At 42.7% G+C, this 54,177-nt stretch carries 65 protein-coding genes (1 of these 65 cut by a window edge); 12 read left to right on the forward strand and 53 right to left on the reverse strand.

The window, feature by feature from the left end; genetic code table 11:
* The 5 genes in view from fabF to acpP are tightly spaced (at most 18 nt apart) and all read right to left on the reverse strand, a layout consistent with a single transcriptional unit that may run on beyond the window.
* Positions 1-241: the 5' portion of a beta-ketoacyl-ACP synthase II gene (gene fabF / locus E5329_RS07670; RefSeq protein ID WP_135988983.1), read on the reverse strand. The gene continues 1,001 nt to the left of window position 1, outside the view; only the first 241 of its 1,242 coding nucleotides appear in the window; the start codon lies at positions 239-241; its stop codon lies beyond the left edge, outside the window.
* A 13-nt stretch (positions 242-254) separates the two neighbouring features.
* A complete protein-coding gene (gene fabG, locus E5329_RS07675) occupies positions 255-998 on the reverse strand; it encodes a 3-oxoacyl-[acyl-carrier-protein] reductase (RefSeq protein ID WP_135988984.1) in 744 nt (247 codons plus the stop codon).
* An 18-nt stretch (positions 999-1,016) separates the two neighbouring features.
* The gene (fabD, locus tag E5329_RS07680; RefSeq protein WP_135988985.1) at positions 1,017-1,949 is read right to left on the reverse strand and encodes an ACP S-malonyltransferase; all 933 of its coding nucleotides are present in this window, start codon (positions 1,947-1,949) and stop codon (positions 1,017-1,019) included.
* A gap of 1 nt (position 1,950) precedes the next feature.
* Positions 1,951-2,886: an enoyl-[acyl-carrier-protein] reductase FabK gene (gene fabK, locus E5329_RS07685; protein WP_135988986.1), complete on the reverse strand. Its 936-nt coding sequence runs from the start codon at positions 2,884-2,886 to the stop codon at positions 1,951-1,953.
* 3 nt (positions 2,887-2,889) lie between these two features.
* Positions 2,890-3,120: an acyl carrier protein gene (gene acpP, locus E5329_RS07690; RefSeq protein WP_135988987.1), complete on the reverse strand. Its 231-nt coding sequence runs from the start codon at positions 3,118-3,120 to the stop codon at positions 2,890-2,892.
* 212 nt (positions 3,121-3,332) lie between these two features.
* On the opposite strand from acpP, the gene E5329_RS07695 reads away from it, so the two are divergent.
* Both E5329_RS07695 and E5329_RS07700 read left to right on the forward strand, forming a co-directional pair.
* The gene (locus E5329_RS07695; RefSeq protein WP_135988988.1) at positions 3,333-4,439 is read left to right on the forward strand and encodes an HD-GYP domain-containing protein; all 1,107 of its coding nucleotides are present in this window, start codon (positions 3,333-3,335) and stop codon (positions 4,437-4,439) included.
* Between the two features lie 15 nt (positions 4,440-4,454).
* Entirely contained in the window at positions 4,455-4,796 is a 342-nt protein-coding gene (locus E5329_RS07700) for a DUF1292 domain-containing protein (RefSeq protein ID WP_135988989.1), read from the forward strand.
* Between the two features lie 46 nt (positions 4,797-4,842).
* On the opposite strand, the gene E5329_RS07705 is transcribed toward E5329_RS07700, so the two are convergent.
* The 15 genes from E5329_RS07705 to E5329_RS07750 all read right to left on the reverse strand — a co-directional run bounded on the left by E5329_RS07705 (position 4,843) and on the right by E5329_RS07750 (position 12,940).
* On the reverse strand, positions 4,843-6,702 hold the full coding sequence (locus tag E5329_RS07705) for an ATP-dependent helicase (RefSeq protein WP_135988990.1): 1,860 nt from the start codon (positions 6,700-6,702) through the stop codon (positions 4,843-4,845).
* Positions 6,703-6,705: 3 nt separating this feature from the next.
* Entirely contained in the window at positions 6,706-8,166 is a 1,461-nt protein-coding gene (gltX, locus tag E5329_RS07710; RefSeq protein ID WP_135988991.1) for a glutamate--tRNA ligase, read from the reverse strand.
* A 37-nt stretch (positions 8,167-8,203) separates the two neighbouring features.
* Positions 8,204-8,368 carry a hypothetical protein gene (locus tag E5329_RS29660; protein ID WP_168356550.1) on the reverse strand — a complete coding sequence of 55 codons (165 nt, stop codon included), beginning with the start codon at positions 8,366-8,368 and terminating at the stop codon, positions 8,204-8,206.
* Positions 8,369-8,583: 215 nt separating this feature from the next.
* On the reverse strand, positions 8,584-9,033 hold the full coding sequence (locus E5329_RS07715) for an Hsp20/alpha crystallin family protein (protein WP_135988992.1): 450 nt from the start codon (positions 9,031-9,033) through the stop codon (positions 8,584-8,586).
* Between the two features lie 306 nt (positions 9,034-9,339).
* Positions 9,340-9,735 carry a tyrosine-type recombinase/integrase gene (locus tag E5329_RS07720; RefSeq protein ID WP_135988993.1) on the reverse strand — a complete coding sequence of 132 codons (396 nt, stop codon included), beginning with the start codon at positions 9,733-9,735 and terminating at the stop codon, positions 9,340-9,342.
* Positions 9,732-10,523, reverse strand: a complete 792-nt coding sequence (locus tag E5329_RS07725; protein WP_135988994.1) for an integrase DNA-binding domain-containing protein — start codon at positions 10,521-10,523, stop codon at positions 9,732-9,734. Before E5329_RS07725 ends, E5329_RS07720 begins: the two co-directional genes overlap by 4 nt.
* Before the next feature lie 73 nt (positions 10,524-10,596).
* Positions 10,597-11,067, reverse strand: a complete 471-nt coding sequence (locus E5329_RS07730) for a DUF5348 domain-containing protein (protein ID WP_135988995.1) — start codon at positions 11,065-11,067, stop codon at positions 10,597-10,599.
* Entirely contained in the window at positions 11,068-11,199 is a 132-nt protein-coding gene (locus E5329_RS30540) for a hypothetical protein (RefSeq protein ID WP_275443100.1), read from the reverse strand.
* On the reverse strand, positions 11,196-11,321 hold the full coding sequence (locus E5329_RS30545) for a hypothetical protein (RefSeq protein WP_275443101.1): 126 nt from the start codon (positions 11,319-11,321) through the stop codon (positions 11,196-11,198). Before E5329_RS30545 ends, E5329_RS30540 begins: the two co-directional genes overlap by 4 nt.
* On the reverse strand, positions 11,290-11,454 hold the full coding sequence (locus tag E5329_RS30550; RefSeq protein WP_275443102.1) for a hypothetical protein: 165 nt from the start codon (positions 11,452-11,454) through the stop codon (positions 11,290-11,292). The genes E5329_RS30545 and E5329_RS30550 overlap by 32 nt, the downstream gene beginning before the upstream one ends.
* On the reverse strand, positions 11,451-11,699 hold the full coding sequence (locus E5329_RS07735) for a hypothetical protein (RefSeq protein ID WP_135988996.1): 249 nt from the start codon (positions 11,697-11,699) through the stop codon (positions 11,451-11,453). Before E5329_RS07735 ends, E5329_RS30550 begins: the two co-directional genes overlap by 4 nt.
* Entirely contained in the window at positions 11,696-11,857 is a 162-nt protein-coding gene (locus E5329_RS29665; RefSeq protein ID WP_168356551.1) for a hypothetical protein, read from the reverse strand. Before E5329_RS29665 ends, E5329_RS07735 begins: the two co-directional genes overlap by 4 nt.
* Positions 11,857-12,204, reverse strand: coding sequence for a hypothetical protein (locus tag E5329_RS07740; protein WP_135988997.1), 348 nt, complete (start codon positions 12,202-12,204; stop codon positions 11,857-11,859). Before E5329_RS07740 ends, E5329_RS29665 begins: the two co-directional genes overlap by 1 nt.
* The gene (locus E5329_RS07745) at positions 12,191-12,463 is read right to left on the reverse strand and encodes a hypothetical protein (RefSeq protein WP_135988998.1); all 273 of its coding nucleotides are present in this window, start codon (positions 12,461-12,463) and stop codon (positions 12,191-12,193) included. The genes E5329_RS07740 and E5329_RS07745 overlap by 14 nt, the downstream gene beginning before the upstream one ends.
* Before the next feature lie 267 nt (positions 12,464-12,730).
* The gene (locus tag E5329_RS07750) at positions 12,731-12,940 is read right to left on the reverse strand and encodes a helix-turn-helix transcriptional regulator (RefSeq protein WP_135988999.1); all 210 of its coding nucleotides are present in this window, start codon (positions 12,938-12,940) and stop codon (positions 12,731-12,733) included.
* 135 nt (positions 12,941-13,075) lie between these two features.
* Between E5329_RS07750 and E5329_RS07755 the strand changes: the two genes are divergently transcribed.
* Positions 13,076-13,516: a helix-turn-helix domain-containing protein gene (locus E5329_RS07755; protein ID WP_135989000.1), complete on the forward strand. Its 441-nt coding sequence runs from the start codon at positions 13,076-13,078 to the stop codon at positions 13,514-13,516.
* Between the two features lie 175 nt (positions 13,517-13,691).
* Here E5329_RS07755 and E5329_RS31595 read toward each other — a convergent pair whose 3' ends face one another.
* Positions 13,692-13,784 (reverse strand): putative holin-like toxin, encoded by a 93-nt coding sequence (locus E5329_RS31595; RefSeq protein WP_330572029.1) that lies wholly within the window; start codon positions 13,782-13,784, stop codon positions 13,692-13,694.
* Between the two features lie 211 nt (positions 13,785-13,995).
* On the opposite strand from E5329_RS31595, the gene E5329_RS07760 reads away from it, so the two are divergent.
* Positions 13,996-14,364 carry a DUF6173 family protein gene (locus tag E5329_RS07760; RefSeq protein WP_135989001.1) on the forward strand — a complete coding sequence of 123 codons (369 nt, stop codon included), beginning with the start codon at positions 13,996-13,998 and terminating at the stop codon, positions 14,362-14,364.
* A 125-nt stretch (positions 14,365-14,489) separates the two neighbouring features.
* Here E5329_RS07760 and E5329_RS07770 read toward each other — a convergent pair whose 3' ends face one another.
* The 5 genes from E5329_RS07770 to E5329_RS07785 form a co-directional block, all read right to left on the reverse strand.
* A complete protein-coding gene (locus tag E5329_RS07770) occupies positions 14,490-15,518 on the reverse strand; it encodes a sigma-70 family RNA polymerase sigma factor (protein WP_135989003.1) in 1,029 nt (342 codons plus the stop codon).
* 122 nt (positions 15,519-15,640) lie between these two features.
* Entirely contained in the window at positions 15,641-15,793 is a 153-nt protein-coding gene (locus tag E5329_RS29670; RefSeq protein WP_168356552.1) for a hypothetical protein, read from the reverse strand.
* A gap of 5 nt (positions 15,794-15,798) precedes the next feature.
* The gene (locus tag E5329_RS07775; protein WP_135989004.1) at positions 15,799-16,644 is read right to left on the reverse strand and encodes a hypothetical protein; all 846 of its coding nucleotides are present in this window, start codon (positions 16,642-16,644) and stop codon (positions 15,799-15,801) included.
* On the reverse strand, positions 16,596-16,889 hold the full coding sequence (locus tag E5329_RS07780; protein WP_135989005.1) for a CHC2 zinc finger domain-containing protein: 294 nt from the start codon (positions 16,887-16,889) through the stop codon (positions 16,596-16,598). The genes E5329_RS07775 and E5329_RS07780 overlap by 49 nt, the downstream gene beginning before the upstream one ends.
* Positions 16,890-16,901: 12 nt before the next feature.
* Positions 16,902-17,099, reverse strand: coding sequence for a hypothetical protein (locus E5329_RS07785; protein WP_135989006.1), 198 nt, complete (start codon positions 17,097-17,099; stop codon positions 16,902-16,904).
* Positions 17,100-17,226: 127 nt separating this feature from the next.
* Between E5329_RS07785 and E5329_RS07790 the strand changes: the two genes are divergently transcribed.
* From E5329_RS07790 to E5329_RS07800, 4 genes are all read left to right on the forward strand, one after another.
* Positions 17,227-17,475 carry a helix-turn-helix domain-containing protein gene (locus tag E5329_RS07790; protein WP_135989007.1) on the forward strand — a complete coding sequence of 83 codons (249 nt, stop codon included), beginning with the start codon at positions 17,227-17,229 and terminating at the stop codon, positions 17,473-17,475.
* 99 nt (positions 17,476-17,574) lie between these two features.
* Positions 17,575-18,015: a hypothetical protein gene (locus E5329_RS07795; protein ID WP_135989008.1), complete on the forward strand. Its 441-nt coding sequence runs from the start codon at positions 17,575-17,577 to the stop codon at positions 18,013-18,015.
* 472 nt (positions 18,016-18,487) lie between these two features.
* The gene (locus E5329_RS29675) at positions 18,488-18,631 is read left to right on the forward strand and encodes a hypothetical protein (RefSeq protein WP_168356553.1); all 144 of its coding nucleotides are present in this window, start codon (positions 18,488-18,490) and stop codon (positions 18,629-18,631) included.
* A 173-nt stretch (positions 18,632-18,804) separates the two neighbouring features.
* Positions 18,805-19,284, forward strand: a complete 480-nt coding sequence (locus tag E5329_RS07800; protein WP_135989009.1) for an SMI1/KNR4 family protein — start codon at positions 18,805-18,807, stop codon at positions 19,282-19,284.
* 1 nt (position 19,285) lies between these two features.
* Here E5329_RS07800 and E5329_RS07805 read toward each other — a convergent pair whose 3' ends face one another.
* Genes E5329_RS07805 through E5329_RS07825 form a run of 5 tightly spaced genes read right to left on the reverse strand, consistent with a single transcriptional unit; the run spans position 19,286 to position 26,842 of the window.
* Positions 19,286-19,999, reverse strand: a complete 714-nt coding sequence (locus tag E5329_RS07805; protein WP_135989010.1) for a PIG-L family deacetylase — start codon at positions 19,997-19,999, stop codon at positions 19,286-19,288.
* Positions 19,996-21,240: a hypothetical protein gene (locus E5329_RS07810; protein ID WP_135989011.1), complete on the reverse strand. Its 1,245-nt coding sequence runs from the start codon at positions 21,238-21,240 to the stop codon at positions 19,996-19,998. Before E5329_RS07810 ends, E5329_RS07805 begins: the two co-directional genes overlap by 4 nt.
* A gap of 1 nt (position 21,241) precedes the next feature.
* Positions 21,242-21,994, reverse strand: a complete 753-nt coding sequence (locus E5329_RS07815) for a hypothetical protein (RefSeq protein WP_135989012.1) — start codon at positions 21,992-21,994, stop codon at positions 21,242-21,244.
* Between the two features lie 42 nt (positions 21,995-22,036).
* Positions 22,037-23,275, reverse strand: a complete 1,239-nt coding sequence (locus tag E5329_RS07820) for a DUF5716 family protein (protein ID WP_135989013.1) — start codon at positions 23,273-23,275, stop codon at positions 22,037-22,039.
* 27 nt (positions 23,276-23,302) lie between these two features.
* A complete protein-coding gene (locus E5329_RS07825; RefSeq protein WP_135989014.1) occupies positions 23,303-26,842 on the reverse strand; it encodes a DUF5717 family protein in 3,540 nt (1,179 codons plus the stop codon).
* A gap of 103 nt (positions 26,843-26,945) precedes the next feature.
* Between E5329_RS07825 and E5329_RS07830 the strand changes: the two genes are divergently transcribed.
* The 3 genes from E5329_RS07830 to E5329_RS07840 all read left to right on the forward strand — a co-directional run bounded on the left by E5329_RS07830 (position 26,946) and on the right by E5329_RS07840 (position 30,165).
* Positions 26,946-28,034 carry a pyridoxal phosphate-dependent aminotransferase gene (locus E5329_RS07830; RefSeq protein ID WP_135989015.1) on the forward strand — a complete coding sequence of 363 codons (1,089 nt, stop codon included), beginning with the start codon at positions 26,946-26,948 and terminating at the stop codon, positions 28,032-28,034.
* Positions 28,035-28,061: 27 nt separating this feature from the next.
* Positions 28,062-29,801 carry an Rqc2 family fibronectin-binding protein gene (locus E5329_RS07835; protein WP_135989016.1) on the forward strand — a complete coding sequence of 580 codons (1,740 nt, stop codon included), beginning with the start codon at positions 28,062-28,064 and terminating at the stop codon, positions 29,799-29,801.
* Between the two features lie 160 nt (positions 29,802-29,961).
* Complete coding sequence (locus tag E5329_RS07840) at positions 29,962-30,165, forward strand: alpha/beta-type small acid-soluble spore protein (RefSeq protein WP_135989017.1); 204 nt, start codon at positions 29,962-29,964, stop codon at positions 30,163-30,165.
* An 82-nt stretch (positions 30,166-30,247) separates the two neighbouring features.
* Here the strand turns inward: E5329_RS07840 and recG are convergent, their stop codons facing one another.
* From recG to E5329_RS07855, 3 genes are all read right to left on the reverse strand, one after another.
* The gene (recG, locus tag E5329_RS07845) at positions 30,248-32,491 is read right to left on the reverse strand and encodes an ATP-dependent DNA helicase RecG (RefSeq protein WP_135989018.1); all 2,244 of its coding nucleotides are present in this window, start codon (positions 32,489-32,491) and stop codon (positions 30,248-30,250) included.
* Between the two features lie 67 nt (positions 32,492-32,558).
* The gene (locus E5329_RS07850; RefSeq protein ID WP_135989019.1) at positions 32,559-34,262 is read right to left on the reverse strand and encodes a DAK2 domain-containing protein; all 1,704 of its coding nucleotides are present in this window, start codon (positions 34,260-34,262) and stop codon (positions 32,559-32,561) included.
* Between the two features lie 13 nt (positions 34,263-34,275).
* Entirely contained in the window at positions 34,276-34,632 is a 357-nt protein-coding gene (locus E5329_RS07855; RefSeq protein WP_135989020.1) for an Asp23/Gls24 family envelope stress response protein, read from the reverse strand.
* Between the two features lie 185 nt (positions 34,633-34,817).
* Here E5329_RS07855 and rpmB point away from each other — a divergent pair, with 185 nt between their 5' ends.
* Complete coding sequence (rpmB, locus tag E5329_RS07860) at positions 34,818-35,003, forward strand: 50S ribosomal protein L28 (protein WP_135989021.1); 186 nt, start codon at positions 34,818-34,820, stop codon at positions 35,001-35,003.
* 79 nt (positions 35,004-35,082) lie between these two features.
* On the opposite strand, the gene E5329_RS29680 is transcribed toward rpmB, so the two are convergent.
* The 19 genes from E5329_RS29680 to E5329_RS07950 all read right to left on the reverse strand — a co-directional run bounded on the left by E5329_RS29680 (position 35,083) and on the right by E5329_RS07950 (position 53,957).
* Entirely contained in the window at positions 35,083-35,229 is a 147-nt protein-coding gene (locus E5329_RS29680) for a hypothetical protein (RefSeq protein ID WP_168356554.1), read from the reverse strand.
* Between the two features lie 68 nt (positions 35,230-35,297).
* On the reverse strand, positions 35,298-35,720 hold the full coding sequence (locus E5329_RS07865; RefSeq protein WP_135989022.1) for a GerW family sporulation protein: 423 nt from the start codon (positions 35,718-35,720) through the stop codon (positions 35,298-35,300).
* 14 nt (positions 35,721-35,734) lie between these two features.
* Positions 35,735-36,727: a hypothetical protein gene (locus tag E5329_RS07870; RefSeq protein WP_135989023.1), complete on the reverse strand. Its 993-nt coding sequence runs from the start codon at positions 36,725-36,727 to the stop codon at positions 35,735-35,737.
* Complete coding sequence (locus E5329_RS07875) at positions 36,703-37,065, reverse strand: hypothetical protein (protein WP_135989024.1); 363 nt, start codon at positions 37,063-37,065, stop codon at positions 36,703-36,705. The genes E5329_RS07870 and E5329_RS07875 overlap by 25 nt, the downstream gene beginning before the upstream one ends.
* A gap of 106 nt (positions 37,066-37,171) precedes the next feature.
* Positions 37,172-37,624 (reverse strand): NUDIX hydrolase, encoded by a 453-nt coding sequence (locus E5329_RS07880; protein WP_135989025.1) that lies wholly within the window; start codon positions 37,622-37,624, stop codon positions 37,172-37,174.
* Between the two features lie 100 nt (positions 37,625-37,724).
* Positions 37,725-39,176 (reverse strand): peptidoglycan D,D-transpeptidase FtsI family protein, encoded by a 1,452-nt coding sequence (locus E5329_RS07885; protein WP_275443103.1) that lies wholly within the window; start codon positions 39,174-39,176, stop codon positions 37,725-37,727.
* Complete coding sequence (locus tag E5329_RS07890) at positions 39,133-40,566, reverse strand: FtsW/RodA/SpoVE family cell cycle protein (RefSeq protein ID WP_135989026.1); 1,434 nt, start codon at positions 40,564-40,566, stop codon at positions 39,133-39,135. Before E5329_RS07890 ends, E5329_RS07885 begins: the two co-directional genes overlap by 44 nt.
* Before the next feature lie 3 nt (positions 40,567-40,569).
* Complete coding sequence (locus E5329_RS07895; protein ID WP_135989027.1) at positions 40,570-42,771, reverse strand: U32 family peptidase; 2,202 nt, start codon at positions 42,769-42,771, stop codon at positions 40,570-40,572.
* 106 nt (positions 42,772-42,877) lie between these two features.
* Complete coding sequence (gene zapA, locus E5329_RS07900; RefSeq protein ID WP_135989028.1) at positions 42,878-43,555, reverse strand: cell division protein ZapA; 678 nt, start codon at positions 43,553-43,555, stop codon at positions 42,878-42,880.
* A gap of 71 nt (positions 43,556-43,626) precedes the next feature.
* The gene (gene ruvB / locus E5329_RS07905; RefSeq protein WP_135989029.1) at positions 43,627-44,619 is read right to left on the reverse strand and encodes a Holliday junction branch migration DNA helicase RuvB; all 993 of its coding nucleotides are present in this window, start codon (positions 44,617-44,619) and stop codon (positions 43,627-43,629) included.
* Between the two features lie 63 nt (positions 44,620-44,682).
* Complete coding sequence (gene ruvA, locus E5329_RS07910; RefSeq protein ID WP_135989030.1) at positions 44,683-45,288, reverse strand: Holliday junction branch migration protein RuvA; 606 nt, start codon at positions 45,286-45,288, stop codon at positions 44,683-44,685.
* A gap of 64 nt (positions 45,289-45,352) precedes the next feature.
* Positions 45,353-46,801: a tRNA (N6-isopentenyl adenosine(37)-C2)-methylthiotransferase MiaB gene (gene miaB, locus E5329_RS07915; protein WP_135989031.1), complete on the reverse strand. Its 1,449-nt coding sequence runs from the start codon at positions 46,799-46,801 to the stop codon at positions 45,353-45,355.
* A gap of 104 nt (positions 46,802-46,905) precedes the next feature.
* Positions 46,906-47,097, reverse strand: a complete 192-nt coding sequence (locus tag E5329_RS07920; protein ID WP_135989032.1) for a hypothetical protein — start codon at positions 47,095-47,097, stop codon at positions 46,906-46,908.
* A gap of 129 nt (positions 47,098-47,226) precedes the next feature.
* Positions 47,227-47,421 (reverse strand): hypothetical protein, encoded by a 195-nt coding sequence (locus E5329_RS07925; RefSeq protein WP_135989033.1) that lies wholly within the window; start codon positions 47,419-47,421, stop codon positions 47,227-47,229.
* A 48-nt stretch (positions 47,422-47,469) separates the two neighbouring features.
* Positions 47,470-48,717, reverse strand: a complete 1,248-nt coding sequence (locus E5329_RS07930) for a 6-phosphofructokinase (RefSeq protein WP_135989034.1) — start codon at positions 48,715-48,717, stop codon at positions 47,470-47,472.
* A gap of 190 nt (positions 48,718-48,907) precedes the next feature.
* On the reverse strand, positions 48,908-50,500 hold the full coding sequence (locus E5329_RS07935; protein WP_135989035.1) for an AAA-like domain-containing protein: 1,593 nt from the start codon (positions 50,498-50,500) through the stop codon (positions 48,908-48,910).
* A gap of 53 nt (positions 50,501-50,553) precedes the next feature.
* A complete protein-coding gene (locus E5329_RS07940) occupies positions 50,554-51,270 on the reverse strand; it encodes a DUF4367 domain-containing protein (protein WP_135989036.1) in 717 nt (238 codons plus the stop codon).
* A 405-nt stretch (positions 51,271-51,675) separates the two neighbouring features.
* Positions 51,676-52,110: a hypothetical protein gene (locus E5329_RS07945; RefSeq protein WP_135989037.1), complete on the reverse strand. Its 435-nt coding sequence runs from the start codon at positions 52,108-52,110 to the stop codon at positions 51,676-51,678.
* A 173-nt stretch (positions 52,111-52,283) separates the two neighbouring features.
* Positions 52,284-53,957: an AAA family ATPase gene (locus E5329_RS07950; protein WP_135989038.1), complete on the reverse strand. Its 1,674-nt coding sequence runs from the start codon at positions 53,955-53,957 to the stop codon at positions 52,284-52,286.
* Between the last annotated feature and the right edge of the window lie 220 nt (positions 53,958-54,177).

The following is a 54,177-nucleotide window of genomic DNA, read 5'->3' on the forward strand; positions in this document are numbered from 1 at the left end:
TTGCGGCTGCAACTGCATACTGGCAGAACAATTCCATACGTTTGGCGGATTTCACATCCATATAATTTTTTCCTTCAAATCCTTTGACGCTTGCCGCTACCTTCACTTTGAAATCCGATGTATCAAACTGGGTAATTTCACTGAATCCTGTTTTCCCTTCTTTCAGCCCTTCCCAAAATTCTTCTATATTTAATCCAATGGGCGTAATGGCGCCCATGCCGGTAACTACAACTCTCTTCATTCTGTCTCCTTCCTTACATGCCCATGCCGCCGTCTACCTGCAATACCTGGCCTGTAATATAAGATGCTTCCTCAGAAACTAAAAAGCACACTGCATTTGCCACTTCTTCCGCCTTGCCGAAACGTCCGAAAGGAATCTGGGCTTTGCCGGCCTCCACAGCCGACTCCGGCAGTTTCTCCGTCATTTCTGTCTCAATAAATCCGGGAGCCACTGCATTGACGCGTATTTCTCTGGAAGCAAGCTCTCTGGCCAAAGATTTTGTAAACCCAATCACGCCTGCTTTGGAAGCCGCATAATTGGTCTGGCCTGGATTACCCAGAATACCGGAAATGGAAGAAATATTTACAATACATCCCGATTTCTGCTTTAACATCTGTCTTGCCGCATGTTTGGAGGTGTGAAACACCCCCTTTAAATTGGTGTCGAGCACTGCGTCAAATTCTTCTTCCTTCATCTTAAGAATCAGGTTATCTCTGGTAATTCCTGCATTATTTACCAAAATGTCCAGCCGCTTCTGCTCTGACACAATCTTCTTCATCATGGCTTCCACCGCTTCCGGATCTGACACACTGCATCCAAAACTTACAGCCTTGCCGCCTTTTTTAATAATTTCAGATACTACCTGCTCTGCCGATTCCCTGGAACCATTATAATTTACAATCACCATGGCTCCCTCTTCCCCCAGCTTCAACGCTATGGCTCTGCCGATTCCCCGGGAAGCTCCGGTAACAAGAGCTGTTTTTCCTTCTAATCTCATTATGAATTCCCAGCCTTCCTATTTTACATCTACTTTCAGGATTTCCAGAAGTTTTTCCATATCTTCCACAGTTTCTACATGGTAACTGTCAAGCTGCGGCGCAATTTTTTTCAGAAAACCGGACAGCGTTTTTTTAGGTCCGATTTCAATAAATGTGTCCACTCCTTCTGCCGCCATCAGCTCCACACTCTGCTGCCAGCGCACGGAAGAGGAAATCTGCTGCTCTAACAACCCTTTCACATCTTCTTTGTCCAGCACATATTCTGCTGTTACATTAGAAATATAAGGCGTGGTAAGTTCTCCGATTGACACATGTTCCAGTTCATCTGCCAGTTTCTTCCCGGCTTCTTCAAGCATTCTGGAATGGAATGGACCGCTGACGTTCAAAGGCATACACCGTTTTGCACCGGCTTCTTTCATCTTTTCCGCCGCTTTATTTACCGCCTTTTCCTCTCCGCTGATAACAATCTGCCCTGGACAGTTATAATTCGCCACTGAAACTATCCCTTCCGTCTCTTCACAGATTGTTTCCACTGTATTTGCGTCAAGGCCCATTACCGCCGTCATCGCTCCGCCGGTAGGAACCGCTTCCTGCATAAACTTGCCGCGTTTCACCACAAGCTCTAATGCATCCCGCATGCTTAAACCGCCGGAGGCTGTCAATGCGGCATATTCTCCTAAACTTAAACCTGCATTTACGGAAGAAGTCACTCCTTTTTCTTCCAGCACTCTTAAAATAGCAAGTTCTACCGTCAGCATTGCAATCTGTGTGTATTTTGTAATATGAAGATTGTCATTTTCCCGGAAAATCAACTCCTCCATTGCCATTCCGGATACTTTTCCCGCAATGGCAAACACTTCTTTTGCCCTGTCAAAATTCTCATAAAAATCTCTTCCCATTCCTGTGTACTGTGCACCCTGGCCTGGAAAGATAAATGCAATTTTTCTCATTTTACACTCCTTGCATCAAAGCTTTCGCTTCCTTCACTATCTCTTCTACAATTTCCTGACAAGTCTGCTCTTTATGAATCATTCCTGCAATCTGGCCTGCCATAACGGTTCCGTGCTTCACATCCCCCTCCATCACTGCATTCCGCAGGGAGCCTACGGTTAATAGCTCCAGTTCTTCAAAGGGAACGCCTTCCTGCTCTTTTTGTATGTATTCTTTTGTCATCTGATTGCGGAGCTGGCGGATGGGATGGCCGTGGCTTCTCCCCGTTACCGCAGAATCAATATCTTTCGCCTTGATAATCCGTTCCTTATAATTGGGATGGCAGATGGATTCTTTCGCCACCACAAATCTGGTCCCAAGCTGCACTGCCTCTGCGCCAAGCATAAAAGCGGCTGCCATTCCTCTCCCGTCGCCAATTCCGCCGGCGGCAATCACCGGCACCTTCACTGCATCCACAACCTGAGGCACCAATGTCATAGTGGTGGCTGCGCCGATATGCCCTCCGGATTCTGTGCCTTCTGCAATGACTGCATCTGCACCGCCACGTTCCATCATTCTTGCCAGAGCCACACTTGCCACTACCGGAATTACTTTTGCTCCGGCTGCTTTCCACATTTCCATATATTTTCCAGGATTTCCGGCGCCGGTGGTAATAACAGGCACCTTCTCTTCCACAAGCACCTGGGCCACTTCATCGGCATAAGGGCTTAAAAGCATCACATTTACGCCAATAGGCTTATCCGTCAGCTCCCGCGCCTTACGGATTTCATTCCTTACCCAGTCTGCCGGGGCATTGGCCGCTCCGATAATTCCCAATCCACCGGCGGCAGACACTGCCGCTGCCAGATGATGTTCTGCCACCCAGGCCATTCCTCCCTGAATAACAGGAACCTCTATCTGTAACAGATCTGTAATTCTTGTTTTAAACTGCTGCATCTCTTATTCCACACCTTTTTCCTTCAAATACTCTACTACATCCCCAACTGTTGCCAGCTTCTCTAAGTCCTCTGAGGGGATTTCCACGGAATATTCATCCTCTAAAGCCATAACCAGTTCAAATAAATCTAAAGAATCTGCTCCCAGGTCATCTTTAAAAGAAGTTTCCAATGTAATTCCATCTGCTTCTGTGCTCAACTGCTCTGCAATAATTTCTTTCATTCTTTCAAACATTTCTATAATCTCCTTTTAATCTTCAAATATTTTGACACTCAAAGTATATCACAAAAAAATCCTTTGTCAATCAAAAAATACGATTTTTTTCCATATGATAGTAGAAATTTTTCCTTGCATATGATATGCTATTCATAATAAGATTTATGAATTATATGACAGAGCTCTTCAAACGGGAATCTGCTGCTGTCACAACAAAGGGGGAAACCATAATGATCAAAACAGCTACAAAAGATTTGTCCGCAGGAATGGTGACTGCCGAACCCGTGTACAGTAAGACAGGGCAGCTTCTCTTCCCTGCAAATACCATACTGACTTCTCAGCAAATTACTTATCTTGAATTCTATGGCGTTGAGTTTATTTCCATTATTCCGGAAAAGGATATCAATGACACTTCTTTGGATACTGCATCGCCTGCCTCGGAAGCAAATCGTGAAACTTATGCCCAGAAAGTAAAGAAAAGCCGTAAATTCCACGAATTTAAAGTAGACTTTAACAAGAAAACAAATATGCTGAAGGATTGTTATAAGCAGTTAATCGATAAGAAAGAACCGTTAGATCCCGATGCGCTTCTGGATCAGGTCAGCAGCCTGTATTCCAACCACCTTACATCCCTTTCTGTATTTGATATGCTGCATAACATGCGCCAGATTGACGACACTACCTATGCTCACAGCATCAATGTAGCCATCATCTCCCGTATGATGGGAGAATGGCTGGACATATCCGGAGAAGAACTAGAGACTCTGACTCTGGCAGGACTGCTTCATGACATTGGAAAGTGCATGATTGATCCAAAAGTGCTCAATAAATCGGGGCCTTTGACAGAAGAAGAGTCTAAACATGTCCAAGAACATCCGACTCTGGGACTTCAGATTCTTACCGATAGTCAAAGCGCTGTTGATGAACGGATACGTTCTGCCGTTTTGATGCACCATGAACGCTGTGACGGTTCCGGCTATCCTTCTGGGCTGAAAGGAAATGAAATCTCAGATTTTGCCAAAATCATTGCGATTGCTGACGTATATGACGCTATGACCAGCAACCGCTGCCACCGGAAGGGTCTTTGCCCCTTTGACGTGATTGCCACCTTTGAACGAAAAGGATTTGAGCGGTACGAAACGAAATATCTGCTGCCATTCCTCTACCATATTATTGATACTTACATCGGCAATTCAGTTCTGTTAAACGACGGTTCTTCTGGAAAGGTTATAATGATTAACCGGCAATTTCTTTCCCGTCCCGTGGTCAGCACTGCCGCCGTTACCTATCTGGATTTGTCCAAGCATCCGGAACTCTATATTCAGGCTATTATATAGGAAAGGAGCCGCCCCATGAGCAATAAGCCAAATACCCACTCAGAACATGACGTATTAGAAGAGGATGATTCTGACATCCGCGTTACGCTATCTATGGATGATAATTCCGAAGTGGAATGCCGGATTCTGACTATTTTTGAAATGGAGGATCAGGATTACATTGCACTGCTTCCTTTGGACGAAGAGGGCGATGACAATGAAGAGGGCGAGGTCTTTATCTACCGCTATTTCGAAGATGATGACGGCAACCCCTCATTGGAAAATATTGAAGAAGAAAAGGAATTTCAGGCAGTTTCAGCGTGCTTTGATGATTTGCTGGAAGAAGCAGAATGGGATGCCCTGCTGGAAGATGATTAGCACTGCAGCACCCACAAGAATGATTTTTCCCAGGCGCAGGCAGCGGTTATTCCGCTGCCTGCGCCTGCATTTCTTCCACAAACCTGGAAACATCCACTTCTCTTCCATTGTACTTCTTTACACTGTGGATATACAAATTTTCTTTTGCCCTGGTAACGCCTACATAAAACATTCTGCGTTCCTCCTGTAAATCTGCATCCAGAACAGCTTTTTTGTAGGGCATCAGTTCTTCATTTACGTCGATGATATGCACTCTTTTATATTCCAGCCCTTTTGCACTATGGAGGGTGGCAAGGGAAACGCATTCAGAAAGCATCTCCTGCTGTTTTTTCTGCCGTTGTAATTCTTTTGTATATTCTTCCATATGGGCAAACCATTCTTCATAGGTACAGAATTCTTTGGCTCCGTCCTGCAGTTCTTCCAGCACCTCCAGCAGATTGTCTTCACTAATCCTCCGATATTGGGCGTAAGTTTTCAAAAATTCCTCATAACCAATTCCCATACGGATATAATTGATGGCTGCAAAAGGACCTGTTCTGCTTAACACCCGCAAATCACCTTCTAACTGCTCAATCCGCTCCGCTACCCAATGCTGTTTTTTATCATAAAAGTATTCTGCCCAGACATCAAGGGCAATGGTATCTTCTTCCAGGCTCTCTCTGGTAATATAGCGGTTGGGCCGGTTCATAATCTGCAGAAAATCTTTCCTTGCCCGGCTTCCCTGAGCCAGCCGTATGTAAGTTAAAATATCCCGGGTAATCCAGTGCTCATAGAGATTAGGAATATTATCTCTGGTGCGAAAAGGAATATTATACGCCATGAGCTGGGACATAAACAGCCGGGGCTGAGTGTTGGTTCGAAACAGCACTGCGCAGTCATTATAGCTGTCCCCTTCCCTGCAATCCTTTAAAATCTGTTCAATAATTGCTTTTCCTTCTTCCTTCTGGTTCTCCCAGAGGAAATACTTTACGCCCTGCCTGTTATCCTGACCAGCCTGGCATATCCCCGGCTGTATCTTTTTATCAAACCGTTCTGCATTGTGAGAAATCAGCCGCAGGGAGGATTCCACTACAGCAGGACAGGAGCGGTAATTAATATCCAATAATACCCTCCCTGCCTTGGGATATGCTTCTTCAAATCCCAGCATCAATTCTGGTTTTGCTCCCCGGAACCGGTAAATGGACTGATCATCATCTCCCACCACAAAGAGATTGTTTTCCGGCAGCGCCAGCATTTTTACAATATCAAACTGCAGGCGGTTGATATCCTGAAATTCATCAATCAGGATATACTGATATTTTCTCTGCCATGCGGACAGAATATCCTTTCTTTGGTCGAACAGTTCATAACAGTATACCAGCATATCGTCAAAATCAATCAGGCGGCTCTGTTTCATCCTGCTGTCATAATTCCGATAAATCTGTTCAAAAATCTCTTTGCCGCAATTTTTGGAATAATAATGTTCCAGAGAAATTCCTGTGTTTTTCATCAAAGAAATTTCACCCAGCAAATCTCCGGCAAATTCATTTTCATCCTGGTATTCCAGATGCATCTTTTGAATAATTTCTTTCATAAACTGGAATCTCTGCTCTTCCCGGATAATATTTCCTCCGTGGAACCCATAGGCATGTTTCAGAATATGAAAAAAGACGGCATGAAAGGTACCGAAGGTCACTGGATAATTCTTTCCGCCCATCAGACGAAAAAAACGCTCCTTCATCTCTGATGCAGCCGCTTTGGTAAATGTAATCACAAGAATATGGGATGGATCTATCCCCTGACTGGCAATCAACTGTTTCGTTCGCTCTGTGATAACGGAGGTCTTGCCAGACCCCGGGCCTGCCAGTACCAGCATAGGCCCGTTGATATGTCTGACCGCTTCCGCCTGAGATCTGTTTAAACTCATAAATTATAATTCCTTCTCCAGTTTTACAATGGCTGCCTTAAGCCTTGCCACAGATTCTTCCCTTCCAAGAACTTCCATCAGCTCTGTAGCTCCCCCAGGCGTCATCTGCTTGCCGGATACCGCAGTGCGCACCGGCCACATGGCATAGCCGTTCTTGCATCCTTTGTCCTTTACATAATTGCAGAGCGTCTCATATAATGCATCATTGGAATAGTCCTCCTGCGCTTCAAAAATGGGCAGAAGTTCCCGCAGTACCTCAAGGGAAGATTCTGGCGTGGTCTTCATTTTCTTATGGGCATACATAGACACATCATATTCCGGCACGGCTTCAAAGAAATCCACATGCTCTGCAATATCCGGAAAAATTTCAATTCTGGTCTTTACCATAGCTGCAATCTTTTTCAGGTCATACTCCTTCTTCACAGCCTCTTTCAAATAGGGTTCTGCCAACTCATAGAACCGGTCGAAATCCATGGCTTTTAAATATTCCCCATTCATCCATTTTAATTTTACCATGTCAAAGACGGCAGGAGATTTACTGATTCTGTGATAATCAAATTCCTGAATCAATTCTTCTAAAGAGAAAATTTCCCGGTTCTCCTCCGGACTCCACCCCAAAAGCGCAATAAAGTTCACAACTGCTTCGGTCACAAACCCCTGCTCCAGCAAATCTTCAAAGGATGCATGTCCGCTCCGCTTGGAAAGTTTCTTATGGTTTTCATCGGTGATCAGGGGCAGATGGATATATACCGGCGATTCCCAGCCAAAGGCATCATAAAGACGCTGATATTTAGGGGAAGAAGAAAGATATTCATTTCCTCTCACTACATGGGTAATGTTCATCGTATGGTCGTCCACCACATTTGCGAAATTGTAAGTAGGATATCCGTCGGATTTAATCAGGATCATATCATCCAGCTCTGCATTTTCCACCGTAATGTCTCCGTACAATTCATCATGGAACGTGGTGGTTCCTTCTTTTGGAATATTCTGCCGGATCACAAAGGGCTTTCCGGCAGCCAGATTTGCTTTCACCTCTTCCTCTGACAAAGACAGACAGTGTTTGTCATACATCATAATTTCCTTGCCTTCTACAATCTCTGTCTTTAAAGATTCCAGACGTTCTCTGTCACAGAAACAGTAATATGCCTCTCCTTTTTCTACTAATTCCAGGGCATATTTCATGTAGATTCCTGTCTGCATCCGCTCACTCTGCACATAAGGGCCGAATCCTCCGTCCTTGTCAGGGCCTTCGTCATGCTTTAACCCGGCCTTATCCAACGTACGGTAAATAATGTCTGTGGCTCCTTCCACAAAACGCTCCTGATCGGTATCTTCAATCCGAAGCATAAAATCTCCGCCTTCATGTTTTGCAATTAAAAATTCATACAATGCGGAGCGCAGGTTGCCCACATGCATTTTCCCTGTGGGGCTTGGCGCGTATCTTGTTCTGATTTTACTCATCTATCTTCTCCTTTACCGGGAATCTCCCATTGCATTTTTATATTTCAACGTTAAAAAAGTCCAACATATATGTTATCTCCGACAAGCTGATGGCTGCATCGTGAATGGCGCCTAAATCTTTTTTCTGAAAGCCATCCTCTAATTTCCGTCTGGAAACTTCAAACATTTCCTTCAAGTCTTCTTCTTTGATATCCATATCCATGATCGAGTTCTCCTTTCTTCTGCCTGCTGTACAGGACTTTTCGCTACATTTTCCTATTATACAACTATTTTCCCATAATAAAAAGAGTTTCCTGCAAGAAAAATGAAAAAGATTGCCGCATAAGTTAGCGTAACAAGGGTTTCCCATCAAATAAGAAAAGCCCTGGCTCTTCCTCTTGAGACAGAACCAGGACTTCCTATATGCAAATAGAATATTTATTTAATTGTTATATACTTTCTGTCCTCCACGGCCGGAATCTCTTTCTTGGGAACGATAAGTTTCAGAATGCCGTTTTCAAAGCTGGCGTGAATATCCTCCTGCCTTACTTCTTTCCCTACAAAAAAGCTTCTCTGACAGCTTCCCATGTAACGTTCCCGGCGTACAAACTTTCCTTTTTCATCTTTCTCTTCCTTATTGATATTGCGTTCTGCAGAAATCGTCAAATATCCGTCCTTCAAATCTGCTTTTAAATCTTTCTTCTCGTATCCCGGCAATTCCACTTCCAACTGATATTTGTCTCCCAAATCCTGAATATCGGTAGACATATAGGAAGCGCTGTTCATGCTGCCGAAGGGTGAGCGAAAAGCGTCCCGGAACATATTGTCAAAAGAATCATTAAAAAAATCATTGCTGAGACTGGTATTGAAAATACTTGGTACTAACATAGGTCCTTCCTCCTTACAAATGCTTCTATGATTATTATTTGTTATTTTGATAGCTTTATGCCAAAACAAAAGGAGTATTTCAAGTTTGCTTTTGTTTTGTTCTAACCGTACTATAACGCCTATTATTAGCAATGTCAAGAGGTGAGTGCTAAAATTGTGTGAAAATTTTATGAAGTAACGATTTTATGCGGTTTCCGGCTGTTCATGCTTATATATTTTATCTGATTTACATACCATTTACACATTTTTTTTGCTTTTTACACATAGAGAACCGCCATCCAATCATTGACGGCGGTTCTCTAGCTATTAAAAATTGATTACATTATCAATTCTCTGCACTTCCTTTTCGGTTCTCTCAAAGCTACTGTGATTATATACATTCATCGTGATACTTGCGTCAGAATGCCCCATGACGTTCTGCAATGCCTTTATATCCATTCCTGCGGATGCAAGCAAGGTACACCCGGTATGCCTTAAAATATGCGCTGACAGGTGCGGTATAGTTTCCTCTGGATGTGCTTTATTATACGCCTTTTCCATATTCAGAAGAAAACTATTGATCGCATTTATCGCAAATGGCTGTCCGTTGCCACTGACAAATACAAAATTGCTATATCCATCCACTTCTGCATCACTCCGTCTACCTAATTTCAGATTCTGCTTTCTTAGCTCCACAAATGCCCTGTGAACCGCTTCCGTCATGGGTATGGTTCTTTTCCCAGCATCCGTTTTAGGCTCACTGACATGGAACTTGCAACCGTCACCAAAATTTTGTAGATCAGTTGGTGATTCACGCTAATTGTACGGTTTTTCATGTCTATATCGCCCCATGTAAGACCGGTAAGTTCTCCACACCGCAGACAAGTACCGATGGCGATTGTAAGGAATGGAATATGGATAGAATATGTACCGTTGTTGATACAAAAATCCATCAACCTTTTTATTTCATCTTCCGACAACGGTATCTTCTCCCCGGCATCCTGCTTGATATTCTCCATTGCTCCCTTTGCCGGATTCTTCCTTATAAAATCAGAATCAACCGCCAATTCAAAGGATGAAAAAATCAAATTGTGAATCAGTTTAATTGTGTTCCGTTTCAATCCTGCCTTAACGCAATCGGCATAAAAAGCCTTGACATGTACTTGCTTTATATCGGAAATCTTTTTCTTTCCAATAGCAGATGCTTCCACAGTGTTGTGCCACATTCTGTTATAATTCTCTCTTGTGGTCGCTCTCAAATCATTTTTCAATTCCATATGCATCTTAAAAAGCTGATTCAGAGTAATCTTACCGCTTGTTGTGTCGATTCCATCTAAAATATCCTTTTGTAATTCCTGTTCTTTTTCTCGCAATTCCGGCAATGTTTTAGCATATACATAATGTCTTTTTTTAACTGCATCCAACCATGTATAATGATATGTTCCATCCGCTCTTTGATGCTCACCTTTTTGTAAAACTCGCCCTTTACTATCTTTTCTCTTTTCTGCCATATAACACAACCTCCATTCTTTCAGATAATGTGAATGAGGGAAAACAACAACTTTGTATTGCTCCCCCTGTCGCTTACCCCCTTACCCTCACTTTCAAGCTGGACAGTTCCACATCAGGATAGCCGACAATATAATATTCTCCGTTCCGGCTCTCAACCTGGCTACAAGTCCATATCCTGGCATTTTCCCATTTATCCATATCATAGTTATAGGTTTCCTCGGTACGCAAAAACTCTATGCCGCTTCCGCTTGTGTAGTAGTGTCCTTTGGCTGTTTCATATCTGCCATCACTGTTCATGTGAAGTGTGCTAACCTCTTTAACTGGCTTGTCATAATAGGCAAGATTGCCCTGTACCTCGTCCAGTTTGTAAAGGATATTGCGGTATTCCTCCAACTTCTGCCGCTCGCCTGCTGTCTTAATCTGCTTGTAATCGTCCAACCCGGATAAATCGCCATAATCACGATAACCGGAAATATAAAGTATTGTGTCAATCTGCTTGCGGAGTTTTTTCATTTCTTCGCATAATGCTTTAAGGTCTGCCATTTATTCTACCTCACTTTCCCTTGTAATGCTTTTCAGCGTGTCCAGTGTTTCGTAGGTATTCAGCAGGATTTCATCAAGTTTTTTCATTATGTCGCTTCTGCTGGTGGGTGGTTCGTGGTGGTCTTTGCTCATTCCTCGCCGCCTTTCTCTTTGTAAATATAAAGATATTCTGCAAGCTGATATAAACGCTTCAATGCCTTTTCTGATAGCTTATCAAGCATTTCAATCAGCTTTGTTTTGTAGTGTTCCGCCATGCTCTGCCCTCACTTCTTCCTCCAACTGAATTTCATAGTATGTTTTCGCAACAGTATAAATCTTTATGAGGTCTTGCGTGTCCTCAATCTTCTGCATGATTTCCATAACTTGTTTTATCAGATGTTCTTTCATGCCGCACCGCCTCTCTTTACCGACAACATACCCACGATAAAGCTGTATATGCTTTCGATAATATCAAGGCTTTCCAGTTCGGACACAATGCGGATAACCTCGGCTTTGCGTTCCTGTGTTTCCTCATGCTCTTTCTCGTGTTCCTCTTTGCGGTACTTTGCAAGAATATAGTGGTAAATCTTAAATAAATAGTCCTCATTACCCATAGCAAGCGCCATTTTAAGGATTAAATGCTTATACATCATTCCGCAATGCCCCTCCGTTCCATGTCCTTGATACGCTTTACCGCCTGTTCTTCCTGGTATGCGTATTTTGTTGCCCCATAGATGAATCGTAAAGAGCGAATGTCGGTTACATCTTCAAGCATGGAAACAATTTCTTTCTTGTAGTCCTCTGCGCCCATTACTCGCCGCCCTCCTTTGTGATATTGATAGTAAACTGCTTAATCTGGTCTAAAATCCAAGCATTATCAATACTTGAAAGAAGTTCGGTAATTTCCTTGCGTTCCTTGTCCTGCTCGTTGTTGTTATATGCTTCGTTCAATGTCTGAATAGCAAAATATACTCCGTCAAGCGTGATATGAATAAAATCGCCAATCATATTCTGATTAGCCGCAAAATGCAAGGCTTTTTCCTGTGTGTTGGCTTCCTCCTTTTCCACTGTGTTAATTAAAACGCCTAAAACCGTCTGCATTAACTCCAATTTGGAAGTAGCGGTAAAAATCTGGTCTAAAATATCATTTTTGCTCACTGTGCCGCCCTTCCTTTCCTGCTTCATATCCCATACAAAAGGCGGCTTGTATCGCTGTCCATAAAGCCATACCGCCCGGCTCTGCATATACTGCCATATCTACAAGGCTTGAAAAATCCTCACTTTTCAGCAATTCCAGAATATCCGCTTTATTGAGAATATCTTTTCGGAGATAGTCATACAATGCTTGAACCTCTGCAACGTCAACATGGTTTCTCCATGCTTTCAGCCTTTTCTTTATTCTTTTGACAATGTGCATAATTTTCTATTCCTTTCTTGCGCCGGATATGATATAATTTCCCGGTGTCCGGCTTTTTGGTGAGTGTCCGGGTCACTTTTGCCCTTGTCAGAGATTGCGGCTCTGTGAGAGCATTTATTATTTCTCTGGTCTGCATACACTTCCTTTCTATGGCTCGCCTTATATGGCGAATGGCATTGTTTACGGTTTGTGCGGCTGTCAGATAGCCAGATAAGAGAATAGATGTTATCCCATAAGAAAATAGGATGAAAAGCAATTTTTAAATTTCTAATCTTCAATAATTACAATGTCTTTTGCAGATAAATCCAATGCCTTACAGATAGCAGGAACAACTTTTACTTTTCCTATCCTGTTGCCATTTAACGCATTAGATACCGCCTGTTGGCTTACGCCGCCTTGCTTGGCTATTTCTGTAGCCGTCAAACCTTTTCCGGCCATTGCAAGGTAAATTTTCTTTGTGTCTAACCTCATTTTCATAGCATTACCTCCATTTGACACAACACTTTTATTGTATTTATATAGGTTTTATCACAACTTTCATGTTGTGTCAATACAAAATAAATCATTTTTGTTGTGCTATTTGGTTTTATATGTTAAACTCACAACTAGGAGGTGATTAAAACGGATATTGGAGAAAAAATAAGATATTTACGTATTCAAAAAAATATGACACAAAAGGAATTAGGAGAGAAACTCGGCGGCATACCTCAACAACAAATAGGACGTTGGGAAAACGGAAAATCCAACCCAAAACTAAACACACTACAAAAAATAGCCGCTGCATTGAGTGTAAATGTAAATGATTTGCTAGAAAGTCCTCTTGATGATTCACCACTTTATAAGGCCTTTAAAAATGCTAATCCCTCCGATTACCCTATAGGAAAAGACCTTATAAATGCACAATTAGCAAAACAAGTGGATGATTGGGAACAAATAGATATTGAATTAGTAAAGACATTTAAAAAATTAAATGAAAATGGAAAAGCAGTAGCTATTGAACGAGTGGAAGAACTCGCTGAAATACCACGCTACATCCAAAAAGAAGAACACTAACCAAATAAAGAAGATTCATGAAACAAAAAACTTCTTGCTTACTGCCCCCGGATATGCTATATTAGACATAAGAAAAGGGAAAGCCATAGAAGCGGCTCTACCCCAACACATGATTTTTACTTACCTTTACAATTTGCTTTTTACAGGCAAGCCGTCACTATTGCAGTAGTGGCGGCTATTTCTTTTTTCCCTTGAAGATTGTATAGCATAAACCAACAAGGGCAACAATGAATATTCCAGTCTGAATCAGATCGGAGTATGTAACCATTGAATCACCCTCCTTTCTTTCGTCTGGAGGGCTACTTGAACCCTCCGAAAAAACAAGAGGGGTAAAGCCGCCTTTGGCTCTATGGTTTTCCCATATCGACAATATAACACAATTCTCTCTATCGGGCAATATCCTTTTGACTTCTTTATGTCGAGTTTTTCTCCTATTTCTGTGATATAATCAGACTATCAAGAAAGAAAGGAGGGTATATATGTTCGATTTACCAAGACCTAACATAACTGAAAGCATTGTATCGGATATAGAACTTTTGCCAATGGCTTACTCTTATTCTGATACGCAATTCGAGATTTTATCAAAGCATATAAAGGCATTTGAAAAAACTCTCGATTCAGAACATGAAGTAGGTCTTATACTTACTAATTTCGGCCAGTCTATAACCATGCAGGTAACGGAAATCAGTTATGAAGAATCAGTTTTAATGATTTTCAAAGGCTATGTAAATGGGCGAATGTCAACGCTCATTCAGCACGTTAGTCAACTGAATTTCCTGCTTACTTCCGTAGAGAAAGAGCCAGACCGACCGAAACGGACTATCGGCTTTTCAGTGCCGAAAGAATAACTTCCTCAATGCGTTGCAGGATATGCTCGATATTCTGCAACATGTTCTGTTGTTCTCCCAGTGCGTCCAAAATCCTTGCGCCTGTCGATTCTGTAATCAGAGTGCGTTTTGCGTCCTTAGAAACGCTATACTCTTTCAAAACATCTTTCTGCTCTGCTGTGTAGAATTTTGCTGTTTCGCTCATAATTACAAACCTCTCTTTCTGTTATCCGGCTCGACACACTCTCGAACCCCATCACCCTTTTTCTGTGCATTTCCTCAATTTCCGCTAAATGCCGCTTATAGCGTGTTTCTGCTTCCAGTCGCTTTTCTGCTAAATGCTCCACAATAGAAGTAAAATTATGCTCTTTATAGCTTGTCAATCCGCCCCGGAACAGTCCAGCTTCCACAATATCAAATTTTTCTAATAATTCACGCTTTGCCTTGCCTATCCGTAACCGCCGTAGTCCTTTTTCCTTTATCTGGCGTATTCTGTCTATGGTTACGCCCTGTTCTCTGGCTACTGCTGCCATTGTCCGATTATTTATGAATATCTCTTTTATTATGCTGTTCTCTCTATCGCTTGTATAACGCTCAACAATGCCCCATAATTGGCTTTTAGAATGTTCGGCATACATTTTATCTATTGTTTCATCTTCAAGGTTAAAATCGGCTTGTATGGTATCGGAAAGTGTCAAACTGTTATCGTCTGCTAAAGGGGTATCTAAACTGGCTATCCCCTGCATCTGTATTCTCAATTCTGCCAGTAATCTTACAGATACACGCATTTTATCAGCTATTTCGTTGTCTGTCGGCACTCTGCCTAATTCCTGCTCCAACTCCTGTACGGTTTTCTTGTAACGTGCTATTTTCTGCCTTGTGTAGCTCGGTATTCGCACCGTAGAGCCGCATTTTTCAAGATACCTCTGTACTGACTGCCTTATCCAGTATTCCGCATAAGTCATAAACCGCACATTTTTAGACGTTTCATAATGCTGTGCCGCCTCCCATAATCCGAAGTAGCTTTCTTGCAATAAGTCAGCTTCACACTCATAGGCGGTAAAAGGCTTTATGAATTTTCTAATCAGTGGCAAATTACCCTCATATAGTGATTGCATATAATCCGTTGCGGAATAACCGTTCCTAATTTCAGAAACAATTTGCTCATTCGTCATTGTAATACACCTACCTTTAAATTATAATTTGAGTAGATGTATAGGAGATAAAAGGGAAGTATGTATTTTCGGTGCTACTTCCCTTTTAATTTGCCAGACAAAAACCGTCTAATGCCTTTTGTTTATGTCCGCAATCTCTTTTTTTCTTTCTGATAGCGTTCTTCATATTGTGAAAAAGTAAAAGGTCTTGCTTTCTTTAGGAACATGAGTTTTTCAGTGCTTTTGTCTGTTCCGGCTTTCATATTTGCCCTAAATTCGTCATAGTCTATTATCATAGCCTTTATTCCCTCCTGTCTGCCGCTTTCTGGCGTTCCTCCTGTTTGATTTCTTTCATGTTCTCATAGCTGTCTTTCAATTCTTCATCATTTGTGGTGACAATCCTTTCTTCTATCTTTTTTCTAAGATGTCGGTTGTCAAAATTATCCCATAAAATACCAATGCGCTCTTGATGAGATTTTGCATTGTCAGCTTTCTCCATTGCCACGCCTGCCGCCTTTACAAGTTCGCCATCCGTTTTGATGAACCTGTCAACAACGCCCTGCACTCCTGTAAATTTCATTGTCGGGTCATGCAGTGCCGCTGGGTCTTTTTCTGCCAGTATGGAAAGCATTTCATCCTGTATATCCGGCGTTGATGTACGCAACATATTAGCAAGTACAAAACTACGGTCTAAAGAACTTCCTTCATTCAGTGCTTTTGAAATCATCCGCTTTGCCTGTTCCCAGCTGTCCAGATGTACACCGGAGTAGCCATTTGTATATGATTCTTCCATTTTATAAATATACTTGTCAGAAGATGTAACAGGGAAACATTTATTCTCGCCGTCATATCCGTCAATATATTCCCGTACATTCTGTTCCAATGTTTGCAGGATTTCCAGCTTTACAGACAATGGTGGCTGTACCATGCTGTCCATTATCCCGCATTTACTGGCAATCCTTTCAAAAAACCTATCAATCCAGTACGATTTATTACCATAATGTTTGACTAACACCGTGTATTCATCTACGCTCACCGTCTTATCTTCCAGACAGTCTAAAACGCTCATCATAGTTTTTGTTTCATTTGAGATAACCGCTACTTTTGCCGTCTCAATGACTCTTGCAGTTCCTTTAGTGCTTGCCATTGGTTGCACCCTTTGACATACACCACAAAAGAAATGCAATCGCCCGATAAATTACCGTTAGCAAAGTCTGTAAATCTGTTTGAGTTTGGATATAACGCAAGTGAAGCTGTCTTGTCATGCGTTGCCGGGGATTTTACAAAATACACAGAACCTTTTCTTTTCGGCTCTGCGTAAAAGTCGGCGGCTACTCTTTTTATGCCTATCCTCTGCAATTCCTCTTTGGCAAGTGTAAAATCACTTTTCATGTTATCGCCACCTTATAGAGAAATCACATCTATATACTTTTGGATTTTAGGTAAATTCCAAAGTACCCTTTTGCCAACTTGCACTTTTGCTTCTGCATCCGTTCCTATCTTTACCGCCGTTACTCTACCGCAGTGTAAAACTTCCGTTAATGTTTTAGTATCTATAGTTACTGTATTATTTGTTATTTTGCTTTGTTTTGTAGCATACATGGCATTACCTCCCAAAGATTATTTATAACAAGTGAACGTTCGTCTTGTTTTGACTTGCAATCTCATTATAAGTCATGTTATACTAATCAAGATAACACTAATTAAATTATTTTATGGAGATTATTTTATGGCAAATAGTGTATTTGGCACTAATTTAAAAATCGCAATGAAAAAGAAAGATGCGTACCATACAGATAACGGAAAAAGGAAATGCACAAAACGATACAAAATGGAAGATTTAGCCAGGGACATTGGATATAGTGTCAATACAATTTATGGATGGACTAAAAAAGATGGTCAATTACCCAGTTCCATAGAATTAAAGAAAATTGCAGGTGTTTTAGGTGTAGATACCGCATTTCTTTTAGGAGAATAAGTCTGCCAACGCAATGCCGACCAAACAATCTGCAATGTAACAGAATTAAATGAAACATCTGCAAAATTATTGTCTGAATTAAATGGTATAAGTGCAGATATGATGAATGAGTTATTAAACCACAAAGATTTTGATAGATTAATTCTATTAGCTTGGGATTATACCCATTCACATAATAAAGAAATAACCATTACAAATACTCTTGATAGCAGCAAAGATTTACCACTTGTTAATGATGCCCAAAGAGAAATGATGAAATATAGGGCAGTAGATGCTTTTGGAAAAATTCTTGATAAAATATATGATGCTCACCGAAAAGACGCAATAGATGCAAAAGCAGGCTCCATTTTGGCAGGAATGAAAAATGACATAGAACCCTATATTGAAAATAAAGATGATGAAAAAATAAGGCATAGTTTATTGCGTATAATTTCTTATTCACAAAATAGAATCAAAGAATTGCATCCAGAGCATGTATTATGCAAATGCGCCCCGGAAACAATCTTGGATAATTGGGAACAACTAAAAGAATTTATATAATGCACAAAAAAAAGACTACCGGCAACTGCTGATAGTCTTTTCTATTTACATATTTTCTTACATATTTTTATAATCAAAAGTCGAACAAAGACAAAAAACTAACTACTGGATAACACACCAAAATTCCCAAAATACCTTGATTTCAAGCCACTTTCACACAAGGACGAAACAACACGCATTTCACATTGTACTCACAAGAGGTGAGTGCTAATATTTTCTGAAAATTTTATTAAATGTGATTTTTCCATTTGATATTTTCCCACCCATATGCCGTGAGGGAAAACCGAATTGCGGGTGGAAATGGGAATACGATTATGTATTATATCCGTGTGAGTGAAAAAATTTTGATGAGGCTTTTCTGATTTCCGATGATGGCGCAGGAATTCTTTTTAGAAATTTAAGCGCACAGGCTTTCAGAACGCTTGAACCCAAAAAGACTGTCGTTCGTGGACAGAAAAAGAAAGGAGACGGCATGGGACACGCGCCAGGATCTGGAGCCGCTCTGCGCTTTCCTGCGCTGGCAGACGTCAAAGACATGGGAGAAGCAGGCCATGCGCGCAGAAAGGCGGAAGGAGGGGAAGGAATCCATCCTGCATGGATTTTAGTCTCTACATGAATGCAAGGGGTTCTGAAAAGCTTATGGCTAAGAACTTACGAATACGAACTATTATAGAAAATATTTTTCAAATTGTAGACAAAGTTGATATCAGGGTTAAACCCCTTTGCATGACAAAATACCGCTTTTTAAGATAAATTCAACATTGAAACAAAATCCACAGGAGGTTACGAATGTATACCGCACAAAAGTACATCAATGGCCTGAAACAGGCATATTACGCCAACGACGCAAAACAGCAATGGGATCACTTTGAAAAAATCATCCATGGAGCAGGCCAACAAGACCTGGACAAGCTGCGTTCCATTTATCCTAACATTCCAAACAGTCTGATACAACTTCTGGAATTTGCAGACGGAACCTATTGGAGGGAATATGAAGATATGGTTGAAATGGATGAAAAAATCATAGACGACGCCCTTCAAATGCATTGGCTCTATTTTTCCGACTGCATAAATAACGGCGGCACTTCCCAGCTATTTATAGATTTCTCCCCGTCTCCCAAAGGCAAACTGGGGCAGATCGCCAGATTTCTCCATGATCCGGATGAAATTGAAATTATTGCAGACAGCTTCGACAAATATCTGCAAATGCTGATGAACGGGGAATATAATTTTATCACAGAAGACGATATGGCAGAAGACAATTGCTGATTCATTCTTCCTCTTCCGCAGGCTCCCAATACTCATAAGGCAGCATATGGTACATCTTCCGTATGGTATCCCGCTGGCTCTGATACAGCTTTGCCATTTTCCGCTTCTGGTTATACCAAGATTTATCCATCTCCGGAAGATCATAAGGAACCTTATCATTGACATAATATTTTCCGAACCAGTAAAGCCTGGCCTGACAGCCTGTCTTTTGGTACTCTTTTTTTACAATCTCATGGGTCATCTTATGATGCTGATGTCCGTATTCCCCCTGGGCATTGTGGCTTGCCACCAGCTCCCAATCCTGATACTGCAGAATTGCAGAAACATCGGCTTCTATCTGCTCCTGCCAGAACCTCCAGTCCGCCCTCCATTTCCAGATTTTATCCGGATAAGAAAGAATCAGGCTTTTGCCTCCCGCAAAAGCCACTGCCTGTTCAAATTCCGCCCGACGGACGCTGTCATCACCCCGGGTCAGGCAGACCACCAGGTAACCGCCCTCCAGAAGATGCTTGCCTCCCCACAGCAGTTCATCATCAGGATGGGCCACAAACATGAGTTTTTTGCAGTCCTCCAACTGCAAAGCGTCCAGCTCTTCCTTTGTCACGGCCGGAACATTCCTGTAAGGGGCAAAAGCTATCGCTGCTTTCGTCAGAAACAGGGCAGCTATTATAAAACAAACGCCTGCGAAAATATTCTTTATTTTCCTTTTTTTCATCCAATCCCACACATTTCATCCACAGAATCCAGAATCGCTTTGATTTCCTTACTTCCTCCCGGCCGGTTTTTCACCAGATTTTCAATTTCCTTTCTGGCAGTTCTGATATTCTCCGCCTGGCTTTCCATTCCTGCCCTAAGCTTCTGGCGCCGGACTAAAAGTTCATGTTTCACTTCCACCATTTCTTTCTTATCCATCAACGCTTTTGCCTGATGAATCCAGATCCTGGCGTCGTAAAGGCGGTATGCATGAAGCTGTCGCACCAGCTTATCATTAAAATATTCCAGTTCATCATTGGTACGTTCATACTTTTCCCTCTCCTTGACAGCCTCTATATATTGATCCCAGATATAACCCAGCTCATAAGAATTTTTCACATGGTATTTCTCACAGGCGTAATCCACGGCATTGGTTACATTCACATACTTAAACTTCACTTTATTCATCAGCACAATCGCCCGGTTAATGTTTGCCTGGGCTTTCTTCAGTTCCATTCCGTCATTCTGAAGGCGCCATACCATAATTCCTCCCAAAGCGCCGGCAGTTAAAGCAGCAATCACAAAGGGCATTTTAATGTCGAATTTCATTGCGAGGCCCAGGATCACAATAGCAATGAAAGCCACTGCAAATACTCCAATCATAGCATAAAGAAGTCTGTGAAGCACTTTCTTTTCCTGCTCTAAAGATTCCTGGTAATAATGCCATTCCTGCTTTTCCCCTTCTAAATACTGCATGTCACGCTTTACCACATTCTGGTATGCTTCATTCTCCTGCAGACGCTTGATAATCTCCGGCATTTCATTTTCCAGCTGTTCCATCTGGACAAACTGGGAGTCAGAAATGGTCTTTGTCCGGTTCAGGTAGGCGTCTCTGGCTTCATTTAAGTTCAAGACATTCTGGGCTGTCTCCTGGATCTTTTCAAACTCAGGTTCCGGAAGATTTTCTATAATCTGAATGTCCGTAAGATAATCCGTCACTGTCTTATACTCCCGTTTCGTCTCATCCAGATTCCTGGCCGCATCCATAATCTGCTCGCAGTATTCCGTCGCAATGCTCTTCTTTTGCGCTGCTTCCTGTCCGGGAGCAGCGGTTTTGTTCTGTTTTGCTACAGTATTCTGTCTGGCCTTCTGATTTTTTTTCGCTTTTTCCTTCCGTCTCTGGGAACGTAAATCTATCTCTTCGCCAAATTCCAGTATTTCTTCTACATACTGGGGTTTTTTCTTTTTTCTGAATAATCCCATTTCACTCACTTTTCCTGTATTCTGTTCTTAGATTTTGTAATGTGGCTTCCAGGAGCTTTTCATAGCTCACGTGATCCGGCGAATGCCTCTTTTCTTTTAATTCCTGCCGGATTTTCGCCGTACTGTCTGTTCCGTTCGGAATATCCTGCCCGTCTCTGCAGGCAAGCGCCAGAAGGTACGCCTCTTTGCTCTCCGGCTTCTGACCGATTTCATAAGCTGTTTCATAACATTTTGCCGCCTGTTCAAACAGCATCTGCCTGGCATAGGCCGTTCCCATATTATGCCAGAGAAGGCCGATTACCTTACCGCCTTCCGGCTCCTGCCTGGCCCTTGCAATGATTTTGCGATATTCCCAAATGGCGTCCCGGTATTTTTCCGATTTCAGCAAACGGTCTCCCCGAAGCTTTGCCCTCTCCATGGGGCTTTTCTGCTCCATACTCTTTGCAGTCTTGAGAACAAGCTGCAATTCTTCTGAATTGTAAAATCCTCCGTCTTTTAAAATCTGTTCCATGCACCAGCAGCCGCTTCTTTCCTGTCTGATGCCCTCTCTGAGTATTTGAGAAAGCTCCTGTTTGCCAATCTCCTGTTCCAGCCACTGACATAATTTTTCATGAAAAAAGCTTTCCTCCAGCACACCTGTATTCTGATACAAATAGCAGCACAATTCCTCAAAAGAATACAGGTTCATCCGTTCCTCTTCCAGAAATAATGGATGCTCTGCTGTGATCTCTTCACATATCCACACTCTGCTCATGGCTCTGTTTCCTCTCTTTCGCTGTCTGACAAATGCACCGTATTAACCAATTTCAAATTCCCATTCCCTGCCGCTTCCGGGCTTCAGCTCTCCCCAGCCCAAATCCTGAATATTTAACAGAATTTTCCCTTCTTCTCCGGAAAAAAGGGAAAGAGACAACCGGCTTCTCTCGGACTCTGATATGGGCAGGTCGGTAAGCTCCAGACTTTCAATTTTCGCCTCCCTGCTTCCGGGCTTTTGTATCCACAATTCCAGAAAAGGCTCTCCTTCCAGCAGAATCCGCAGTTTTTTCCTGGCTTGATGGCGGTTGCAGCCTGCCTCTAACAGCGGATAAAAACTGACGTTGTCGCCCTTTGTCACTTTCATCAAGATATGCTCCTGAATCTTATATTCACAAAAATATACCGTCTGGGCTTCTTCCTGATGCACCTCAAGCATCCCTGCGTAGCATGCGCCCTTGGTATAGAGGTTTTTCCCCTGAAAAGCCCGCTTTCCCCGGCAGATCACCTGCAGGGATTCCTTCATCCAGTTTCCTTCAAATCCACTTCCAATCAGATACACAGAAGATACAATCCTGCCAGACATAGAATCCTGCACCATACGGGCGAAGGAAAAGTCCCACTGGCTCACATCTTCCGGCAGTTTTCCCAGAAACAGTTCTTCCACCTCCGTCACTCTGGGCCTGGTCTTCCGATTGCTGACCAGCCTTTTCTGCCAGATTTCTTCCCCACTGCAGGAATACAGCAGCACATCATACTGCCACAGCTCCTGCTCCTGGCACACTGCATAGGCGTAAAAGCTTTCCCTGTGATCCTGAATAATTACCTGTTCCTGTGCAAATCCAAGCTTTTCTGACATTTTCTGCAGCAGAATTACCATTGGGTCCGTTACTTCTTTTATGGAAAACACACATCTTTTCACTGCCTGAACGCCCTTTGCCGGAAGCGCAATCCGAAGCACCTTTCTTAAAAATACAAAAAGCAAATCCTCTGCCTGGTATTCCTTATCCAGAAAAATTGATTCCCGCTTCAATGCTTTATTTAACAGATATTCCGCATAAATGCCCTCCCCCGTTTCCGCCAAACGGCTGGCTTCCTCGCCGAAGCACCATTTTCCGGTCATCTTCTGCTTGCAGATGGCGGTAGGAATACGATACAATTCCGTCCCTGCCACAGTGCTTCTCGTCTCCGGCTCCGTCATACCCTGATGGTAGCAGCTTACCTGCGTCCACCGGTTCCCCAGTTCTATTCCAATATACCATTCGCCTGCTGCCGGTTTCATTCCCTCACCTGCTTTCCTGGGCATTTTCTACAAAATGCCGAATTCTTCCCGTGCCAGCCCGTCCAACCGTCCATAAGTCTCCAGCCGTTCCATCAATGTTATCTCATCCTCCATCTGCCGGCTCACCATCATATCATTAATCAGATCATAACGGCTTCCTTCCGCATGGGTGCAAAGCTCCTGATTCTGCATCTGGCCGCTTTCCGTTACCATCCATTTCCCATCTTTTTCCTCTTTGATATAATAGGGAATCTTTTCTCCGTAAAATACAAGAAAATCCTTGACAAAAAGGCCGTCATACATTTCCGGCATATCCAGCTCCACATACTCGGAGCATCCCGCCGGAAGGTAACTTAAGATTACTTTCCGGCCAGGGCTTGTGCGGTATTCCAGAAATACTTTATCATGATACAGGTATTTGCCTGCAAAGCTTTCCGACAGAGACTTATAAAATCCATAATACTTCCCCCGGGAAATAAATTCATCCAATATCTTTTCCGCCCAGATGTTTTCCTCCTCTGTAATGGTTCTGTCAGAAGCGCACCATTTTAAAAATCCCAGCTTGCATACTTCATTCATCTCCACGCCCTCTTTCATCAGTCTGTATATTTTTTCAAATACATAATCTGATACCACCGCATCTTTTGCCACAAACTGACAGGAGATCCAGGACAAACAGGCCAGTATCACCAGTTCCCTGCCCATATTCTCCCCATAACTCTCAAAAATTCTTTCAATATTTCCCGAAAATTCTTCTGTATACAAAAACTGTATCAGGCAGCGTTCCTCCAGTTCATAGGCGTCCAGCTCAAAATCACAGGCAGCCTGCCACAATTTCATCATTTCTTCCAGGTTTCCGTAGAAAAAGCGGCACATATAATTCAAAATCCGCTCATTGTACTTGCCTCGCAGAAACACACTCCGGCACAGTCCCAGCAAAAATTCATCCGGTCCTTCCTCCGTATCCAGCTCCTCCATACGATGGCTGATCACATGGACCAGCTTCGGCGCAGAAATATTTTCACTTCCATAAGACAGCAGCAGCTCGTAAGCCCGCCGGTAATGGCGTCTTGCCACCAGAAGTTCCATAATTCGCTCTCTGGCGCGCTTCTGCATCCCCTCAAAAGATACGGACAGCAAAAATTCATCCAGGGCTTCACCGGTATAATTATAATAAAAATAGGCAATCATCTGGGGCCTTAATTCTTCCTGGTACTCATTGCTGACTGCTTCTGATTCCATCAGCATCTGCAGATTCGGCAAATCCTCCGGCACATAGGTCTGCCATATTTTTTTGCCATCAAAATATTTCAACAAATACGGCAGCTTCTCTTTCGCCGCGTTCTTTCCCTTGTCCATAAATTTCTCGCTGTCCATCAGAGGAACCACAGATAATTCTTCCTGGGGCAGATAACGGTTTCCTCTGGAATCCTCCAGCAAAATCTGATACGAACTGCTGTAGAGATTCACATAACCAATTCCATGGTTTAGGGGAATCCTCTGCTCCTGTTTCAGCGGATGCTGACGCACCACAAGCTGCCTTGCCTTGGCATCCCTGCAGGTAACCTGATGAGTAAAAAGTATTTTTGACAAATGTCCCGCTATCTCGTCCGTTATCAGCTCCGGCGTCAACACTTCCCGATACACCACAGACATATCCTCATCGATCCTTCCTGCCTGAAGCTGCTTGATTGCAAATATTTCCATATTTTTCCGATAATGCTGATAATTGCTCTTCCAGGAAGATTTATGTTCAATCATGGCCCGGTACAGCATAGCCTGGGGACGGCAGGCAAGGCTGCTGTGGTACTGAAAATAAATCACAACTGCCTTGGGCATTTTGGCCAGCTGTTTTTTCCCTGCCGACAGCATCCACGCCTCATAGATTCCGGCAATGCGAAGCTCCTCTCCAATGCCCAGATGGTACCATTTCCAATAATCCTTTCCATAGCAATTCCATTTCATGCAATAGCTGCAAATCGCCTGAAGCATTTCCTTTTCCGGAAATACGTCGTAACAGGCGCATAAAATCCGATACCAGATGGGATCAAAGTTCTCAATCTCTTTCACAATCTGGCAGACCTGCTCTGCCATTCCCCTGGTAACGGCATGACGCCTGGCTGCCCAGTAGAGAATATTCCGCTCAAACAAATCCGCCCGGTACATCAGAAAAGGTTCTTTCTCTACAATCCGGTAAGCTTCCAGATAAAGAACAGGGCTTTCCCCTGCCGACGCTATCTGCCTGGCAATGATTTCCAGCTTCCTTCCCTTACTGTAATTCAGTTCTTCATCCAAAAACAGCAGCATCCACAGAAGCATGTTGTTTTCCTGGTGTTTATGATATATTTTGCGTATTTTTCCCGTTATTTTGTTGACATACACCGGCTCCGGCTCACGCAGGCTGCACAGATACAGATAATACGCATACAGCGGCGACTCTTTGTCTACGTTGTGCTTGGGAAAAGCGTCCAGCGCCCACTCTCCCTCCTGCCGCTGTTTATTTACCAGAAATGCCTGGGCTCTGGCCAGCAGATACCAGAGATTTCCCGGATCTAACTGGTTCAGTTCTTCTAATTTCTTAACCGTCAGTTTCGTCCAAACCCCTGTTACCATTTTGCGCAGTCCGAAATCAAGATAGAGATTCATCAATTCCACCTGTTTTTTGCGAATTGCAAGCTTTGGCCGTTCCCTCTCTGGATTTCCCTGGGAAACGCTGATTTCCACCTGCTCTGTCTGAAAAGGCGCCTTAAGGGTAATCCTGCCGTAATTCATTCCTGCATGAAGATGCTCTGCCGCAATCATGTACTCTGCCGCTCCGTAGCTTCCCACAAAATCCTCCGTGGTAATCACTTTTTTCACAGGGCAGAGCCATTCGGCGTCGCTGCTGATTTCAATGGCAAGGTATCCCCACTCTTCTTTTTTCAAAGTGATATGCTGCTTGATGGTTTCATTCAGTCTGTAAAATTCTCTCTGGGCTTCCTCAATCCGAAAACTCACCCGCTTCTTCTTCCTGGCGGCAATCAGAAATTCTTCTACCTGGGCCATGGTGCATGGCTTGCGTTTCAGCATCCGGTACAGCAGCCGTTCCTCCGTCTCCTGAGGTTTAAAAATATGGATAAATTCCGGCAATCCAAATATCCTGACCGCTTCCTCATAAGAATTCTGAGCCAGATTGGCAAAATCAAAAATGCTCTTTATTTTCCCCACAGAGCTGTTCACATAATTCCTGGAAACTGACACAGAAAAAGGAAGGTCATATTCTCCCTGATTACTGATAATATGAAAATTTCCTTTCTGGGAATCTCCTTCTGAGAGGCCTTCACTGTGAAATACAAATCTCTGTATAATATTTTCTCCCTGAAACTTCGGATTGGAACACTCCATCCTGGGGCTGGAAGAACAGACGAGCCCCTGAACCATCATATCACCGGCGCTTTCTATCCTGAATTCCCCGGTATAATCTGTTCCCTCTACCACTTCCAGCTCCAGCTTTTCCACGGAAAACTGAAGGATGGAAGAATTGCTTATGCATATTCCTGCTGCCAGTTCCTCTAATTTCTTCTGCAAATCGTCACCTGCTTTGTAGTTGCTTTTTTATCAAGATCCGTTATAATGTATTATTGATTATAAACCATTCAAACATTTGTGTAAATATTTTTGGAGGAAATTTATGTTACAGCACAAAGACCATTTTCACGGAAGTGATTTAGAAAAAATTGAACAGATTTACGGAATCAGAAAAGAAGAGATTACAAGCTTCAGCGCCAATGTCAATCCCCTGGGCATCTCTTTTCTGCTTCGGGAAACCCTGGCAAAGCACATCGACGCCATCAGTTCTTATCCGGATCGGGAATACCTTTCCCTGCGAAAATGCATTGCAGATTATGTGGATACCGACTACGAAAATATTATTATGGGAAACGGCTCCACAGAGCTGATTTCGCTTTTTATCCAAATAGAGCATCCTGCAAAAGCGCTGATCATCGGCCCTACCTATTCTGAATATGAACGGGAAATCGCATTAGGGGGAGGAACCTGCCTCTACTATCCACTGCAGGAAGCTCTGAACTTTGTTCTGGATGTGGATCATTTTACAAAACAGTTAAATGAGAGCATTGATCTGCTGGTCATCTGCAATCCCAATAACCCCACCTCCGGCGCCATTTCCCGGAAAACAATGAGAAGGATTCTGGATGTATGCAAGCAGAATGATATTTTTGTAATGGTAGATGAAACTTACGTGGAATTTGCAGACAATTATAAAGAAATTACCTCCGTTCCCCTGACTGCCTTTTACAATAACATTGTAATCCTTCGGGGAACCTCCAAGTTTTTTGCAGCTCCGGGACTGAGACTGGGCTATGCCGTCACCGGAAACCGGGATTTTGTCAAATCCATCAATGCCAGGAAAAATCCCTGGACCATCAATTCTCTGGCGGTTATTGCAGGGGAAATTATGTTCCGGGACACTGCATACATTGCCAGAACCAGAAACCTGATTTCCGAAGAACGCACGCGGATGTACCAATTGTTTTCCCAGGACAGCCGCTTTAAGACATACCCGCCCAGCGGCAATTTTATGCTGGTGCGCCTTCTGTCTGAGGACATGACCTCCGGGGAGCTGTTTGAGCGGGCTATCCGGGAAAAAATGATGATCCGGGACTGCTCCACCTTCCCATTTCTGGATCATAAATATATCAGGTTCTGCTTTATGACCCGGGAATTGAATGACAGGCTGGCGGAATGCATTATGAAATAAGCCTAAGAATTGAAAAGGAGAACAACCATGGCATTTGACGGAATCGTAATCGCAAATTTAGTACAAGAATTGAACGAAACAATAGCAAACGGCAGAATCAGCAAGATTGCACAGCCGGAAAATGACGAACTGCTGCTAACCATCAAGGGCGCCAGCGGCCAAGTACGCCTGGTATTGTCAGCCAACGCTTCCCTTCCGCTGATTTATCTGACAAAAACCAACAAGCCCAGTCCCCTGACGGCGCCTAATTTCTGCATGCTGCTTCGCAAGCACATTGCAAATGGAAAAATCATCGGCATTTCTCAGCCTCATATGGAACGCATTATCAATTTTGAAATTGAACATCTGAACGATCTGGGAGATCTTTGCCGCAAACAGCTCATTGTGGAAATTATGGGAAAGCACAGCAACATTATTTTCTGCGATGATGAAAACAAAATCATAGACAGCATCAAGCATGTTTCCGCCCAAGTCAGCTCCGTTCGGGAGGTACTGCCCGGCAGGACTTACTTTATCCCGGAAACTCAGGAAAAATCCAACCCGCTTACGGCAGAGAAAGAATCCTTTCTGGCAAATCTTTCCCGCAGCTCCCTTCCTGTGCAGAAAGCTATTTACACTGCTTTCACAGGAATCAGCCCGGTAATCGCAAAGGAGCTGTGTTTTCGGGCCGCCATTGAAGAAACACAGACTGCGTCCGATTTGACAGAAGAAGAAAAGCTCCGGCTCTTCCAGCAGTTTTCTGCCCTGGCGGAAGACATCAAAGCAGGAAACTTCACGCCGAATATTGTCAGAAACGGCAAAGAACCTATGGATTTTTCAGCGGCAGAGCTAACGCAGTTTAGGGATTTTACCATGGAACCCTGTGATTCTATTTCTGAAGTTTTAGAAACCTTCTACGCCACCAAAAATGTTTACACCAGAATCCGGCAGAAATCCGCTGATCTGCGCAGAATTGTCACTACTGCGCTGGAGCGCAGCAGGAAAAAATATGATTTACAGAAGAAACAGTTAAAAGACACAGAAAAACGGGAAAAATACAAAGTATACGGGGAACTGATCCACACCTATGGTTACGGCCTTGAAGAAAACGCCAAAAATCTGGAAGCCTTCAACTATTATACCAATGAGACCATTTCCATTCCTTTGGACCCCCAGCTTACGCCTCAGGAAAACGCCCTGAAATATTTTAAAAAATACAACAAGCTAAAGCGCACGTATGAAGCTATGACAGAACTGATTGAAGAGACGAAAGAAGAAATGCTGCATTTGGAGACCATCTCCACCTCTCTGGATATCGCCACATCAGAGGATGATCTGACCCAGATTAAGGAAGAGCTTATTCAGTACGGCTATATCAGAAAAAGACCCGCCGGCAAAAAAGAAAAAATCAAAAGCAGGCCCTTCCACTATCTCTCCTCTGACGGCTACCATATGTATGTGGGCAAAAATAATTTCCAGAATGACGAACTTACTTTTAAATTCGCTGTGGGAAACGACTGGTGGTTTCACGCCAAGGGCATTCCCGGCTCCCATGTAGTTGTGAAAACCAATGGGGACGAGCTGCCTGACCGCACCTTTGAGGAAGCCGGAAGGCTTGCTGCCTACTATTCCAAAGCCAGAGATAATGAAAAAGTGGAAATTGACTATTTGGAAAAGAAAAACGTCAAAAAGCCAAACGGCAGTAAGCCCGGTTTCGTGATTTATTATACGAATTATTCTCTGGTTGCCTCTCCGGATCTTACAGATATCCAATTGATTGCGGAGTAACTGAACCTTTCCCTTGAAATGGAATTTTTTTCACAAACCGGAAAGAACTGCATGTCTAATCCTGAATTCGGTGCATATACTATAGGTGTAACAAATCAGTTACAAACTATTTACTGTATGAAACTCATACAGCATGCAAAAGACAACAGGAGGTAACGATATGTCTAATTCATCTAACAAAGCGGTAGTACCGGAAGCAAAAAGTGCATTGGATAAGTTCAAATTTGAAGTTGCAAACGAAATTGGCGTGCCTTTAAAAGACGGTTATAACGGAGATTTAACCTCCAGACAGAATGGTTCTGTCGGCGGTTATATGGTGAAGAAAATGATCGAAGCCCAGGAGAGACAGATGTCCGGTAAATAACAGAACCGGGCGGATACAAAAGCAAATCAAAGTAAAGCAGGAGACGCTGTATTTGGCGCCTCCTGTTTTGCTTTGATTTCCGCTACAAGTTCACTGTCTCCATTTGATGATTCATATAGTTCTGTATCTGTTTTCGCAGACTCTCATGTTCCGGCGCTTCCAATTTCCGGTCTTCCTTCAGAAGCAGCGAAGCCTCCTGGGAAGCCAATTTTAACAAATCCGCATTCTGATAAATATCCCCAAGCCGAAACTCCAACAGGCCGCTCTGACGAATGCCGAAAAAATCTCCCGGCCCCCGAAGCTTCAAATCCTCCCCGGCAATAAAGAATCCATCATTGGATTTGTTTAAGATTTCCAGACGCTTTTTGGCCTTACCGGAATCAGTGGTATTAATCATAATGCAATAAGACTGGCTGTCTCCTCTGCCCACACGTCCCCTGAGCTGATGAAGCTGGGCCAGTCCGAACCGCTGAGCATCCTCAATCATCATAACTGTGGCATTGGGCACATTTACCCCCACTTCAATGACCGTAGTGGATACCAGAACCTGAATCTCATTACGGGCAAATTGTTCCATAATCAGATTTTTACGCCCCGATTTCATCTTGCCGTGAAGAGTTTCCACCACAATTCCTTCCGGAAGCTGTTCTCTTAATCTGGCAGCATAATCCGTAACATTTTCCGCTTCCAGACCCTCGCTCTCTTCCACCAGCGGACAGACCACATAAATCTGATGCCCAAGGGCAAGCTCCCTCCTTAAAAAATCATAGGAGGTTTTCCTGGACTCTCTGCCCACCACGCAGCTTTTCACCGGAAGCCTTTTGGCAGGCACCTCATCAATGACAGAAATATCCAAATCTCCATACAAGATAATAGCAAGGGTTCTGGGAATAGGGGTTGCACTCATCACTAAAACGTGGGGCTGGGCTCCCTTTAAAAAAAGCGTCTCTCTCTGCTTCACCCCAAACCGGTGCTGCTCGTCTGTAATCACCAGCGCAAGATTGTCATATAGAGCCCTCTCCTGTATCAATGCATGGGTGCCAAGCACCATAGCATTGGGATAAAGCTGCATCCTTTCATAGGCTCTTCTTTTCTCCTTCTGGGTTAAGGAACCGGTTAAAAGAACAATGGGAACCTGCAGTCCGTGAGCCTCCAACAGCGATGAAAAAGTCTGGTAATGCTGTACAGCCAATACTTCGGTAGGAGCCATCATTGCCGACTGATATCCGGACTGAGCCGCATCCAGCATAGCTAAAAAGGCAATAATGGTTTTACCGGAACCCACATCCCCCTGAACCAGACGCTGCATCACCTTTTTGCCCCGTAAATCCTCCCGGATTTCCAAAAGCGTACGCTTCTGAGCATTTGTCAGCTGATAAGGAAGATGATTCATCACCTGATCCGCCCAGAGCAGGTGTCCTGTGTCCTGCTTCAAAACATCACCATTCTCTTTTATTGGTTCATTTTCAAAAATTCCCTGATCCACTTTCAAAGGAAGAAAGGAAAAGCGGTTCAAAACTTCCTCCATCTGCTCCTTCTGCATTCCCGCAGAAAGAATAAACTGAAAAAATTCATCAAAAATCAGACGCTTTCTGGCCTGCGTAAGGGCCTCTTCACTTTTCGGAAAATGGATATTTTCTAATGCAAAGTTATATTCCGCCAGGCAGCACCGGACTCTGATATCCTCCGGCAGATAGTCTCTGGACAAATCCAACTCCTCCAGAACCTTTTTGATGGTCTGGGAAAGCTTATTTTTCCCCAGCCCTGCGGTCAGGGCATAGCAGGGCCACAGACATTCCTGCATAGATTCATATTTTTCCGGCTGAAAAATCTGAGGCTGTTCCATATGAAAGATCTTCCCTTTAAGGGTAACCTTCCCCAGAAATACGAACCACTCTCCTGGTTTTAAGGTATTTTTCAGATAAGGCATGCGAAACCACACCAAATCTGCCTTCACCGCTCCCTCCTGCAAAGCCAGAGAAGTGATCTGCATATTGCGGCCTGCCCGCACAAAAGGAATCTTTTCCACTCTTGCCGCAATGGCTGCAGTAATTTCTCCCCTGATTCCGGGACTATCCTCTGGATTGAATTTTCCATCCGGAGAGATATGAGCCTTTAAGCCGTCTCTCTCTCCTTCTGCAATTTTTCCAGTTCCATTCATAAGCTCCGGCAATTCTGCCAAGGGCGTAATCGGCGGCAGCCTGTCATAATCTCTGGGATAATGAAGGAGTATATCACCGATGGTGTATACTCCCAAATTGTGAAATAACTGTTCTGTTTTTGCGCCAATGCCCTTCAGTTCTCCGATTCCGGATGATTGCTCCATAAGGACTGCTCCTTCCCGTGTCATTGGGAACTGAACAGACGGTTCTGCACAGCCCCAGACAAAAACTCTATTCTACAGAAATGACATAATAGTAAATAGGCTGTCCGCCGAAGTGCACCTCCACTTCACAGTCAGGATATGTTTCTTCCAGCTCTGCGCCTAACTGATCCGCCGCCGCTTCTTCAATCTCTTCTCCATAATAGATGCTGATAATTGCAGAATCTTCATCCACTAACTGAGCAATCAAATCCCGAAGTACCGCATCCATATCCTGACCTACCGAAAGGATGGAACTGTCTCCCATACCCATGTAATCTCCCTGTTTGATGGATTTATCATCAATCAGCGTATCACGCACCGCATAGGTTACCTGTCCGGTTTTGACACTGGATAATTCTTCCGTCATGCGGGCAGCATTTTCTTCTGCGCTGCTGTCAGGCATAAAGTTAATTAAGGCTGTAATGCCCTGAGGCACGGTTTTCGTAGGAATGACAAAAATATTCTTCTCTTCTATCAGGGATGCAGCCTGATTTGCTGCAAGGATAATATTTTTATTATTCGGAAGGATAAAAATATTATCCGCATTCACTTCCTCGATGGCGTTCAGCATGTCTTCCGTGCTGGGGTTCATCGTCTGCCCGCCGGAAATAATATAGTCTACCCCCAGCCCTTTGAATATCTCATTGATTCCTTCTCCGATGGAAACGGAAATAAATCCCATATCCTTCTTAGGCGCCTTACTTGCTTCTGCCAGTGCATTTTTCTCCGAACGCTTCTTCTCATCTGCCAGCTTCTGTTCTTCAGCAGCCTTCTGGGCGTCTTTGATTAATTTCTCCTGATGCTCTTCCCGCATATTGTCAATCTTTATCTTACTTAAGGAACCATACTCCAATGCCCGCTGAATTGCAAGACCAGGATCATTGGTATGTACATGAACCTTGGTAATCTCATCATCTGCAACCACTACAATAGAATCACCGATGGATTCTAAGTATGATTTGAAATCCATCTCTTCCTTTTCTTCCAGAGGTTTGTGCAAAACAATGATAAATTCTGTACAATAGCCAAACTTAATATCCTGCTCCGTCTCCTGGGAAATCTTCACTACGGCGCTTCCGGCACTCTCTGTCTCTATGGCATAGTCCACTTCTTTCCCCATCAGGGCGTCATATGCACCCTTTAACACAGTGACAAGTCCCTGTCCGCCGGAATCCACCACGCCTGCCTGCTTCAGAACCGGAAGCATCTCCGGCGTCAGACTTAAGACACGATCCGCCTCTTTAATTACTTCATCTATAAATACGGTTAAATCATCAGTCTCACCAATTAATTCCAGCGCCTTATCTGCACCGCCCTTGGCTACCGTAAGAATCGTTCCTTCCTTCGGCTTCATAACTGCCTTGTATGCCGTTTCCACTGCTTTCTGAAGGGCGTCGCAGAGAATTACCACATCAATCACTTCGTATTTACCGATTCCCTTGGTGAATCCGCGGAACAACTGGGATAAAATAACTCCTGAATTCCCTCTTGCCCCCCGCAGAGAACCGGAGGAAATAGCCTTTGCCAGAGAAGCCATGTCCGGAGAATCTCCCAGCTTGCTGACCTCTGCCGCTGCCGACATAATTGTCATTGTCATATTGGTTCCCGTATCCCCGTCCGGTACCGGAAATACATTCAGTTCGTTAATCCATTCCTTTTTCGCTTCCAGGTTCTTAGCCCCTGCCAAAAACATTTTCGCAAGCATCGGTGCATCTACTGTAGTTATCGCCACTTTTATTTCCTCCTTAATCAATCACTCTGACACCTTCTACGAAGATGTTGATTTTCTCGATTTCCATACCGGTAAATTCTTCCACCCGATACTTCACCGTACTGATCAGGTTATCAGAAACAGTAGAAATACTTACTCCATAAGAAACAATCACATGAAAATCCAATGTAATCTTATTATTGTTCAGAGTAACATTTATCCCATGGTTCAGGTAATCACGTTTTAAAAGCCTTACCAGCCCATCCTTCATATTCACAGCAGCCATGCCCACAATTCCAAAACATTCCACTGCCACAGAACCGGCATAAATCGCAATTACATCTGTATCAATTAACACTTTTCCATATTGCGTGTCCACTTGTCCTTTCATAATTTAACCTCCAAAATCACTTATGGTTTATATTATAACCGTTTTTCTGGAAAAATGAAACATATATTTTCGCTTTTTACAAAAAATTCATTTTTCTCTTGCAATATATTCCTCTTTCTGTTAAAATAGCCTTGTTGTGAGTTCGCAGCGCTTGTGGACTTAGTAAATTGCAAGGAGGTGCAATTATGGCAAAATGCAGTGTTTGCGGAAAAGGCGCTCATTTCGGTAAGAAGGTCAGCCATTCTCATAGAAGATCCAATAAGATGTGGAAGTCCAATATCAAATCTGTAAGATGTAAAGTGAATGGAGCTTCTAAGAAGATGTACGTTTGTACTTCTTGCTTAAGGGGCGGAAAAGTAGAAAGAGCATAGTATGACAGGAAAACGGAAGCAGTGCATTGCAGGCAATGACTGCTTCTTTTTTATTTCTTTCACAAATTTTTTCAAAGCTTTAACAATCTCCGCAGCAAAACAGATTATATCCCAACAACAGCAGGATGAAAATAATCAAGATTCCAAGCACTACATTCGGCAGAAAAATCATAATTGCCATTCCCACTGCAATCCAAAACAAAATAAATCCTATCAGCCGTTTCATGCCATCACCAAAAAACGCATATATTACTATTTAATATATGCGCTCTTCCTGAAATAATTCATGATCATTTATTCTGTTGGTACATTCCACTGTTCTGCCAGCTCCTGTGCAGCCGCCTCTTTCGCCTCTTTCTCTTCCTTCGTCTGTTCTTTTCCTGAATTCTTGCTGGTAAATTTATTCACCAAATCCGGAACCATATCAAGAATCTTGGTAATGCTGTCCTGATTCTTAATATTTACCAGCTTCGTGCATCCATTCTGCACGACCAGCACTGCACTGGGAGTAATTCTCCCGCCCAGACCGCCGGCTGCATTATTCTTCTTATCATGGCAGAACGCGCCGGCTCCTACGCCGAAGGATACCTCGATCAGGGGAAGAATAATGGTATCCCCAATATGAACAGCGTCTCCAACCACTGTTTTGGTGGTAATAAAGCTGTCCATTCCTTTAAACAAAGACTGTACCGTTGTGTTGAAATTATTTTCCTGCATAATTTGACCTCCTGTTAACCTCTTATATTTGTGATTAGTTTTCGTACATTTCTGTCTTTTATCAGCCGGATTCCCGAAATCAGCAGATGCAGGAACCGGACATGCCCTGTTGCAAAAAGAATCGCTTTAATATAGAAAGATTCTGAAACAAAATCAGGCATTACAACCATTTTGGACCGTACCCAGAAAGGCAGCATGCCCATGGCGCCCAGCGCTTTTCCGGTTTGATCCGGACGCCCCATTGAGAAATTAAGGGTTCCGGTCACCTTTCCCGGCAGATAATGGCGCAGCAGATACCGGATTACCCGAAGGGCATGCAAAAAAGCGTTTTGATTAGTTTCTTCCAAAATCATGCTTTTTATGTTTTCAATCTGTTCTTTTACCGTGGTTGTCCCATTTCGAATATCGGAAAGCCGCCTGCGGATACCATCGGCTGTTCCTCGTATTTTTCTCCCAAAATTATTAAAAGATAATTTAATTCTTTGTATAAATCCTGGTTTTCTCTTGTTTTTTCTTCTGCGTTTCTTTTCGGAAGATATCTTTTCCTTCTCCTCCGATTCTAAACCGCCTGACCAGTTTGCCTTATCTCCAAGCTTCTGAAGCTCTGCCTTGCCCTGTTCTTTCTCCAGCTCTGAACTATCTGAGCCTTCCAGCTTTGGGCTATCTGCTCCTTCCGGTTTTGAACCGCCTGATGGTTCCGGCTCCGGGCTATCTGACCCTTTTGACATATTCTCCGGCTTGTCTGATTTTCTTTCCTTTTTCCCTCTGTCTAATGGAATAGCAATACCGAAAATACGGAGTTTAAAGGAAATATCTCTGTCCCTGTAATACAGCCTTACATCCAGCAAATGAAACAGCCAGTGAATCACTGCTTTTCCTTCTATCCCATCCTGCGCCTTGACATCTATGCGGTACCGAATCGGAACCAAAATTACGGTTATACACAAAAACAGCAGAACTGCCAGAAGAATGCCGATTATTTTTAAAATGATAAAAAGGATTTCCATTTATGCCCTTTCTTTTGATTTTCTCTGTGTTTTTCCAGAAAATAATTTCTGACTTGAAATGTTCCGGTTTCCTGATACACATCCATAATAATTGTCCCCGCCAGCTCTATGGCGTTCTCGTATCCCCTGTCCACTCCCACAACCAGAAGTTCTGATTTGGGATAATACTTCTGCATCAATTCCCAGGAAGGAATAATATCCAGTAAATTCTCAGGATTGCTGCTTAAGGCAATGATATAAATATTAATCACTCCCGCATTCCGGAGAACCTTCCATCTTATCTTCTCTTTTTTCCCTGCAATGCTTTCTCCTGCATAAAATTCCTGATACCAATCCATAAGTTTCTCCTAAGGTAAAAAGGTGCCCTGTATGAGCACCTTTTCTTGTGTGTAAGGAACGAACTGTCCGGGAATGAATTTGCAAACATACCCTGATGCCTGTTCATTAAAAATATTTTCTGCTGCCCCAAAGATTGCTTTTCTTCAAATCCAGGTACTCATTATAAGCTTTTTCCAATATCTGTTTCTCATTGGCAAACCGAAGCAGATGATACGCCTCATGAAATTTGTAGTAGCCTGAATCGATAAAATATTCTTCCCGTTGTGGTTTGCTGTAATAACTGTCTGCCATCATCAGATACCAGTGTACGTCTTTTTCAACCGTATCCTCCGGTATGCTGAAAGTATACTGGCTCTTTCCTACATACTTAATAATCGAGGCGTCTACTCCTGTCTCCTCCCGCACCTCTCTTGCCGCTGTATCCCGATACTCTTCGCCTGGCTCCACTGTTCCTTTCGGAAGTACCCAGCCCTCATATTTATTCTTGTAATTCTTATACAAAAGCAAAATCTTCCCGCGAAATATTACCACACCACCACAACTCGTTGCTTCAATCATTGCAATACCTCCGATGTGGTTTATAGAACTTTGTAATAGTATACCTCTTTTTCCATTTTCTTGCAAGAATTTTCTATGAATATTCATAAACAGTTCTGAATCACTGATTAAAATAGCGATCAAACACTTGTTTTGCCACTGGAACTGCCGCAGCGCTTCCGGCGCCGCCTTTTTCCACAATTACGGTAACTGCAATGGTTCCTTTTTCTTCCGTGGAAGCATATCCTGTAAACCATGCGTGGCTCTCTGACTTATTATTGCTGAATTCAGCGGAGCCTGTTTTTCCGGCAGCCTGGTAACTCTGGCCGCTTAGCTTAGAACCAGTTCCTTCGCTTACCACCAGAGACATAAATTCCTGCAGCTTTCCCGCCTCCTCTTCCGTAAGCAGAGATCCGTACTGGGAACTGCGGTAACTTTTTACTGTAACTCCTTTGTAATTTTCCGTATGATCTATCACATAGGGGCGCATCAGCACTCCTTGATTGACAATGGCTGCGGTAATCATCGCCATATGCATGGGGGTCACCAGCGTTTTTCCTTGGCCTATGGCTGTCTGGGTCACCTCATCGGAATCCGAATCTTCCTTCAGCACAAAGCTGCTCTTATTAAAGGGATAGGAAATCGGAAGATTCGTTTGAAACAGCATGCTGTCACAAAGCTCGATAAATGCTTTTTTATCCAGTTCCAGGCCAATATTCGCATACGAAGTATTACAGGACTTGGCAAAGGATTTCTCTAAATTTTCCGTTCCATGGACTGCATTGTCATAACAGTGGATCTCCGTATGGTCCATCGCAATGCTTCCGGTGCATTCATAATTATAATTCTGATAATCGGGATGCTCCCGAAGATATTCCAGCGTAGTTAGAATCTTAAAAGTAGATCCCGGCGGATACAGCCCCTGAGTCACCCGATTCACCAGCACGGAATTGTCACTGTCAGTATCGGAGATAATATTGTCCCATTCTGACGCAATGGTATTGGGGTCAAAATCCGGCTTGGATACCATAGCAAGAATCTTGCCGGTGGCAGGTTCTAATACAACCACGGCCCCCCTGTTATCTCCCAAAGCCTGATAAGCCGCCTCCTGCAAATCATAGTTCAGCGTGGTAACAATATTGTCCCCCTGATTCTTCTGATCCTGAATGCCGTGAACCACCTGTTCCAGAAAAAAAGCATGGGAGCGCAATAGGCTGAAATTTCCAAAAGATTCAATTCCTGATTTTCCATTGCTGTCATAGCCTACGGCATGCGCAAACATTCTGCCATATGGATAGTATCTTGTTTCGCTTCCATCCTCCCCTACCACAGTCTGTGCCAGCGCTTTGCCGTCCGCCGAACGAATTTCTCCCCGAATCACATGTTCCGCAAAGGTATCCTGCCTGGTATTATAGGGACTGTTAATAAAATCTTCGCTTCGGAAAATCTGAAAATATGCAAAATACCCCATCATCAGAATAAACATACCCACAAACAGATACGTAATCACTGCAAATTCCCTGTTTCCATTAGTCGAAGTCCTGGATTTTCGTTCCGTGGATGGTTTCTTCATGGGACGAGATTCCTCCTTTCTTTTTGAGCCGCTTTTTCTCCTTCGTTTTATTATTTTTTGTTCCTGTCTTTCCTTTGGACTCTCCCTGATCCCGTTCCCGCATCAGATACAGACCTTGAATAACAGCAAAAATTATCAGTGTGCTTAGAAGGGAGCTTCCGCCGTAGCTCACCAAAGGCAGGGTAACTCCTGTGGAAGGAATGAATTTGATATCGCCGCCCACAGACAAAAAGATCTGAAATCCATAAATGGTTCCAAGCCCCAGAGCCACCAGCTTATAAAAGAAATCCTTCATCTGCATGGCAATGTTCAAAAACATCAAAAAGCAGCTGACGCAGACCAGGATCAGACAGATGGCAAAGATTCCTCCAAGCTCCTCCGCTATGGCAGAAAAAATAAAATCCTGTTTTACTTCTGGAATTTTGTAAGGCATTCCCTGATTTAAACCCATGCCAAACCAGCCGCCCGTTCCTATTGCAAAAAGAGAATGGGACACCTGATTCCCTTCATTTGCAAATACTGCCAGAGGATCCTGCCAGGCCACCACCCGCACCCGCACATGGTTAAAAAGGAAATATGCCGCTACCGAAGCCGCGGCTCCGCAAATCATTCCTCCCGCAAAATAATAGAGCTTTCTGGTGGCCACATACAGCATTACCATATAGGCAATAAAGAAAATCAATCCTGCGCCCAAATCCCGGGACAATACTAAAATAATCACATGCAGCGCTGCCACCACCGTGGCTTTCACCACCTGGATAAACTCTGTAGACTCATAAAACATAGAAGCAACAAAAAAAACAAATATTATTTTAATAAACTCTGAGGGCTGGACTGTAATTCCCGCCACAGAAAAGGATAGCTTGGCCCCATGGGAAACAGCTCCCAGCACGGCTACCACGCCCAGCATGGTAATTCCCGCCAACGCATAGATCCAGGTAAGGCTCCGAACAAATTTCCAACGGCTGATAAAATAAGGAATCAGCATGGTAACTGCCATGGAAACCGCAGCAATGACAAACTGCTTCAGCGCATGCTGGTAGGACAGCCGGGTCAGTATCACAAAGCCGATGCACATCAGCATGCACATATTGTTGACAATCAGCCTGGATACCCGCTTATAAAAGATCCCGTAACATACCTGCACTGCAGTAAAAAATATTACCTGTTCCAGATAAAATTTCAGTAAATCCTGATTTTTCGTGGCAAGATACAGAACCGCATAGGCATTCAGATGAAACAAGTACATATAGACCACCTGTTTTCTGAATTTCCACGCCTGTTCTTCCAGGTCCACATTTCTCTTCAGGGAAGAAAAACATTGCCAGGTATACAGTGCAAAAAGAATAATCATTGTATATTTGGATAACTCAGTAATTAAATGTACCATAAACTATTCTACTCCTCGTTTCCAGTGCCCGTTGGTATAATCCTGCAGATATTTCTCACGGCTGTCTCCCTGGGAGGATACGGCCTGCCTGTAACATGCAAAAATCTGTTCTGCCTCTCCTCTCTTCTCTGTGGTAAAGGAAAGCCTTACCGATTCCGGCTTCAGCAAACGTATCTCTTTCATATGATGCAGCAAAGACAGCGGACTTACATTATAAATAATATTATAGCAATCGCTGCATTGATTCCTCACCGGAAACAATTTCCCATAACGATCTTTCAACTGTAAAATCCCTGGCTTACGGTCGCATTCTGATGTGTTTTTATGTAAACACTGACTGCTGATCATCAACGGCTGACGGCCATAAAGAATCATTTCTCCCTTCTGCCAGTCCAGCTTCTTTAATTCCTTAAGGTTTAATTCCACTGGAAGGGTCAGATGAACCAGGGACAGTTCTTCCCAAGCCAGAACCGCTTCTTTGGAATATCCGTACAACTGATAATCTCCCTGAACCTGTTGAGAATTAACCCCCATTTCCTTCAGAAACTGAATCTCCTCCAGATTCCGCACCAGATATCCGTCTGCAAATGGGGCTATTTCCTGCCAGCGGCTGTAAAACCAACGGGCAGCTTTCATTCGGAACATATGCGGAAGGGCCAGATAGCATTCTTTTCCTGCTTCCCGGATGCGCGCCGACAGACTGCGCAATTGTTCTGTGAGAATCTCTCTGGAACAGAGAAAAGATTCCAGATAAATCCGATCCGTTTCCGGCTGACTTAAGGCAACTTTCAGCTGTTCTGAAGTTTCTGCCAGAACATGAAGCTTTATCTCTTTTTCCCGGACAGGATTCACAATATCCTTCGGCAAGCATTCTGCTGCCAAAGCCTCTTCTTTTCTTCGGTACTTTTTCAGAATTTCCTCCTGCAGCCGTTCCAGTCCGTCTCTGCGAAGCTGATTCAGTTCTCCAACCGGAAGAAATACAGATTCTCCCAGTTCCACTTTCATTTCTTCAAATATAAAGGGGGTATTTCCGGTTTTTTGTATTCTTTCCAGAACCCCTTCCTCTGTCAGCGGCTGCTTCACCGCCGGCTGCACCGGTTTACCTGTCACTTCCACCTGAATATCCTTATAGTTTAACATAAGATACGCCGGAGTTTCCTGAAAAAGTCTTAAGGTTCCTTTGATTTTTTCTTTCTGTTCCGGTAATGTTTCCTTAGGATTTTTTAGAATTTCTTTTCCTTTTTCATGCGAAGGCTTCCGAAAAGTAATCATATTTTTCCCATTTTGCCTGGTATAATATCCATCGGTAAATCCGCAGCGGTTACCCAAATCTTTCAAACGTTTCCTGTCCTCTTCTTCTGCCTGATATCCCTGTCCGTTATTCTCTTCATATCTGTCCAGGTATTTTCGGTAAATTCCCGTTACTCCGGCCGCATATTCCGCCTGCTTCATCCGCCCTTCAATTTTAAAAGAATACACTCCGCTTTGAATCATCTGGGGAATCAGGTCAACGGCGCACAAATCCTTCATGCTCAGCAGATAGTTTCCTGAAACTTTCCCGGATGGTTCTTTCGCTTCGCTTTGCAGCTCATAGGGCAGACGGCAGGGCTGCGCACACCGTCCCCGATTTCCGCTTCTGCCTCCAATCATACTGCTTAGCAGGCACTGCCCCGAATAGCCGTAACAGAGGGCTCCATGGACAAAGCATTCAATTTCAGCCCCAGTCTCCTGATAAATATGGGAAATTTCCTCCAGTGAAAGCTCCCTTGCCAACACAATCCGGCTGCATCCTGCCTCCAGCATAAGCTTTGCGCCGTAAGCTCCGGTAATCGTCATCTGTGTACTGGCATGAATGGGCAAATGCGGAAAATGGTTTCGAATATACCGAAACGCCCCAAGATCCTGTACAATTACTCCATCCAGTCCTGCTTCATAAAGAGGCTTAAGATATTCATAAAGTTCCTGAACTTCATATTCCTTTAAGAGCGTATTAACCGTAAGGTAAAAGCGCTTTCCCCTCAGATGAAGATAGTCTAAAGCTTCCAGCAGTTCTTTTTCCGTAAAATTATCGGCATAGGCCCTTGCACCGAATTTACTTCCTGCCCCATACACGGCGTCTGCCCCCGCATTTGCCACTGCTTTTAAAATATCGAAAGAGCCTGCTGGCGCTAAAAGTTCTGTGTTTTTTCTGAAATTTCTGTCCATACTTCTGCTCCTTAAGAGAAAAGCGGCTCAAGAAGCCTGCTTTGCCTTGAGCCGCCTTTCTCTAACGAAATAATTGAAACGCCGCAAGGCGCCTGCCATTGCCATTTTATTCCGCCTTGTTCTCCGTTTTCCCGAAATCATGCTGTTTCTCTGCTGAATTTCCATTGGGATGATTCTGAGTTCCCGCTGAATGCTCATTAGAATTATTCCTCTGTCCCGCTGGATTTCCATTGGGATGATTCTGAGTTCCCGCTGAATGCTCATTAGAATTATTCCTCTGTCCCGTTGGCGTTGAATTCCCATTGGAACCATTTTGTTTTCCAGCAGGATTCCCGCTGGAACTATTCTTCTCAGGGGCTGCTTGTCCCTTAACCTTCCCCAGCAATGCATCTTCCAGAGCAGCTTCCAGCTTTGATTTCTGCAGCAGCAGCTTCCGGTTCTCCTTTGACAATTGTGTTGCTTCTTTCTCACTGCTTTCCGCTTTAATTCTCAGAGAAATTAATTCATGTTTTGCTTCATAAAGTTCTTTTTCCTTTTCCTTTACATCCTGATCTAATTTCTCCGCCTGTTCCTTCGCCTTAAAATAATCGTCTGCAATGTTAAGCTCCACCAAAGTAGACTTCATCTCTCCCGGCAAACGCCGAAACTGCTCCATTTCATCAAACTCATTTATTTTACTATTAATATAATTAGCCACTCTTTGCAGGTAGTCTTCACTTTCGTAACCGCTTAATGTGTAAATTTTTCCTCCAATCAACACATCGGCACTGGTTTTTGCTGACATATATTCATCCTCTCCTGATTTAATCTGTTCCATGTGTTTCATTATAACTGATTTTTCCAGAAAAACAAATACTATTTTGCAATTCCAAAATGTTGATAAGCAAAATCAGTGGCAACCCTGCCTTTGGGCGTACGGTTCACAAACCCGTTTTTCACCAGATAAGGTTCATATACATCCTCAATGGTTCCTGCATCTTCCCCCAAAGACGCTGCAAGAGTATCCAGTCCCACCGGACCGCCCTGAAACTTCTCAATCATAGTCAGCAGGATGTTCCGGTCATTCTGATCCAGTCCGAATTTGTCCACTTCCAGTAAATCCAGTGCAAAAACTGCCACTTCCCTGTTAATTTTCCCATCATATTTTACCTGGGCAAAATCCCGCACCCGTTTCAGAAGGCGGTTGGCAAGTCTGGGCGTTCCTCGGGATCTTCTTGCCAGCTCAAACGCCCCTTCTTCATCAATTTCCACTTCCAGTTTCACTGCTGAATGCAGGATAATTGTTTTTAATTCCTCCGGATTATAAAATTCCAGATGATCCACAACCCCAAACCGATCCCGCAGAGGCGCAGACAACAGCCCCGCCCTTGTGGTAGCCCCTACCAGCGTAAAATGGGGCAGATCCAGACGAATAGACCTGGCTGTCGCCCCCTTTCCAATCATAATGTCAATGACATAATCCTCCATGGCAGGATAAAGAACCTCCTCCACCTGCCGGTTCAGACGGTGAATTTCATCTACAAATAAAATATCCCCTTCCTGCAGGCCGCTTAAAATCGCCGCCATTTCTCCAGGTTTCCCAATGGCAGGTCCAGAAGTGATTTTCATATGTACATTCATTTCATTGGCGATAATTCCCGCCAGTGTGGTTTTTCCAAGACCCGGAGGGCCGTAAAACAGCACGTGATCCAGAGACTCTCCTCTCTGTTTTGCCGCTTCGATGTAGATTTTCAGCGTCTTCTTCGCCTTTTCCTGTCCAATGTACTCTTCCAGTCTCTGGGGCCGCAGGCTGGTTTCTATTTTCAGATCCTCTTCCTGAATCTGGGTGGAAATGACACGTTTTTCCATGAGAAATTTCCTTTCTATATCGTAACAGTTCTTCGAACATGCTTGAAACATAAACTGCGCGCCTTAAATCATCTGCTTTAAGGCTGCTTTCAGCACTTCCTCAACTGTAATATCCGGAACCAGTTCCACGCCACTGACCGCCTTGAATGCTTCTGCAGAAGAATAACCTAAGGCCGTCAGCGCCTGTACTGCTTCGCTCTTAACGCCGGAAAGAGAATCATTCTGTTTTGCTGAAATATTTGCCTGCTTCTGTTCCACAACGTCTTCCAGCTTTAACTTATCCTTTAATTCCAGAATGACCCTCTGGGCTGTTTTATTGCCAATGCCAGGCGCTTTGGCAATGGCTTTGGCATCCTCTCCCAGAACTGCAAAGCGAAGGTCGTCCGGCGTCATAACCGTTAAAACCGCCAGGGCGCCTTTGGGGCCGATGCCGCTGACTCCCAGCAATAACCGGAAGATGTTCAGGTCATCCCTGGTCAGAAAGCCATACAGCTCCATCAGTTCTTCTTTTACATGAAGGTAGGTATATATTTTCACGGTCTGGCCTGTTCCGGTAAAATTATCAATCATACTGGCCGGAATATGTACGTTATAACCAATGTGATTCACTTCAACTACAATGGTATCCTCCAAAATCTCAACCAGTTCGCCTTTCAGATAAGAATACATATCTCTCCTTTTATCCCTTTCACTATAAACAATTCTAACAACCTGAACTTCATGTTACACAAAATCATTCTACTGCCTCGCCGTAAAAGTAAAAGCCTTTGCATTCCTTTAATTTCACGTGAATAATTTTACCAATCATTTCCTCTGTTCCAGGCAGATGCACAACAAAGTTGCTGCTTAATCTTCCGGTTACCAGAGTTTTATCCTGTTCATTCACCTCTTCCACCAGAACAGGCTCCGTCTTTCCAGTATAGGCGCTTGCTTTCTTGGCAGCAATCCGCTGCACTTCTTTTAAAAGCCTCTGAAACCGTTCCTTTACCACATCTTCCGGAATCTGGTCCCCTTTCGCTGCTGCCGGCGTTCCAGTGCGTTTGGAATAAATAAAGGTAAAAGCGCTTTCATATCCCACCTGTTTCACCATGTCCATAGTCTCCAGAAAATCCTCTTCCGTCTCGCCGGGAAATCCCACAATAATGTCTGTGGTCAGCGCGATATCCGGCACCGCCTTCCGAAGCTTTTCCACCAGGGATAAATACTGCTCTTTTCCATACTGACGATTCATCTCTTTCAAAATGCGGCTGCTGCCAGACTGAAGAGGCAGATGCAGATGACGGCATATCTTTTCTGAGTTCCTCATCACTTCAATCAATTCCTCAGACAAATCCTTGGGGTGGGAGGTCATAAACCGGATTCGTTTAATTCCTTCAATCTTCTCTATTCTTCTGAGCAATTCTGCGAAAGTTATTGGTTCTTTTAAGTTTTTACCATATGAATTCACATTCTGTCCCAGAAGCATAACTTCCACAACGCCGTCTGCCGCAAGCTTTTCAATTTCCAGAAGAATATCCTCCGGCTTCCGGCTCCTCTCTCTCCCCCGGACATAAGGAACAATGCAATAACTGCAGAAATTATTGCATCCAAACATAATATTAACTCCTGATTTAAAATTATATTTTCTCTCCACAGGCAGATCTTCCACAATTTTATCGGTATCTTTCCAGATATCAATAACCATTCCCTTCTGCATCAGGGAAGTCTCCAATAATTCTGCAAATTTATAAATATTATGGGTGCCGAATACCAAATTGACAAAAGGATAACTCCTTTGCAATTTCTCAATCACTTCCGGCTCCTGCATCATACAGCCGCAAAGAGCAATCTTCATATGAGGATGGCATTTCTTATAAGCGTTCAGATATCCAAGCCGTCCCCAGACTTTATTATTTGCATTTTCCCGTACCGTGCAGGTATTATAGAGGACAAAATCAGCTTCCTCGTTGTCCGACTGTTCAAATCCAATATTTTCCAGAATCCCCATCAGCTTCTCAGAATCCCTGGCATTCATCTGACAGCCGAAGGTCTGAATGCAGGCGGCAGGCCGGCGGCCCTTTTGCTCTATAAAATCCTGTACCCAGTTCCGGCATTTTGCCATATAGTAGTACTGTCTGGCCGGTTCTTCTGAAGGGGGATCTGAATTTATGTCTATTTTATCTAAATCAACTTCATTATACATTTCTCTTGATATTTTTACCTTTCTATCATGTAATTGTAAAAAGAAACAGTTTTTTACCGTACTGCTTTATGCTCAAGCGGGATGCTCGTTTCTTTTTATATTTCTTAATCCCAATTTACAGCCTCATGTGGTATTGTTCCGTTTATTGCTCTGTCTTCCTGTCCAATTTTTAAGGCTTCTAATTCTTCCGGTTCAGGAACCACTTTTGGTACAAATTTTACAATTACTCTATACAAAGTATCAATATCCTTTTCCGGAACCAGTTCTATTAAATTTTTTAATGTTTCCTTACTCATATTTTGTCACCTGCTCCTATAATCTTTTATACGCTTGTCCTCCTGGAATGATATTGTCAATATATATTATATCATCTTCTATTGAAAACAGCACTCTTAAATCTCCAACTCTCAAGCGATATCCACTATCTATTTCCATGCAACTTTTTCAATCATTTCTGGAATTCCTTGTGCAGCATTTGCCTTTGCTAATGCGCCTTTTAATTTAGCAGTATATTTTTTGCCATCTTCTTGGTAAAAGAAGAACCCCTGAATGTACCGTAAATACTTCAAGGGTTCAACGTTTTGCGCTATAAGAACTTCAATCTCTCTGCCCGTTGGCAATTATAGCATATGCCGTTCCAATTTGCAATATTTTCTGAAAAATTTACTTTACAGCTTCTCCTGGAACCCGGGCTTGTACAAATGACGCGGAATTCCATCTACCATAACTGGTGAAACATCGCCCTGAATCAAAGGCTTCACATAGGTTACAAATTCATCTGTCACATAAGTGCCGTCCTTAGTTACCCAATCTCTGGGCACCAGCTTCTCGTCATTGGCAATCTTATGTACATCCTTCACTGCTGTTGTACTCTGATAAGGATCGTCAGAAATTCTCTCTAACACCACCATCTTGCCAGTATCGCCTTCATCTGCTGCCTTCACTGCTGCTCCGCCAACCTGGAAAGCCTCCAGAATGTCAATACGGGACGCAGAATGGGATGCAGAACGCTGCAAGGTGCTAAGTTCAATAGCACGAGTCTTGCATCCAATCTCTCCTGCCACAAAGTTGGCAAGATAAGCGGCTGTTCCAGAAAGCTGTTTGTGTCCGAAAGCATCCACAAAATCCACGCTGTTTCCAAGCTCACACACATATTTTCCATCCGGAATCCTGATTCCTTCAGAAACCGCCACTACCACAGAAGATTTCTTCTCTAACAGCTTGCGAATCTTTGCAATAAATTTCTCCAGATCAAAGGCCAATTCTGGAAGGTAAATCAGGTCAGGACCCGTACTGTCCTCTCCCTTCGCCAATGCCGCCGCTCCTGTAAGCCAGCCTGCGTTACGGCCCATAATCTCGATAATGGTAACCAGTCCCTTGTTGTACTCCAAACAAAAACTGTCACAGATAATTTCTTTCACGGAAGTGCCAATATATTTCGCTGCGCTTCCGTATCCCGGAGTATGATCCGTCAATGCCAAATCATTGTCTATAGTCTTGGGGCATCCGATAAACCGTACCGTCTGTCCGGTAATAATTGCATAATCTGACAATTTCTTAATGGTGTCCATAGAATCATTTCCACCGATATAAATAAATGCTTCAATATCAAGCTTATTCAAAATCTCAAAAATCTTCTCATATACGCCCATATCTTCATGGATTTCCGGCAGTTTATAACGACAGGAACCCAGATAAGCAGCCGGCGTACGCTTCAAAAGCTCTGCATCCAGCTCATTGGTAATATGCTCTGAAAGATCGATGTACCTTTCCTGAAGAAGTCCCTGAATTCCGTGCAGCATACCATATACCTTCTTAGCTCCGCGGTCTTTGGCTGTTCTATATACCCCTGCAAGACTGGAATTGATTGCGGCGGTAGGTCCGCCTGACTGTCCTACGATTACATTGCGTTTCATATTCGCACCTCCAAATTTATAGTTTACGCAAACTCATAACAAATATTATAACAAAAAATCATCTGTTGTACAAGTATATCCACACCCGATTTTCCTATTTATCCTCAAAATATTCTGTCCATCACTGGTTTCCGGAACTCTTTTTCAGAAAAGATGTTTCAGCCCATAACGAAAACTGAGCAGAAAACCCTTAAACCACCGCTTCTATGAGAATTTTATCCCCGATCTGAATCTCTCTTAGGCCGATTTGTTTGTTTTTATTAAAGTTAAAGCTCAGCATATAGCCTTTTTTCAGGCGGTAGTAGTCCAAATATCCTGACAGTTGTTCTTCTCCTCGTTCTTTATAGGCGTTGCCTCTCCAGATTTTCAGTTCAATTACAAATTGCTCTCCACAGTAATCCACAATTACATCTGTGCGTTCCATATTTCTTGTCTGAGACTCAATATAATAATTTCCAGTGCCATTGATAATAGGTTTCAGATACAGCAGAAAATATCTGCGGCCATCTTCTTCCAAAAACGCCTGATTTCTATCTCCATACAATTCTTCAAAATGGAGAATAAATTTTTCCAATACCAGTTTCATATTCAAATGTCCGTCCTGGATAAACTGATTTCTATCCTTTAATGCAGCATCATAAATACAATTTTTCTGCATTTCCGGTAAGCTGAGGAAAAAATTGTAAAGCAAAAGCTCAAATATCCGGTTGGCAAGCACAATCGTTCCGTTTACACGTTTCACAAATCCAAACATCATCGCTATTTCCATTGAACGGATACCGACAACATACACAATATCTTTTCCCTGAAACAGCAGGTTTCTCAATAATTCCTTCAATTCAGGATAATCTTCCAATTTATTGATCAAAGAATCAAACAAAGTGTTTTGTTCCATCAATAACATTCTGACGGCTTCCATAACGCCTTCTCTGGTCCACGCCAAACTTCTCTCATTAAATTTATCACTTCCTGCAATTTGTTCGTCTATCAGTTTGCAAAGCTTCGATACAAGAAACGGATACCCTGATGTATAATCGTAAATCAGCTTAGCAATCGCCTCTGTCTCCATGTCTGTTTCAGAATCCTGCTGGTATTCGAACAGCATTCCTGCAATATCTTCTGCCGAGAAATTCATGTCAATCAAAAAATCTGCTGCAATATTCCACGGACTGTTTAACCGATGCTCCTCCTTTTCTGCAAATTTTCTTTTTAAGTTCTTAATATCATACACTCCCGCAAGAATGACTGACTGAAAAGCCGCTATCTCATCCCTGTCGATATAAGCGCCCCGCAATTGGGATAAAAAATCCAGAAACACCTGATGATTTGCTGCGCTGTCCACTTCATCAATCATCAGAACCACTGGCTTGAAAGACTTCCGGCACCAAAAGCTAAAACATTCAAACAGACCGGCAAGATGCAGACTTTCCTCTTTTTCCTGGGTAACTTCCCGCAATTTCTCCGTAATTTCGATGGGAATGCTCTCTCTTAAACCTTCCTTCTTCAATATCTCCCTGGACAAAGCTTTTACAAAAAAACCTTCCGTTTCAAAATCCCTGCAGCTCAATTTCTGAAAATCCAGGCTGATTACAACATAATCATTTTGAAGATAACGCTCTAACGCTTTCAACATGGTGGTTTTTCCATATTGGCGAGCACGATTAATTGTAAAATAATCACCTCTGTCTACCATTTTCTTTGTTTCAGCCAGTCGTTTCTCCAGATTAACCATGTAATGTAATCCAGGCCTGCAGTTTCCATTGACATTAAATATTTTCCTCATAACTTCACATGTGCCCGACCTTTCCTGATTTTCAACTTGCAGCATTCTTTCTTTTACTCTATCGGGTCATTGGAAAGTTCTAATTTTCCTGCCAGTTCTATCAGCTCTTTTTTGGAAAATGGGCCGTCTAAGACTAATTTATATACACCGTTGGAGATTATCAAAGACCCCATTCCGTTGTCTTCAACGTAGTAGCCGGTAAAACCGTTTACTTCTACATCTTTCATTGGTTCTTTATCAGAGGTAACGTTTTCTGGATATTCTTCTTCCTGCCAAGTCTGTTTAAGAGACAATATACCATCTTCTTTATTAATATATCTAATTGCATATCTTTGAAATCCTTCATCAAATTTTTCTAATTCCATTATATATCCTTCTGGAACATCTACAAAACAATACTTTCTAAAAGTAGTTCTTGCCCCTATACTAATATCATTTTCATTGTTTTGAAATCTTACATGGTCATTATTCTGTTCCATATAAAAATTATTCAACCAACGAATCAACGGCTCTGATGCAACTGAACTTCCTCCTATTAACATAAGCAATAACAATACAATCACTGCCAGCCGCCTTTTGGAACGAATGGGGCGATACAATTCCATAATGGAAGTTCCATTTCTTTTATACCGTATTTGCGATATTTGAAACAGATTATGCATATTCCAATAAAATTTAAATGAAAATCTATGCCTTGCAAGAGTTTGCACACGACCATTATATCCATCTTTTGCAGTCTCTTCAAAAGCTGATATTAACAATTCATCCATAACTACCCATTTCCTTTCTTGAATGATCGACTCCAAATTCTGCTGCTCTACAAAAAACTGATTCCTTTTTGCTTATTTCAAAACCCAAGCAAATATTCCTATCATCTTATCCTTTATAAAACATTTCTTGCTTGATATTATACTTAAATCATATGCAAATATCAATCATTTTAAATCCGACACATATGACATTTTTTATAATTATTTCAACCAAAATAGATAATATGATGCAAAAACCGAGAGCTTACGCTCTCGGTTCCATTGTGTCATTTTCTCAAATATATTAACTATTGTAGACTAATCCTTAAGTAAAAATCTTTCCAAGAAAATCTAAAAATATAATTCCAAGAAAGCTGATGAACAAAATCAAGCATCCCTTTAAAAAATCTTTCATACTCCAAAATCTCAATACGTTGTTGTATTACTTGCACAAGTTACCTCTTCTCCTCCTACGGTACATATCGCATATACTCGATAAGTTCCCTTTGTAGATAAACTAAAAGATTTATACAAACTTTTTCCGCCAGCGTTCGCTGCCGATTCAATCCAAGAACTTACTGTATGCCAAGAACTACCCTCTTTTCGTTGTAAACGCATTATTACATTTATAAAACAAGCTTTTTTCGCAACTACCTCCGTATAGCAGTAAGCAGTACTCCCTTCAATTCTAATACCAGCGCTGACATTTGCAGTATTTACATAGTAAGGCTGTATCCCCTCAACTCCCCCAACTGCATTAGCATGTGCCACCGCATCCTCATTAGCTGCCGCATTACTAACGGTAGACATGCTTAAAACCAAGCATATAACTGCCAACACCATAGAAATTTTTCGTTTCATAAATCATTCTCCTTCCATTTCTCTTAAGTAAAAGTATTTTTGGTATAAAACCCCATAATTATAATAACAACTGAGACTGGAAAAATATGACACTTTTTAGATATTTTATTTTCATTATTTTCAATATTAAGCTATTTTAGCAAAACTCTCATTTCTCTTTAATATTTCTTTTATTAATTCTTCCTTTTCACCAAACAACGTTTTTTAAAAAAGGAAACTCCAAAACACATCACTTTAGAATAATCCTCCCGAAATTCTTCGCCATACATTTTACTATCTATCTGCATCACTGCATCTTCACAAGCTTTTCTCAATTGTTCCTTTGATTTTGCGTATTTCACTTCAAATACCGCTACACGATCCCCCGGATAATCTTGCACTACGATATCACTGTGCCCTTCTCCATGCTCTTTGTTGGATTCTACCACATACCCTGCTCCGGCAAATATCCCAGCAAAAAATGCGTAATAAAAATCCTCCCGATAATCATGATAACTGATCGTTTTGCGGAGCAGCTTTGTCATCTCTTCTGTCATGGTCTGGGCATCTCCGCTCCATACCGCTCTAAACAATGCTTTCCGATCCCATTTCTGTGTACTTTCTTGAAACCATTTTGCTATTGTGCTCTCAAAAATCGCCTCGATTTCCCTGTTTGGAATACTCAAAGCAAGATATTTTTCCGGCAAAGAGCTTTTCAACTGCTCCTCCCGAACCCGGGTTACATAACCTGTCAGATAAAGCATACTCCATAAATTCTCTTCCGAGTACAATAAGTCATCATACGCCAAATCTTCCTCCACCCTCTGCACCACATATCCGCCAGAAAGCAAAGTTTCAAATTTCTTCGTTATGGTATCTCCTGCAACATCAAGAAAAGATCGAATAATTCCATTATCGCTGGAATTTCTCCAATAACCTTCTGGTTTTGCCTTTGGATCTATCATCAGCCTTTCTACATGATTCATCACATCCCATGGGCAATAAACATCAAAATTTCCAAAATGGTATCCATTGTACCATTTCTTTATCACTGTACGATAATCTGACAAACCAGTTTCTTCTAATATTAAGTCTACTTCTTTCTGGGTAAAACCAAAATATTCATTTAACCTTGTATCAGAAATCGTATCCGACACAAAATTATTTGTTCCCGTAAAAATACTTTCCTTTGCAATTCTTAAGCAGCCGGTGACAACTGCAAACTTTAATGAATCATTATCCTTAACAACCTGCATAAGGCCTTTCATAACATCCAGCATTTCTTTGTAATAGCCATTGTCACTTGCTTTTGCCAGAGGAACATCATACTCATCCATCAGCAAAATCACCGGTTTTCTATAATATCTCTGCATCATTCTAGTCAAATTCAGCAGGCTATTCTCCACCATACCTTGTGCAGCCTTCTGGGAAGCCACCTGACAATACATCTCCTTACTGAAAGAATCCAGTTGATTGCTTTCCATTAGATAAATGTGTTCTTTATATAGATCAGAAATTACTGCCATGAGCTTTTCATAAGCCTTCGGAAAGCCCAATCCGTCAACACTTTTAAAGGACAAAAACAATGTAGGATACTGATTCATCCAAGTTTCACACAGTTCCTTTTCGCTCATTATAGAAAGCCCTTCAAACAATTCTACACTATTTTTCCGAATATCAAAAAACTCTGATAACATACTCATTCCCAGAGTTTTTCCAAATCTGCGGGGACGGGTGATAAGGGTAACTTGTCTTCCATCTGTTTCCAGCAATTCTCTGATTAATCCGCTTTTATCAATATAGTAGTATCCATTTTTTCGAATATCCGCAAATCCGGAGCGTCCTATTGGTATTTTTATCCCATTCATAGTTTGTAGTTCCTTATAAGATTCAATTACAAAATATCCTTTGCATATTTCTTTCTAAAACTTTAACATGCCATTCGTAATATGACAATATCTTTATCTGCAATATAACTGGCAAATTATCTCACAACTAAAATATCCCCCATCAGGCTACGGAGGCCGCTGAAGAACATCCTGTTTTTTAATATTGAATTTTTGATGCACGCAAAAAATCCACCAGTTT

It is taken from the genome of Petralouisia muris (genome assembly GCF_004793545.1).
GTDB lineage: Bacteria > Bacillota > Clostridia > Lachnospirales > Lachnospiraceae > Petralouisia > Petralouisia muris.

Bases quoted from the DNA above. Each gene is read 5' to 3' on its own strand.
- fabG (WP_135988984.1), bottom strand. From the start codon at position 998: ATGAGATTAGAAGGAAAAACAGCTCTTGTTACCGGAGCTTCCCGGGGA.
- fabD (WP_135988985.1), bottom strand. From the start codon at position 1,949: ATGAGAAAAATTGCATTTATCTTTCCAGGCCAGGGTGCACAGTACACA.
- fabK (WP_135988986.1), bottom strand. From the start codon at position 2,886: ATGCAGCAGTTTAAAACAAGAATTACAGATCTGTTACAGATAGAGGTT.
- acpP (WP_135988987.1), bottom strand. From the start codon at position 3,120: ATGTTTGAAAGAATGAAAGAAATTATTGCAGAGCAGTTGAGCACAGAA.
- E5329_RS07695 (WP_135988988.1), top strand. From the start codon at position 3,333: ATGATCAAAACAGCTACAAAAGATTTGTCCGCAGGAATGGTGACTGCC.
- E5329_RS07700 (WP_135988989.1), top strand. From the start codon at position 4,455: ATGAGCAATAAGCCAAATACCCACTCAGAACATGACGTATTAGAAGAG.
- E5329_RS07705 (WP_135988990.1), bottom strand. From the start codon at position 6,702: ATGAGTTTAAACAGATCTCAGGCGGAAGCGGTCAGACATATCAACGGG.
- gltX (WP_135988991.1), bottom strand. From the start codon at position 8,166: ATGAGTAAAATCAGAACAAGATACGCGCCAAGCCCCACAGGGAAAATG.
- E5329_RS29660 (WP_168356550.1), bottom strand. From the start codon at position 8,368: ATGGATATGGATATCAAAGAAGAAGACTTGAAGGAAATGTTTGAAGTT.
- E5329_RS07715 (WP_135988992.1), bottom strand. From the start codon at position 9,033: ATGTTAGTACCAAGTATTTTCAATACCAGTCTCAGCAATGATTTTTTT.
- E5329_RS07720 (WP_135988993.1), bottom strand. From the start codon at position 9,735: ATGACGGAAGCGGTTCACAGGGCATTTGTGGAGCTAAGAAAGCAGAAT.
- E5329_RS07725 (WP_135988994.1), bottom strand. From the start codon at position 10,523: ATGGCAGAAAAGAGAAAAGATAGTAAAGGGCGAGTTTTACAAAAAGGT.
- E5329_RS07730 (WP_135988995.1), bottom strand. From the start codon at position 11,067: ATGGCAGACCTTAAAGCATTATGCGAAGAAATGAAAAAACTCCGCAAG.
- E5329_RS30540 (WP_275443100.1), bottom strand. From the start codon at position 11,199: ATGAGCAAAGACCACCACGAACCACCCACCAGCAGAAGCGACATAATG.
- E5329_RS30545 (WP_275443101.1), bottom strand. From the start codon at position 11,321: ATGGCGGAACACTACAAAACAAAGCTGATTGAAATGCTTGATAAGCTA.
- E5329_RS30550 (WP_275443102.1), bottom strand. From the start codon at position 11,454: ATGAAAGAACATCTGATAAAACAAGTTATGGAAATCATGCAGAAGATT.
- E5329_RS07735 (WP_135988996.1), bottom strand. From the start codon at position 11,699: ATGATGTATAAGCATTTAATCCTTAAAATGGCGCTTGCTATGGGTAAT.
- E5329_RS29665 (WP_168356551.1), bottom strand. From the start codon at position 11,857: ATGGGCGCAGAGGACTACAAGAAAGAAATTGTTTCCATGCTTGAAGAT.
- E5329_RS07745 (WP_135988998.1), bottom strand. From the start codon at position 12,463: ATGCACATTGTCAAAAGAATAAAGAAAAGGCTGAAAGCATGGAGAAAC.
- E5329_RS07750 (WP_135988999.1), bottom strand. From the start codon at position 12,940: ATGAAAATGAGGTTAGACACAAAGAAAATTTACCTTGCAATGGCCGGA.
- E5329_RS31595 (WP_330572029.1), bottom strand. From the start codon at position 13,784: ATGGTTACATACTCCGATCTGATTCAGACTGGAATATTCATTGTTGCC.
- E5329_RS07760 (WP_135989001.1), top strand. From the start codon at position 13,996: ATGTTCGATTTACCAAGACCTAACATAACTGAAAGCATTGTATCGGAT.
- E5329_RS07770 (WP_135989003.1), bottom strand. From the start codon at position 15,518: ATGACGAATGAGCAAATTGTTTCTGAAATTAGGAACGGTTATTCCGCA.
- E5329_RS29670 (WP_168356552.1), bottom strand. From the start codon at position 15,793: ATGATAATAGACTATGACGAATTTAGGGCAAATATGAAAGCCGGAACA.
- E5329_RS07775 (WP_135989004.1), bottom strand. From the start codon at position 16,644: ATGGCAAGCACTAAAGGAACTGCAAGAGTCATTGAGACGGCAAAAGTA.
- E5329_RS07780 (WP_135989005.1), bottom strand. From the start codon at position 16,889: ATGAAAAGTGATTTTACACTTGCCAAAGAGGAATTGCAGAGGATAGGC.
- E5329_RS07785 (WP_135989006.1), bottom strand. From the start codon at position 17,099: ATGTATGCTACAAAACAAAGCAAAATAACAAATAATACAGTAACTATA.
- E5329_RS07790 (WP_135989007.1), top strand. From the start codon at position 17,227: ATGGCAAATAGTGTATTTGGCACTAATTTAAAAATCGCAATGAAAAAG.
- E5329_RS07795 (WP_135989008.1), top strand. From the start codon at position 17,575: ATGATGAATGAGTTATTAAACCACAAAGATTTTGATAGATTAATTCTA.
- E5329_RS29675 (WP_168356553.1), top strand. From the start codon at position 18,488: ATGGGACACGCGCCAGGATCTGGAGCCGCTCTGCGCTTTCCTGCGCTG.
- E5329_RS07800 (WP_135989009.1), top strand. From the start codon at position 18,805: ATGTATACCGCACAAAAGTACATCAATGGCCTGAAACAGGCATATTAC.
- E5329_RS07805 (WP_135989010.1), bottom strand. From the start codon at position 19,999: ATGAAAAAAAGGAAAATAAAGAATATTTTCGCAGGCGTTTGTTTTATA.
- E5329_RS07810 (WP_135989011.1), bottom strand. From the start codon at position 21,240: ATGGGATTATTCAGAAAAAAGAAAAAACCCCAGTATGTAGAAGAAATA.
- E5329_RS07815 (WP_135989012.1), bottom strand. From the start codon at position 21,994: ATGAGCAGAGTGTGGATATGTGAAGAGATCACAGCAGAGCATCCATTA.
- E5329_RS07820 (WP_135989013.1), bottom strand. From the start codon at position 23,275: ATGAAACCGGCAGCAGGCGAATGGTATATTGGAATAGAACTGGGGAAC.
- E5329_RS07830 (WP_135989015.1), top strand. From the start codon at position 26,946: ATGTTACAGCACAAAGACCATTTTCACGGAAGTGATTTAGAAAAAATT.
- E5329_RS07835 (WP_135989016.1), top strand. From the start codon at position 28,062: ATGGCATTTGACGGAATCGTAATCGCAAATTTAGTACAAGAATTGAAC.
- E5329_RS07840 (WP_135989017.1), top strand. From the start codon at position 29,962: ATGTCTAATTCATCTAACAAAGCGGTAGTACCGGAAGCAAAAAGTGCA.
- recG (WP_135989018.1), bottom strand. From the start codon at position 32,491: ATGGAGCAATCATCCGGAATCGGAGAACTGAAGGGCATTGGCGCAAAA.
- E5329_RS07855 (WP_135989020.1), bottom strand. From the start codon at position 34,632: ATGAAAGGACAAGTGGACACGCAATATGGAAAAGTGTTAATTGATACA.
- rpmB (WP_135989021.1), top strand. From the start codon at position 34,818: ATGGCAAAATGCAGTGTTTGCGGAAAAGGCGCTCATTTCGGTAAGAAG.
- E5329_RS29680 (WP_168356554.1), bottom strand. From the start codon at position 35,229: ATGAAACGGCTGATAGGATTTATTTTGTTTTGGATTGCAGTGGGAATG.
- E5329_RS07865 (WP_135989022.1), bottom strand. From the start codon at position 35,720: ATGCAGGAAAATAATTTCAACACAACGGTACAGTCTTTGTTTAAAGGA.
- E5329_RS07870 (WP_135989023.1), bottom strand. From the start codon at position 36,727: ATGGAAATCCTTTTTATCATTTTAAAAATAATCGGCATTCTTCTGGCA.
- E5329_RS07875 (WP_135989024.1), bottom strand. From the start codon at position 37,065: ATGGATTGGTATCAGGAATTTTATGCAGGAGAAAGCATTGCAGGGAAA.
- E5329_RS07880 (WP_135989025.1), bottom strand. From the start codon at position 37,624: ATGATTGAAGCAACGAGTTGTGGTGGTGTGGTAATATTTCGCGGGAAG.
- E5329_RS07885 (WP_275443103.1), bottom strand. From the start codon at position 39,176: ATGAAGAAACCATCCACGGAACGAAAATCCAGGACTTCGACTAATGGA.
- E5329_RS07890 (WP_135989026.1), bottom strand. From the start codon at position 40,566: ATGGTACATTTAATTACTGAGTTATCCAAATATACAATGATTATTCTT.
- E5329_RS07895 (WP_135989027.1), bottom strand. From the start codon at position 42,771: ATGGACAGAAATTTCAGAAAAAACACAGAACTTTTAGCGCCAGCAGGC.
- zapA (WP_135989028.1), bottom strand. From the start codon at position 43,555: ATGTCAGCAAAAACCAGTGCCGATGTGTTGATTGGAGGAAAAATTTAC.
- ruvB (WP_135989029.1), bottom strand. From the start codon at position 44,619: ATGGAAAAACGTGTCATTTCCACCCAGATTCAGGAAGAGGATCTGAAA.
- ruvA (WP_135989030.1), bottom strand. From the start codon at position 45,288: ATGTATTCTTATCTGAAAGGCGAACTGGTTGAGATTTTGGAGGATACC.
- miaB (WP_135989031.1), bottom strand. From the start codon at position 46,801: ATGTATAATGAAGTTGATTTAGATAAAATAGACATAAATTCAGATCCC.
- E5329_RS07920 (WP_135989032.1), bottom strand. From the start codon at position 47,097: ATGAGTAAGGAAACATTAAAAAATTTAATAGAACTGGTTCCGGAAAAG.
- E5329_RS07930 (WP_135989034.1), bottom strand. From the start codon at position 48,717: ATGAAACGCAATGTAATCGTAGGACAGTCAGGCGGACCTACCGCCGCA.
- E5329_RS07935 (WP_135989035.1), bottom strand. From the start codon at position 50,500: ATGAGGAAAATATTTAATGTCAATGGAAACTGCAGGCCTGGATTACAT.
- E5329_RS07940 (WP_135989036.1), bottom strand. From the start codon at position 51,270: ATGGATGAATTGTTAATATCAGCTTTTGAAGAGACTGCAAAAGATGGA.
- E5329_RS07945 (WP_135989037.1), bottom strand. From the start codon at position 52,110: ATGAAACGAAAAATTTCTATGGTGTTGGCAGTTATATGCTTGGTTTTA.
- E5329_RS07950 (WP_135989038.1), bottom strand. From the start codon at position 53,957: ATGAATGGGATAAAAATACCAATAGGACGCTCCGGATTTGCGGATATT.